This is a genomic window from Gemella sp. 20925_1_85 (genome assembly GCF_041433735.1).
Lineage (GTDB): Bacteria > Bacillota > Bacilli > Staphylococcales > Gemellaceae > Gemella.
Window position 1 is genome coordinate 1 of sequence record NZ_JAPWCC010000015.1, and the last position, 50,767, is coordinate 50,767.

A 50,767-nucleotide genomic window follows, 5' to 3' on the forward strand; every position below is an offset into this window, starting at 1 on the left:
CCTTTTTTACCTGTAACAATGGCAGACCCAGCCCCTAGAGTAGTCATGGAACGTCCAAGTTTCCGCTGTAGACGGTGCATGTGAGCGTGCATAAGCATACGAGGTTTTCTCATCACACGACTTCCCACACTTTGAGAATCGTTACTCTGTAGAGAAAACATACTCATTAAATCGCCCAGCTTGAAGTAGATTCCTGCAAAGGTCACAATCTGTAGAAAAGCAATCAAAAAGAACGGATAACCAGCCGATAAGGTATAGAGCATGGTTGAAATACTAAATGCTGTCGTAATAATCAATGTGATTCCAGCTCGTGTCAAAATGGTATTAAAGAGCTTTGTTATGGCTCGTTTTGACATACCATCAAATGATGGAATCATGCTTAAAATAAAGCTCACAGGCAGAAACATAGCATAGATGATAAAAAGTACCTGCGAGAAAATCATGATTCCTGTTAATAGGAATACAAATATGGAAATCCCAATATTGAAGACAAATAGGAAGAAGACTGTACCTAAACGGTTAATGGTCTTTGTAATGGTTAGATTGGTATTGCTTCTGTCTTCAATTTCTTCCGCAACAATTTTTTCTCTGTCTTCGCCATTGTTGGAATCTGGGCTGGTGGAGAGCAGGCTTTCCACACGGTCAATACCGATACTTTCAATGTCTGAACTGTTGTATTGAAGCAGTAGCCACGGTTGCTGAACCTGTATGGAAAACAGGCTATCTCTGATTAAGTCCACGCTGTCCTTGCCTTGACTATCGGAATGGGGCATGACAATCTTCGTGCCAAGTGATAAACTGGCATTACTGATGTCTGATGAAAAGTCATTGATTTTTTTAATGTAGTCGGGAGCGTAGGCAATAAAGGAAGCCGATAGGATAAACACCAGCACAAAATTCATAATGGCATGAATTGCCTTTGTGGTTTCTCTCTTTATCAGTCCCGTATAGGCAACATAAACCCCAAGAACCAAAATCAAGAGTAAGAGGAATCCAACATAGAAACCCTCTGTTGAAAATCCGTTTGCACTCACACCAGCTAAGGTCTGCATATTCTTACCAATGGAATCTGCTGTAGCGGAAATGAAGTCTAAGGAATAGGCTTCCTGTACTAAGTAACCTGTCGCATTGGAAACATACAAACTGATTGTCCAAATAAAATTGGTAATGGCATATAGTCCATACATGACCTGTTTTCCAATCCCGTCCGACCAGTTCCACGGAAGCCAGCCCCAGCTATTATCCACATAAAAATCCAGTTGATAGTTTTCAAGTGGGTATCGGCTGTATTCATTTGCCACATTGACCGTATCATCTACCAAGCCCGCAGCTTGAACCACCGTTCCCAGCATGGCTAAAAGAAAAATGGCAATCACAAGTGTGAAAGCCACTGTCATTGCCACTTTACCTAGACGTTTCAGCGTCCAGTTTGATTTTATTCTGTTTACTATTGATGGTTTCACATTTACACCTCTTTTCGCACAGGTGGTCTGGTATCAAAGGCATGGAGCAGTTCTTCAAATACAGGGTGGAACTGTATCACACCGACACGACCATATAAATCACTGATAAGGCATTGCCCGTTTTCCAAATCACGCAATCGCTTCTGATTGTTTTCGTCCTCTGGGTCTACACCAAAAAAGGCTAAGGTCTTTTTAATCTCGTTAAGGTCAGTGGAACGAAATGCAAATTTTAAGCCGAGGTTATTTTTCAGTTTTTCATCTAAGAGGTCGTCTGTATTTTGGGTCACGAAATATACCCCAGCGTTCATAGCACGACCAGCCCGAACCAGCTTCATAGATAGTGTTTTTCCTTGTGCTACCTGTAAAAAGCTCCATGCTTCGTCTAAATCTACAATCTTGAAAATGCTTCGGTCTGTATGGATAAAGTCTAAAGCAAAGGTACTAATGACAATCAGCATAGCAACGGATAAAAGCTCCATAGTGGTATATTCCTCAAAGGAAGTTTCCTTGTCGGGAAGTACCAAGTCCGCAACCTGTATAATGTTCAGTTGTTTTTCTAAGCTGATAGACTGCTCCACATAACCATTACTGAATAATAAATGTGCAAAGTCATAGTCTGTAAAACTTTCGATATGGTCGGCTATACTGGTACTTAGTGGCGTATTCTCAACCCGTAATTCCTCAATCACTTTCATCAACCCTCGTACTTCACTATTGGTTACTGCACGAATGGCTTTTCTAAGGATTGGGAAGCGTTCCCCATCACGAGAGGAAATCCCCGTAAGGAATGTCAGAATATCAATAGCCAGTGATTCAGAATCTTTGGGATTTTTCATAATCACATAAGGGTCAAGTAAGCCTTTGTTTTTCTCATCAGAAGTCAGAGTGACGATATTGATTTCATGGGAAATCTCTGGCAAGGTTTCTTTCCATCTGCCACGTTCTGCTTTTGGGTCTATAATCACTGCTTGTGCCCCATAAAGCACCGCATAATAGACGATAAGGTTATTCGCAAAGGATTTACCACCACCCAGCGAACCAACAAAAGCCGACGCTAACGCATTGGTTACTGAACCCTTAACCCCTTGACTGGCAAGAGCAGGTTTCAGATAGACATTGCGTCCAGTATCTAAGCTGTAGCCAACATAAATCCCCTCATTTTCCCCCAGCATTTGAGTAGCACCAAAACCTAAACCAGCGAGGAAATCAGAGGTCACGTATTGAATATAATCATTCATATAACGCTTGCTGGCAGGTAAAAATTCTTCATGTAAGCCGAGCATATCCCCAAATGGTCGTACCAGTTTTACGCTTAAATCGTCATAAAAATCTTTCACTTCATTACAACGACGTTTGAGTTCGTCAAGATCATTTGCTGATACCCTTACCACATAAGACAGCTTGTACATAGATTCCTTGCTTTGGTCTAAATTGGTTTCCAGCTCATTCACACTTTCCAGAGCTTCCGCCACATTGGAGCTGGTTTCATTATCACTTTGCCAAGCGTGGTTATCCAAGTCTTTCAGTTCTTTCTTTTTATTGCGGACAGTAGATAGGGCTTTACGATTCGCTACAATTTCCACATTCATTGACGTATCAATCGGGAATGTAAATTGCTGTTGCTGGTAGTAGAAGATTTCAGAGGACGGGAAGTCCAGTTCTCCGACAATGCTGTTAATGGTAAAGTAAGCTACATAGACGGTTTCATCTTCCTGCTGGATTTTCAAATATCGCTGTTTTTCTTCCACCAAACAGCGAGTAGGCTTAATCAAGTCATAGTATTTAATCAGCGTTTCATTATCCAGCTTTTTCTTTGATAGATGGTACTTATACTCTTCATAGGCAGTGCCTGTCTGTCCGTAAAGGTGTTCAATCAGATAGCCGAAGTCGTCCTTATCTAACCTGCGGATTTTGAAACGACGAGAGATTTTATTTTCTAAGAGCTTTTCCATCTTCTGAAAACGCAGGATTTCATCATTACTCATACTAACAAAATCGCCCATCAGCTTATGGTTCACATCATAGACAAAATCAGACAAAGCATTTTTTGCTTCAACGGTAAGACTTTTCATAGAAAACTCCTGATCGTTGAGAAGCAACTTAAAGCCGATAAAGAAACGGTAGTTCACTTGATTTTCGCCAATCATGGATATTAAAGCGTCTGTCTGTTGGTCGATTTTGTCATAGGCAACCGCTTTGAGCTTGCCAGTGACTTCATTTTTGGAACGCTCTTGTGCAGAACGTATGCTGGATTCTGTACTGATTTGTAAAGCATGAATTTTGCCATCACGATTTTGTGCGATAAGCTGTCTGAAAGAATCATGCACTTGTATTTTCTGTTCTGGACTTAGAAATGAGTAATTGTAAGGAACAAGCTCATAGTAAGCATAACATTCCCCGTCTTTATTCCAGACGAGATTGTTTTCAATGTATTTAATTGGATATGCCATAAAATTCACTCCTAACTGCTGTAATGGCTTCTTGTGGCTGGTTTCTGCCAAGCGTTACTTTTTTTCCTGCATAGGTCAGCTTTGGTCGCAGTGCATAAGCAATGACAGACTTCAAAAATCCATAAGGCTTTTTACCATCAAAAGTTTTTGTAGACATAAACCATGTGAAAGCCACAGGAATCCCAAAGTATTTGAGAAATGCTCCCTCTATCATGGAAAGAGGGGGCAAGTTGCCAAGTATCATCACTGCAAAGAGTGACACGACAAACCATGTCATTTGCGTAAAGGTTATGGGAAACGGAAGTCTAAAATCATTGATAGAATACAGTACCTTTTCCACAGACCAGATACTGGTATAGCTTCGTATTTTCTTCATGTAATCAATCCTTTCATAAAAAATAGGGGTAGCTGATTGAGCCACCCCGTAAAATAGAAAATCTGCCAGTAGTAATGTACCGACAGATTTAATAGACGATTTCAAAAATCCCATGATTGGTTGAGATAAACGTTCCTGAAAGGTCTAAATCCCGACCATAGGCTTGATAATCAATATAGTTTTGAAGACTAGCTGGTACTTCGCCTAAAGCACCCGTTTCTTCAATGTAGTAGCGTGCCACGTCATACATATCATCACAATCGGAATGAATGATAATATCCTCTTGATGTTCGCTTAGTTCTTCAATGCTTGAAAAATGAGTGAGCAGAGCAGATAGCTCCGATTGTAATTCTTCGGGTAATTCCGATACCATTTCCCATAGTCGATTGAGTTCGCCAATGGAAGTGTATTCGTCAACCGTAAAGGGTAACTCGTAGTCATGAATGGCGTATTCCTCATATTCATCATTCAAGCCGATTTTCTCTTTGACTTCCTCAAAGTCAATGGGAAAGGTAAACCACGCACCGACCAATTCGCCCTCATTGTATTTGCCTAAATTCGCAATATAGACTTGCATATCGTCCATATATTCACGTCCTTTCTTTGTAGAGATTCAAAAATCCCTACCGCACTTCGTTTGGTGTACCATTCCTTTGCGGAACATAAGAAAACCACTTATATTCCACAAAAGAACGGTTTTATTTAAGCACCAATAATGCGATTGAATAGCTCTAGTAAAATGTCTTTTACTCCAGCAGCGTTGAAGACTAAGCCAACCGCAATAATCGCAATAATTAAAAAGCCAATCAGTTTGCTAAACTCACGCTTGAAGCCAAGATACAAGCCAATCACAACGATTGCTAAAAGCACCAGTGATTGAGCGTTTGATAGAAACCAGTTATAAAGGTTTTGTCCAAAATTCATAAAAATGTTCTCCTCTCTATATTCAATGAATTTGTATTTGAGTTATTTTTTTGTTGTTATCACGTCCTGTTCTTTTACTGACTGTTGCTTCAAAATCTGCTTGTGTCGGTCTGTCAGTTTCGCATGGTCGAGAATGTCTTTTACAACCTGCGTCTGGTTGATTTCATCAAGTTTAATCGCAACCTTTAAGGTCGGGGCAACTTGATGAGATAGCCAGTTCAGCGTCCTTTGGAAGGAGTAAGGCTCTGGTTTTGTGGTTAGTTTTAATCGTTCACGATTGTTCCCAATAAACCAAGCCCATTCTTCATTCAGTTTCCAATCAGAACGAGGTTTGGAATCGTCTTTATCTACAAAACGGATATACCGATTGATAATTTTAAAGGCGGTATGCTCTGGATTGTCATAGACGAGTAAATCACGGACTGCATAATAGGCACGCTCATTTTTCAATCGAATCTCAAAACGGTTTTTTACTTCTGCGTCTTCAATGGGAATATCATTTTTCTTGTACTGCTCGTAGTCCTTTTCATAGATACAGAAATAAACTTCACTTTGTAATGAACCGATATAGAGGGTGTTTCCCATACATTCCTTTTCCTCTTTGCGTACCAGTTCGCCACTGCGATAGCTTTTAAAACTGCGGAAGACGGAGATACATTCTTCCTGTTGGCACTTTTCAGTGAGTACAGGGATATTCAAAATCCCTGTCTTATCGTTAATGGCAAGGTCAAGGCGTTTCATCACACCGCCAGCCACCAAAACGTCCATAAAGAACTCATACCAGCTTCTTTGTTGTGCCAGAAGATAGCTTTCAAATTGTCTGCACCCACGACCTTTCAATTCCACCAGAACTCCTTTGTCCAGTTCATGGGAGCAAAGGACGAATATGTCGCCTAAAGCATAATGCTCTGAATAAGAATAGAAACCATAGTCCTCATGAAGAAAATAGGACAGTTTCAGTTGTAAGATGTTTTCGACCACCTGCTGTACGTCTGTTGTCGGAAAGCGAATCCTTACATAATCAAACAGCATTTCAAGGGGAGCGTCGGGATTGAAGCGTTCCAGAGCTTCCCAAAGGGACTGCTGTAAATCCTCTGATGGCTTGACTTTTCCTGTTTCAATATCGCTTAGATACTGCCTTGTAATACCAGTCGCAACAGCTAAACGGTTTTGAGATAGTCCATAAGCCAAGCGTTTTTCTTTTAAATGCTGTAACCAAGTTTGTTCATTCAGTAAAAATTCCTCCAATCAAAAAGGCGTATGTCAACTTTTAAAGCCCATTTGACATACGCTGAAATTTTGTAAATCCCTTGTAACCAAAGGATTTTCTAATGTTTTTTTGACTGTTTCCTGTCGATTTGTACCCCCCCTGTTAGATACGGGGGGTTAAGTGCTGGCGTGGCTATTGCCACACCAGCCAGCAAGATCAGTCCACACCTGCGACTTCCGCTTCGCACGTCGCCTGCGTGGACTGTCTGCTGTTGGATAACTTTTTAATTTCCTCCAAGAAATCATATCCTTTTGGTACAAGGGGAGTATAAAACTCTGATATGACACTTGTTCCTACATCAACATAGCCACGACCTTTGATTCGCTTTAAGAAGAAATCCTTTTGTACGTCACTGCCAAACATCATGCCATAGCCCATTTCAGACATACGACCTAAAGCCACTCTGAAATTAAACTGATCACGGATTCCGTCGCCTAAATATTTTGCGTCTGGACGTTGACAAGCCAGTATTAGAAAGAAGCCAGCTTGACGACCTAACATGACAATCTGTTTCAGCTTATTCATAACTGCGGTGTTTTCTTTTGTTCCCAGCATTTCCATGAAAGCGACGTATTCATCAAAGATTAAGAAGTGTGCCGGGAGACCTAAGTAAGCATAATTTTTGCCAGTCTTATAGTTCTTCATCTGCTTCATTTCCTCACTACGTTTCATCATTTCTTCATAGAATGTTTCAATGCAAGAAAGCAAGTCTTCTTTTCTATAGTAGACATTTGCCATCACAGAACCTAAGTCCGCAAGGTCAGCATTTTTCGGGTCAAGAATATACAGTTTTGAATCTGTATGAAGCAAGGCTTCAATCAGTGTCAGTATAAAGTAAGTTTTACCGCCACCTGTACCACCAGCAATCAACATATGAGGGAGCTTATCATATTCCCACCATACGTTTTTCATTAAGCGAAGTTTACCATCTTTAGCTTCTACTTCATCAATAGAAATACGACTGGCTATGGTGTCATAGAGCAAAGTATATTCCACATAGGAATCCTTTAACTCTTTATCCGTCAGCTCACAGTACAAGCCACTCTCTAATTTCTTTTCCAAGTGTAAGAGTTGGTCTTGATATTTTCCCAGCGTGATTTCCACCCGTATCTGTATCAAGCCATTTTTAAGTCGATAATACATTTTAGGGAAGTAGGTTATCTTTTCCTTTGTACGACCAGCACTATCTTTAAAGAAACCCTCTGTTTTGACCTGTTCAGATTCATACCACTTGTTTTCAAGTATCATCTTTGCCAGTTTTTGACGATGGTAAAGTTGTTTAACCGTATCATAGCGAACCCGTTTGAATACAAACGCTACCAGCAAGCAGATAAGAATTGCGACACTGAAACTGATAATTAAATAGGGAATGTCAATCTTATCTGCTTGTGATAGGTTAAAATCCTGCCAGTTGATCTGCTGGATTGTCTTCACATGAAACAGTCCGACAACCAGCAGGAAAACAGGCAGGAGTGACGCTATCGTAAAATGAAAGACTAAATCTTTACCAGATGGGCGAATCCTTTTACCACGCTGTTTCATGCGAAAAAGTCTCCTTTCTACCTAGCGACTATTTGTCTTGTGTCGGTTCTTTCTTTGCTTGTGGTTGAGCTTTGAATGAACTAGAATCCTTTGTCAGCACAATATCGTCTGCCTTGATATACCAGTCAACATCTGCTCCTTGATAGGTGGCAGTAGCAACGGTGTCCGCAATGGGATTGATAAGTTCCACCCGTGCGTTATAATCAAACTCTTTCAAAGGTACGCTGGCAGGAATACTTACTTGAATCATGCGTCCTTGTCCTTTGGATTTTAAGTCATAGGTACGTTCCTTGATTTCATCTGAAACCGACCCGTCTTCATTTTGGATTCTCACTTCACGACGTAGAGCAGAGAATTTCAATTCTCCAAAAGTCGTGTCTTTATCTAATACAATGCCATTTGCTAATCTCATCATTTTTCCTCTCTTTCTTTATTCTTTTATCATGTCGTCAGCATGTAAAAGGTAATTTGTAAAACCACGAGTGCCGATTTTGTAGCCCTCTGCGGTAATACGTGGATTGACTAACTTCACACGTTCCTCAAAGCCGAAATGTTTTTCGCCAGCTTCAGCAGGAAGCACCACCACAATATCATCTGCTCTTTGAACATCAGAATAGAGATTATAGCTTCTTGATAAGACAGTTAGCCGTCCGTTGATTCTTCGCTGAACGACTTTATCCTCGCCAGCAAATTCTAAATTGCCGAATGTTTTTTCCATGTTGGGAATCACAAATTTAAGTTCCATATTTTTACCTATCCTTTCTTTTTTATTGGCTGAATGAATGTTTGATGGTCTTAAAGAGTGGGGAACGACCTTTTGATTCTTGATTTTTTGTTTTCATAAGTTCACTTCCTTTCAAAATCGGGTAAAAAAATAGACACCTCATTTTTTGAAGTGTCTACCTATTAAATATTCAAATTTTATTGGAAGTATCTTTATATCTTCACTTTTCAAGGATAAATCGTCGTATCAAAGCTCATTCATAAGTAGTAAATTAGTAGTAAATTGAGTGGTTTTGACCTTGATAAAGTGTGATAAGTCCAGTTTTTATGCGGATAACTAGATTTTTATGCTATTTTTAGTAGAATAATTAGTAATATACTAATTATAAATAAGAGAAACTGAACTCCGAAAATAACTAACACAAACTTATAAAAAGATATATACTTACGAACTTGGATAGTAGTATTAAAAATAGACTCTCGAAATCTCTCATCACTTTCAAATGAAATAATATACTCCCCTTCATCAGCTTGAAAACAATAAAATTCTACTCTTCTCCAAATAACCCCTAGACCTTTAGATCTATAAAATACTTCTTCTAGACATTTTTTTTCACAAGTATTTTTATTAGCAACAGTTATCCTTAAATCTCTAATGTTAGTAAAAGAATACCTCTTATCTTTTATCCAAATAGAGTATTTTCCACTTTTTTTGATAATAAATTCCTCTTTTTTAATCCCGGTAGATAATTCACAAATTGCTTTATTTCTAAAAAATTTTACAATAATTAAACTACAAATAAATAATAAGACTATTAATATCAACGCTAATAAATAAATTATAGTATTCACAATCTTCTCCTTTTCCTAAATAACTTATAATGATAAATTATATACTTGTAATATTATTATAAGCTATTTACTTTATGAGAACAATAGGAAATTAATAACCTATGATATATGATAGCAATTTTATAAATAATATATCCAAAATACTATTATTCTTATACCTATACCTGATTCTAAAAACTCTATTTAGCATAATTAATAAAAAATCGAAGCTAATTTCTTAACTTCGACTTTTTACTATTACTCAATATCCCTAGAGTAATTAGGTTTTATTTTAATAATATATAAATTATTTGAATTTATTATATTATTTCCCCTATACTACCTTTAAACTTATTATACACCTCTTACAGATTTTCTGCAAGGATTTATTAAAAATAGTACGTATTTTCTAATAAAAATACAAAAAAAAATGATTTTACAGTGAAAATACAATATTAATACATATAATATTTTGAAACTAACAAATAACTCTAATTAAATATGAACATTATGTAAATCTATATTTAATATATAAAAAAAGCAAGGTGAAATTCACCTTGCTTTATGTGTTTCAATTCAATTATTATTTAACGATTGAAGTTACAACACCTGAACCTACAGTACGTCCACCTTCACGAATTGAGAAACGAGTTCCTTCTTCGATCGCGATTGGAGAAATAAGTTCTACGTTGATTGATACGTTATCCCCAGGCATTACCATTTCAGTACCTTCTGGTAAAGTAACTACACCAGTTACGTCAGTAGTACGGAAGTAGAATTGAGGACGGTAGTTTGTGAAGAATGGAGTGTGACGTCCACCTTCTTCTTTAGATAATACATACACGTCAGCTACGAATTGAGTGTGTGGAGTGATTGTTTTAGGAGCTGCTAAAACTTGTCCACGTTCGATGTCTTCACGAGCAACACCACGTAATAATGCACCGATGTTATCTCCTGCTTCAGCGTAATCTAATAATTTACGGAACATTTCAACACCTGTTACAGTAGTTGAAGCTGGTTCTTCAGTTAATCCAACGATTTCTACTACGTCTCCAACTTTAACTTGTCCACGTTCAACACGTCCAGTAGCAACTGTACCACGACCTGTGATTGAGAATACGTCCTCAACTGGCATCATGAATGGTTTAGCGTTATCACGTTCTGGAGTTGGGATGTACTCGTCAACTGTTTCCATTAATTCGATGATAGCTTTTTCTGCATCAGCATCACCTTCAAGAGCTTTAAGAGCAGAACCTTTGATTACTGGTAGTTCATCTCCGTCGAATCCGTATTCAGATAATAGTTCACGAACTTCCATTTCAACTAATTCTAATAACTCTTCGTCATCAACCATATCACATTTGTTTAAGAATACAACGATTTTTGGTACTCCAACGTTACGAGATAATAGGATGTGCTCACGAGTTTGAGCCATTGGTCCATCTGTAGCAGCGATTACTAAGATAGCTCCGTCCATTTGAGCAGCACCAGTGATCATGTTTTTAACATAGTCAGCGTGTCCTGGGCAGTCTACGTGTGCGTAGTGACGGTTTGGAGTTTCGTACTCGATGTGAGAAGTGTTGATTGTAATACCACGTTCTCTTTCTTCTGGTGCGTTATCGATTGAAGCGTAGTCTTTAGCTTCTCCACCATAAGTTTTTGCTAATACAGTAGCGATAGCTGCTGTTAAAGTAGTTTTACCGTGGTCAACGTGACCAATTGTTCCAATGTTAGCATGTGTTTTACTACGGTCAAATTTTTCTTTTGCCATTTTAAAAATGTCTCCTTCAAGTTAATAAAATTTTAATTTTTTAAAATTAGTCACATAGCATTCTATGATAACTATATTTTATAATGTTACAACGAAAATTGCAACTATAAAGAATAATTTTTATTATCCTTTATTTTTTTTGATAATTTCTTCAGAAATTGATTTAGGTACTTCTTCGTAGTGGTCGAATACCATTGAGTAAGTACCACGTCCTTGAGTTGAAGAACGTAGAGAAGTTGCATATCCGAACATTTCAGATAATGGTACTGAAGCACTTACTACTTGTGCGTTACCACGAGCTTCCATACCTTCAACACGTCCACGACGTGAAGTGATGTCTCCCATGATATCTCCTAAGTATTCTTCAGGCATTACAACTTCAACTTTCATGATTGGTTCTAAGATTACTGGGTTACATTTTTTAGCAGCTTCTTTAAGAGCTAATGATGCAGCAACTTTGAACGCCATTTCAGATGAATCGACATCGTGGTATGATCCATCGAATAATTTAGCTTTAACGTCGATTAATTCGTATCCAGCTAATACCCCATTTGCCATAGAGTCTTTTAATCCTGCTTCTACTGCTGGGATGTATTCACGTGGAACTACCCCACCAACGATAGCATTCTCGAATTCAAATCCTGCACCTGGCTCATTTGGAGTGAACTCAATCCATACGTCCCCGTATTGTCCACGTCCACCAGATTGACGAGTGAATTTACCTTGTACTTGTGCAGCTTGTTTGAATGTTTCACGGTAAGATACCATTGGAGCACCTACTGTACATTCAACTTTGAATTCACGACGCATACGGTCAACGATGATGTCTAAGTGAAGCTCACCCATACCTGCGATGATAACTTGTCCAGTTTCTTCGTCAGTTCCAGCACGGAATGTTGGGTCTTCTTCTTGTAATTTTTGTAAAGCTGTAGACATTTTATCTTGGTCAGCTTTAGATTTTGGTTCAACTGAAAGTTGGATAACTGGTTCTGGGAATTCCATTGATTCAAGAATAACTTCGTTTTTCTCGTCACAAAGTGTGTCCCCTGTAGTAGTATCTTTAAGACCAACAGCTGCAGCGATATCACCAGCGTAAACTTCAGCGATTTCGTTACGAGTGTTAGCGTGCATTTGTAGGATACGTCCTACACGTTCACGTTTACCTTTAGTTGAGTTTTTAACGTATGAACCAGATGATAAGATACCTGAGTACACACGGAAGAAAGTAAGTTTCCCTACGAATGGGTCAGTCATAACTTTGAAAGCTAATGCTGAGAATGGCTCTTCATCAGAAGAGTGTCTTTCTACTTCTTCATCAGTATCTGGGTTAACACCTTTAATAGCAGGTACATCTAATGGAGATGGTAGGTATTCTACTACTGCATCTAGCATTGGTTGTACCCCTTTATATTTGAATGCTGATCCACATACTACTGGGAAGAATTCTACTGATAGAGTAGCTTTACGAATTGCAGCTTTAAGCTCGTCAATTGAAATTTCTTCTCCACCTAAGTATTTTTCCATGAAGTCTTCATCGAATTCTGCAACAGCTTCGATTAATTTTTCACGGTATTCTTCAGCTTGATCTTGATAGTCAGCTGGGATTTCTTTAACAACAAGATTTTCCCCTACGCTACCTTCGTTGTAAATAGCTTTCATTTCAACAAGGTCAATTACACCTTCGAATAAATCTTCAGCTCCGATTGGAAGTTGAATTGGGTGTGCGTTAGCTTGTAATCTGTCGTGGATTGTTCCTACAGAATATAGGAAGTCAGCTCCTGTTTTATCCATTTTGTTTACGAATACGATACGAGGAACTCCATAAGTTGTAGCTTGACGCCAAACTGTTTCTGTTTGTGGTTCAACACCTGATTGCGCATCTAATACAGCTACTGATCCATCAAGTACACGAAGAGAACGTTCTACCTCAACTGTGAAGTCTACGTGTCCCGGTGTATCGATGATGTTGATACGGTGGTTTTTCCACTCAGCAGTTGTTGCAGCAGATGTGATAGTGATACCACGTTCTTGTTCTTGTTCCATCCAGTCCATTTGTGAGTTACCATCGTGAGTATCTCCGATTTTGTGGATTTTCCCAGTGTAGAACAAAATACGCTCTGTTGCAGTAGTTTTACCTGCGTCGATGTGAGCCATGATACCGATATTACGAGTATCTTTTAAAGAAAATGCTCTAGTCATGAGTCAATTTTCTCCTTTCATAAATTTTTAAATGTTTTGAGTAATTTGTCTTTTATAGTGAAAAACTCAAGCTATAAAATAGCTTGATATTCACCCTATAATTACCAACGATAGTGAGCAAATGCTTTGTTAGCTTCAGCCATTTTGTGAGTATCTTCACGTTTCTTAACTGCTGAACCTGTGTTATTTGCTGCGTCTAAAATTTCATTAGCTAAACGTTGTTCCATAGTTTTTTCTCCTCTTAAACGAGAATAGTTAACTAACCAACGTAGACCTAATGTAGTTCTTCTTTCAGCACGTACTTCTACTGGTACTTGGTAGTTAGAACCACCAACACGACGAGCACGAACTTCAAGAACTGGCATAATGTTGTTTAATGCTTCTTCGAAAACTTCCATAGCATCACGTCCTGATTTTTCTTTAATTAAATCAAACGCTGAATATAAAATTCTTTGTGCTGTACCGCGTTTCCCATCTAGCATTAATTTGTTAATCAATTTTGTAACTAATTTTGAGTTATAAATTGGATCTGGCAAAACGTCACGTTTTGCAACTGGACCTTTACGTGGCATAGTGTCTGCCTCCTTTCACGAATTCTTTTTATCAAATTTTTATCTTATATTATTTTTTCTCTTTTGGTTTTTTAGCACCGTATAGTGAACGTCCTTGTTTACGGTCGTTAACTCCTGCAGTATCTAAAGCTCCACGGATGATGTGGTAACGTACCCCTGGTAAGTCTTTTACACGTCCTCCACGAATAAGTACAACACTGTGTTCTTGTAGGTTGTGTCCGATACCTGGGATATATGCTGTTACTTCGATTTGGTTTGATAAACGAACACGTGCATATTTACGTAAAGCTGAGTTAGGTTTTTTAGGTGTCATAGTCCCAACACGAGTACAAACTCCACGTTTTTGTGGTGAAGAAATGTTAGTTTCTTTCTTTCTTTGAGAGTTGTAACCTTTGTTAAGTGCTGGTGAATCTGATTTCGATACTTTTGATTTACGAGGTTTACGAACTAATTGGTTAATAGTTGGCATTTTCCTGATTTCCTCCTTTCCTCGATAGTTCGTGAATCACCTATCCAGGTGTATCACGTTTTTAAATTTTTTATAAGCCATAGTGGCTTTACACAGAGTGCCGTAACACTCACGTACTAAATAATACCACTTTTATTTTTTCTTGTCAACACTTTTTTAAAATTTTTTATATCTTTTTTAACTTGCTATTATCATATTTTATTTTCACACTTAACCAGGTGTATCATTTTACTAATATAAATAAACACTTCCAGGTGTATCATACATAGAGTTTTAATTCACACTTCCAGGTGTTTCTCATATATTATTTTGCGTCACTTTTTCAAGTATTCCTTGTTACTGCTTTTAAATTTTCAATTTATTATATTCTCATCAACTATTATTAATTTATTATATTCTCATCAACTATTATTAATTTATTATATTCTCATCAACTATTATTATAGAAATAATTTAATAATCCCCCTTGTTGTTTAAAACGATTACAAGTATAATATAACTATAGATAATATTGGAGGGATAGTTATGATAGAAATTAAAAATCTTACAGTGAAATTTGATACAAAGTGCGCTGTTGATAATTTAAGTTTTACAATCAATGATGGGGAGATATTTGGTCTTATCGGGCATAACGGTGCAGGTAAATCTACTACAATCAAATCTTTGGTTAGTATATTAGAACCTACTTCTGGAGAAATTTATTTCAATAACCTACTTTTAAAAAATAATAGATTAGAATGTAAAAGACAAATTGGCTATGTTCCCGATACTCCTGATATGTTTCTTACATTATCAGCCTTTGAATATTGGTCACTAGTCGCTAGCATATATGAAATCGATAATATAACAAGAGATGATATTCTTAATAGGTACTGCAAATTATTTAATATGGCAGGAGTTGAGCATCAAGAAATTAGTTCTTTTTCTCACGGTATGCGACAAAAAGTATTCGTAATTGGTGCACTATTATCAGAACCTAAATTCTGGATTATGGATGAACCGATGACTGGATTAGATCCACAAGCTGCATTTGACTTGAAAAACTTAATGAAAGAACATGCCACAAAAGGAAACAGTGTTCTATTCTCCACTCATGTCTTGGAGGTCGCTGAACATCTATGCGATAGAATAGGTATCCTCAGCAAGGGAAAACTGGTTTTTATCGGTACACTTAACGAGCTTAAAGAACAATTTCAGGGAGATAATTTAGAAGGAATTTATCTTAATATAGTAAAAAATTCAAATTCTAATGTTTTAGGTGGTGATTAAACATGAGATTCAATGTAATGAAGGAATTATTCTTAACGAATCTTCTTTATAGTTTTCCTCCACAAAGAAATAAATATAGAAAAAAATTCAGTGGAAAAAGCGATATAAGACATAAGCTTTTTAGAAATATATTAATGATGAATTTTTTCAATTTTTTAAATATTTTATTTGTATTTTCAATGTTTTCTCGTGGTTTTAACTTTTCTGGATCGGGATATCGAAATATACTTTTCTTTATTTTATTATTAGTGTTTATTCAGATTTTAAATAATTTTATCAATATGTTTTACGAAAGTGATGATACATTAGCAATTATTCACTTACCTGTTACAGGATCTGAAATATTTTTTAGTAAATTGTTCACTCTACTTTCACAAGTTATTAGTAATTTTACTCCTTTAATAGTCATAAACTTGATTATTGGATTAAATGCAGAGTTTTCAATTCAAAAATTTTTCTTCGTATTAGTATATAGTTTTGCATTTATGATTACTTTAATATGTTCTATTATGACACTACTTTCATTTATTACTTATATCCCAAATTTTAAGAAGAATAAAGGGAAAGTTAATGCAGCTACAATATTAATTGCGTTGATATTCTTCACAGGATACATATTTGATTTTGCTCATACTTTTAAAAGTTTTGATTCAGATTATTCAGGAGATTTATTTTTAAATATACTCGTATTAGATATTTCTAAAACTTATACTTACTTAATAATAGCTATTATCTTAGCACTTATTTCTTTCTTTACTACATATATATTTGTAATAAGAAAATATATGAAAGACTTATATAGAATATCAGATAATACATACACATCTAGTTCAAAAACTGTAAAAATTAAAGAAAATACTAATAGAACATCAACTACACTATTTTCTAAACTAATTAAGAGAAATTTAAAACTATTGTTAAACAGTACAATTTCGACAACTGTATTTACTAATCTTATAATTACACTTGGTATATTTGTAATTCCGATTATAGAAATTAGAAAGCACGGAGGTATTACACTACCACCAATATTCTACCCAGTAGCTATGACTATAGGATTTACATTAGCATTGTACATTAATTCTAATCCTATGAATTTTACAAGTATAGCAATTTCACTAGAAAAACAAGATTACTATTTTTTAAAATCTCTTCCATTAAATTTTAAAAAATACCTAAAAATCAAATTAGCAATCGCCACTTGTTTACAACTTGGTTTTGGATTATTTGCTCTGATTATGATGTTAATTATAACTAAAACACCAATCTTATTAGCAATTGTAACAATAATATCTTATATTATTTCAAGTATTGTCTTTTCATTCTATAGTTATACAAGCGACTATAAAAAATTATATCTAAACTGGAACACTATCACAGATTTAGCTAATCGTAGTTCGATAAATCAAGTCCTATTAACTATTTTAGCTTTCGGAGCTATTTTATTATTAGTACTACTTAATGTAGCGACATTCTTCTTAATTGCTATGCTGCCATCATCAGCAAATATAGTAGGAATAATATATTCTCTAATACTAATTGTACTGTTGATCCTTGCAACAAGAAAATTAAGAAAAAATGTATTCGATAAAATATATTCATAAAAAAATATAGCGAGAGAGACTCAACAAAATCGATTTTTGAGTCTCTCCCGCTTTATCTTATTCTATTCCCCTATAATAATCACTATCTATTTCTCTATAAGGAGCTATATCCTGAACATATTCTAATACTCCATGAAATTGACCGTTTTCGTCATAAACCCCAGCATAAGTGACATGAACAAACTTTCCTCTTGATTCTGATTTAAACCACATTTCGTACTTATCTTTTTTTCTATCTCGTAAGTTTTTCATTATAGTTTTAACTTTCTCTAGGTACTTAGGTGGATGACATAATTCTACATTTCTACCTATTTGCCCTGGTGTGCGCTTAAAAATCATCTCTTCCTCTGAACAATGGTTATTATAATATTGGAAAATTTCCTCTTTATTCACAAAGGTAATTTCCATTGGCAGATGATTTAATATCAAATCAATTTGATTTAATGATAGATAACCATTTCCAATTTTCTGAGGTGTATCTCTATTGAAAGTTTCTTCTTTAACTTCTTTTGGTTTATAGGTAATAGTAAACTCTCCTTCGGGTGTTTGTATTACTTTCGTTAATTCCCCTTCTTTTACTTCCATTACCTCACTGTCATCAATAGTAATTTTAGTTTTAAAATCTTCTCTGTGAGGTGTCCACTCTTCTTGAGGTCGAATTATTGCATAACCATAAGCATCACTGTCTTTAGCGATACTCAACCAATCATCTTGAGTAAATGTTTCTAATAATATCATCAGAAGAATCGACTCTTCTTTAAAGATCATTTCCTCAAATTCTTTAACAAAAACCTCAAATTTTTTCTTAACAACCTCTATCTCTGCATTAGGTAGGTTCTCCGCTTCTTCTTTAGCAAGTTTGAACAAATCTCTTATTTCATCATCAACACCCCACATAACCTTAGGTGGTGCATCGTGACCATATTTTTCCATTATAGGAAACATTAATTCTTCTTTACGTTTGTAATGAATATCAAATTGTCCTAATAATTGCAACTGACGAAGCAATCCTTTTAGTACGGCTTCTTTAGTTTCACCTTCATCTAATTTAGCATAATTATCTAAAATTCGTCGAACTCTTATTATCGCGGCTCTTAAGGCTAAATTCTCTTGTTTAAACACTTGAACAGGATGTCCTGGATGCTCGCTATCTTCAACTTCTACAGTTTTTATCGCACCTTTAAACAAATTAGCATGTACATTACATAGCTTCATTACATCTTCAAAAGTTACACCAGAATTTGAATTCATAAGCTCATGCTCCATTAAAGATATCTCAATAGCAGATACTCCAGAAAAATGTTCATTGAATTCATCTTGAACAGATTCGGCAGACTCACCTTTATGAAGTCGTAATAATATATCTCTTAAAACTTCAATTCTCTTTGTAGCCATTAGTCTAGTCCTACTACTTCATATCCATTAGCTTCTAATGTAGCAATAATTGTTTCAAGTTTAATTCCTGCTAGCTTCGAGCCCATTCTAAGTGAAGTCTTTCTACCTACAGTATTTCTCATAATCGGATTAGCCAAAGGTTTAAATCCTAAATCTACTAAAATATCCAACACTTCTGGATGCTTATCAACAACTTGTGCAACTGGTATACTCACATCAATAATATTATCCATTTCTCATTACCTCACTACCTTATATTATTAATATAATTATATCATAAGCCATTGATAATCGCTATCAAATTAAAATATAAAATAAAAAGGTGCAACTTAGACATCTCTATCTATGTTACACCTTTAGTTTTAAAATAAATTTTATCGAGAAATTTCCTATAAATTATTTCTCCACTCAAGAAGTTTTTCTACATCTTCTTGTTTGATATAATCACTCGCTACAGCTTCTTCAATTAAGTAGTTGTAGTTAGTTAAAGTGTGGTACTCTACTTTATCCGCTGCAAAAGCATCTTGTGCTTTCTTAAGTTCATAACTAAATATTGCTACTACTCCTAAGACTACTGCCCCAGCTTCTTCTAAAGCTTTAGCTACTTTTAATGAAGATAATCCAGTTGAGATTAAATCTTCAATAATAACAACTTTTTGTCCTTCTAGTAATCTACCTTCGATTTGATTTGTTTTCCCATGTTTTTTAGCTGAGTCCCTAACGTAAATCATAGGCAAATCTAATACTTCACTTACCCATGCAGCATGAGGAATACCTGCTGTTGCAGTACCAGCTACTACTTCTACTTCTGGGAATTTAGCTTTAATTACTTCACTCATACCAGCTGCTATTTCACGACGAATCGCAGGATATGACATTGTAATTCTATTATCACAGTAAATCGGTGATTTAATTCCAGATGTCCAAGTGAAATAATCATTTGGTCTTAATGCCACTGCTTCAATATCTAATAAGTGTTTTGCAATTTTTCTTTCTAATGCCATGTTCTTCTCCTTTATCTTATCTGTATATTTTTATTTTACAAATTGACTTTTAATTAAGTTATAATCTTCAAGTGGATTTTCTGATTTAGTAATAGAACGCCCAACCACGATGTGTGTACTTCCTTCTTCGTTAGCAACAGTTGGAGTTGCTACACGTTTTTGATCTCCCACTTCATCTGTTTCTAATCTTATTCCTGGAGTTACTTTTAAGAAGTCATCTCCACAGTTTTCTCTAATTAATCTTGCTTCCCAAACTGATGAAACTACTCCATCAAGTCCTGCTCTTTTAGCTAGTTTAGCATAATTTATTACACTCTCTTCTAGAGATACAGCAATTAATTGCTCTTCTTTCATCGCTTCTTCTGATGTTGATGTTAATTGTGTTATTGCTATTACATTAGTATCTACACTACCACCTTCAACCATTCCTCGTTTTGCTGCTTTTAACATTTCATAGCCACCTGCCGCATGTACAGTAAGAATATCAACTTTGAATTTTGCTAATCCTTTTGTCGCACCATAAACTGTATTTGGAATATCATGTAGTTTAAGATCTAAGAATATCTTGTGTCCTAATTCTTTAATTTTTTCAATAACAACAGGTCCATTTTGTAGGTATAATTCCATCCCTACTTTTACAAATAATTTTTCTTCACCAAATTTTTCTAAAAAACTTAATGTATCTTCCAAAGTTGGAAAGTCTAACGCTATTATTACATCTTTACTCATAATATTTCTCCTTTTTATTTATATGCACGACCACGAAGTTCTAATATATGATCAACTCCTAGTTCATCAAGTGCCGCTTCTAACTTATCGATAATTTTTGGGCAGGCATATGGATCTGTAAAATTCGCTGTTCCTACAGCTACCGCACTCGCTCCAGCAGAGATGAAGTCGATTACATCCCACTCATCCATAATTCCTCCCATTCCTATAATAGGAATGTTTACAGCTTGGCTCACCTGATAAACCATTCTTATAGCTACAGGTTTCACCGCAGGTCCAGAAAGTCCCCCAGTTACATTGGCTATGATTGGTTTTCCTGTCTTTTTATCTAACCTTACACCTACTAATGTATTTATCATTGTAATACCATCAGCTCCACCTTCTTCTACGGCTTTTGCCATAGCTACGATATCAGTAACATTAGGTGATAATTTCACATAAACTGGAACACTAGATACTTCTTTAACTTTTCTAGTTAAGTTTTTTGCTGTTTCTGGATCTGTTCCAAACTGAATTCCTCCATGTTTAACATTAGGACAAGATATATTTAACTCTAATGCATGAACATTCGGTGCTTTGCTTATATGCTCTGCTACATAAACATAGTCATCTATCTCACTTCCTGCAACATTTGCAATAATAGGAACATCATATTTTTCTAATTCTTTTAATTTAGTTTCTAATATTTCGTGAACTCCAGGATTTTGTAGACCTATTGCATTCAACATTCCACTAGAAGTTTCAGCAACACGTGGTGTAGGATTTCCAAAACGTGGTTCTTTAGTTGCTGCCTTAATCATGATTGCTCCAAGTCTACTTAGATCATAAAAGTTAGCATACTCTAAACCAAATGCAAAGCATCCTGATGCTGGCATTACAGGATTTTTCAAATCTAATCCTGGTAATTTCACTCGTAATCTTTCGCTCATAAATTCCTCCTATAATGCTATTTCTTTCGAATCATATACAGGCCCATCGTAACAAACTCGTGAGATTGAACCATCAATTTTTTCACAAACACATGCATAACATGCACCTACTCCACAGGCCATTCTCTCTTCTAAAGAAATATAACCCATTTTTTCTTCATCCATTTTAGTTAGTGCTTTTAACATAGCAAATGGACCACAACTATAATACTTATCATAGTCAACTTCATAATTTTTTATAACATCAGTAACAAAACCTTTTTCTCCATAACTTCCATCAGCCGTAGCAACATAAGTTGTGCCAAGCTCTGCAAATTTTTCTTCATAAAACACATCTTTCACATTATTAAAACCTAAAATATGTACAGTGTTTACCCCTTGTTTTCTAAATTGCTTTGCCAGTTCATATAACGGTGGAACTCCAATTCCTCCACCTACTAGCAATGCAGTTTGCCCTTTTTCTAGCGTATAAACATCATATCCTTTTCCTAATGGTCCTAATACGTCTACTAAATTACCCGCTTCTAATTCAGATATTTTCTTAGTACCTGCTCCATCTGCTCTGTAGACCATCACAAATGTATTTTTTTCTTTATTAATTTCACAAATCGAAATTGGTCTTCTTAATAAAAACTCATAGCTATTACTTACTTTAATATTTACGAATTGTCCTGGTGTATTCATTTCTTTAACTACATCTCCTTGTAGTTCAATTCTAAATATTTTATCTGCTACTTGTTCATTACTGATTACTGTTGCTAAATAAGTATCCATCCAAATGCTCCTTCTGTAAGAAGAAGGGAAAAAATTTCCCCTTCTTCATCATTTTTTATTTTATAGTGGTAATATATCAAATGAGATTGATTCTAAAACTTTTAGTAGCGCATCTGCTGTATCTAATGATGTTAAACATACAACCTCTTGTTCACTCGCTACACGGCGAATCTTGAATCCGTCTTTTGTTACATCTTTATCTTTTGAAGTAGTATTTACTACTACATCCACATCTCCATTATATATAGCATCAAGTACACTGTAATCACTTTGATTAATTTTTCCTACTGGAGTAACTCTTAATCCGTGTTCATCTAGGTACTTAGCTGTTCCTTCTGTAGCTAATAAGTTGTATCCTAAGTCGAAGAATCGTTTTGCTATATTTAATGCTTCTTCTTTATCATCATCACTAATTGTGAATAAGATATTTCCTTGATCACTTACCTTGATTCCTGCTGCAAGAAGTCCTTTATAAAGTGATTTTTCTAGAGTTCTATCACTTCCCATTACTTCTCCAGTTGATTTCATCTCAGGTCCAAGAGTAGTATCAACATCTTTTAGTTTTTGGAAACTAAATACCGGTACTTTAGTATACACATTCTGTGCTTCTGGTAATAATCCAGTTTCATATCCTTTAGATTTTAAAGTTTCTCCAATGATAGCTCCAGCAGCAAGTTTCGCCATTGGAACTCCTGTGATTTTACTTAAGAATGGTACAGTTCTTGAGCTTCGTGGGTTAACTTCTAGTACGAATACTTCACCTTTACTTATTACATATTGAATATTTAATAATCCAACGATGTTTAATCCTTTTGCTAATTTAATTGTATATTCTATTAACTTAGCTTTTTCACCTTCTGTCAGTGTTTGAGGTGGATATACCGCTATTGAGTCACCTGAGTGAACCCCTGCTCTTTCGATGTGCTCCATAATACCTGGAATAATTACTGTTTCTCCATCACTAATAGCATCTACTTCTATCTCACGACCTACTAAATATCTGTCAGTTAATACTGGGTGTTCTGGTGTAAGTTTTACAGCTGTCTTCATATAACGACGTAATTCAGCTTCTTCATAAACTATTTCCATAGCTCGTCCACCTAGTACGTATGATGGTCTTACTAATACAGGGTATCCAATTTCTTCTGCATTTTTAACTGCTGTTTCTACATCAAATGCAGTTTTCCCAAGTGGTTGTGGAATGTCTAGTTTATGTAATAATTCTTCAAATTTATCTCTATCTTCTGCATTATCGATTTCTTCTAAAGCTGTACCTAGAATTTTCACACCATGTTTTTCTAATTTAGCTGCTAGGTTAATCGCTGTTTGTCCACCGAATTGCACTACAACTCCTAGTGGATTTTCATGATTAATTATCGCCATCACATCTTCTTCAGTTAATGGCTCAAAGTACAGTTTATCAGAAATTGTAAAATCTGTAGAAACTGTTTCTGGGTTGTTATTAACAATGATTGCCTCATAACCTGCATCTTTAATCGCCATTACCGCATGAACCGTAGCATAGTCGAACTCTACACCTTGTCCGATTCGGATAGGACCAGATCCTAGTACAACAATTTTTTTCTTATCGCTAACGATTGATTCTTCCTCTTGTTCATAACTTGAATAGAAGTATGGTGTTTCTGAAACAAACTCAGCTGCACATGTATCAACCATTTTGAATACTGGTGTTATTTTGTTTTCTTGACGAAGGTTGTAGATATCATCTTCTGTCACTCCCCATCTGTGGGCAATTACCTTATCAGAGAATCCGTATTTTTTAGCATATTCTAGTAAATCTATATTTCCTACATTGTCTTTTAATTCATGCTCAATATCGATGATATTTTGCATTTTCTCTAGGAAGAACATGTCAATTTTTGTAATATCGTGAATATCTTTTGTGCTTTGTCCGCGTCTTAAAGCTTCTCCAATAAAGAATAATCTTTCATCTCCGGCTTGTTTAATCTTGTCAATAATTTCTTCTAATGTGAAATCATCTCCATTAGGTAGTCCAAGGTGGTGCACACCATATTCTAATGAACGAATAGCTTTTAGTAAACTTTCTTCATAAGTTCTACCCATCGCCATTACTTCACCAGTAGCTTTCATTTGTGTTCCTAATTTTCTATCCGCATTTTCAAATTTATCAAATGGGAAACGTGGGATTTTACTTACTACATAGTCAAGTGTTGGTTCGAAACAAGCATACGAATTTTGTGTAACTGGGTTTATAATTTCATCAAGAGTTAATCCTACAGCAATTTTCGCTGCAATTTTCGCAATCGGATATCCTGTAGCTTTTGATGCTAAAGCTGATGAACGTGATACCCTTGGATTAACTTCGATAATATAGTATTTGAATGAATCTGGATCAAGTGCAAGTTGTACGTTACATCCACCTTCAATTTTTAAAGCTCTAATAATTTTTAATGATACATTACGTAGCATGTGGTACTCTCTGTCTGTTAATGTTTGAGAAGGTGCTACTACTACTGAATCCCCTGTGTGAATCCCAACAGGGTCAATGTTTTCCATGTTACATACAACAATCGCTGTATCGTTAGAGTCACGCATTACTTCGTATTCAATTTCTTTAAATCCAGCGATAGATTTTTCTAATAAACATTGAGTAACTGGTGAATAGTGTAATCCACTACTTACGATTTCTTCTAAATCTTTCTCGTTGTAACAGATACCTCCACCTGTTCCTCCCATAGTGAAGGCAGGACGAACGATTACAGGATATCCTATTTCAGCAACAAATTCTCTCGCTTCATCTAAAGTTGTAATAATCGCTGATTCTGGAACTGGTTCATTAAGTTCATTCATAAGATCACGGAATAATTCTCTATCCTCTGCTTGTTCAATTGAACTTAATTTCGTTCCTAGTAATTCAACTCCGTATTTATCTAAGATTCCACTTTTGTGAAGCTCTACTGCAAGGTTAAGACCCACTTGTCCTCCTAATGTTGGAAGTAATGCATCAGGTCTTTCTTTTCTGATAATTTTACTTACAAACTCAAGAGTTAAAGGTTCCATGTAAACTTTATCTGCAATTTCTTTATCAGTCATTATTGTTGCTGGGTTAGAGTTAACTAAGATAACTTCATACCCTTCTTCTCTTAAAGACAGACACGCTTGAGTCCCAGCATAGTCAAACTCTGCTGCTTGACCTATTGTAATTGGTCCAGATCCTATTACTAGTATTGTTTTTATATCATTACGTTTTGGCATTTTTATTCTCCTTAATTTTGCATCGATACTCTATAATTTCTCAGGTTATTTCCTATTTGTTTTCTTTAAATTCTCTCATATAATCTATAAACTGATCGAATAAGTAGTTAGGATCGTGTGGTCCTGGTGATGCTTCTGGGTGATATTGTACTGAAAATACTGGGTATTTTTTATGACGTACTCCTTCACATGTTTTATCATTCACTGATAAGTGTGTAAGCTCTAAATCTGTATCTTTTAATGATTCGATATCAACACTGAAACCATGGTTTTGTGAAGTAATATCAACTTTTCCAGTTATTAAGTTTTTAACTGGGTGGTTAGCTCCACGGTGACCAAATTTAAGTTTGTATGTTTTCGCTCCTGATGCTAATGCAATAAGTTGGTGTCCCATACAAATTCCAAAAACTGGAATTTTCGGCATAACTTCTTTAAGCATCTCAATTGTTTCTGGTACATCTTCTGGATCTCCAGGTCCATTACTTAACATAATTCCATCTGGATTAAGTCTGAAGATTTCTGCAGCAGTTACATTATGAGGTACAACAACGATATCACAATTACGTTCATTAAGTTCTCTTAGTATTCCTGATTTCATACCAAAGTCTACTAGTACTACTCTATATCCATTTCCTGAAGATAAGAAAGCTTTTTGCGTTGAAACTTGTTCAATTTGGTTCGTTGGTAAGTCAGTTTTTCTAAGATTTTCTAATTGTTCTTCCGGATCCATGCAAAGGTCAGTAATTATTCCTTTGATTGTACCGTGTTCTCTTATTTTTCTTGTTAAACTACGTGTATCAATTCCAGAAATCCCTGGAATGTTAAGCTCTTTTAATACCTCATCTAAACTGTATTCTGTTCTAAAGTTAGAAGGTTTTTTACAAACTTCCCTAACGATAAGTCCTTTAATACTAGGATTAATTGTCTCAAAATCATCTCTGTTGATTCCGTAATTTCCGATTAATGGATAAGTGAATGTTACTATTTGTCCATTGTATGATGGATCAGAAAGTGTTTCTTGATAGCCTGTCATACCTGTGTTAAACACTACCTCTCCTGCTAGTGCTTTGTTAGCACCGAATCCATATCCTTTATATACTGTTCCATCTTCTAAAATTAGTTGTCTATCGTAACTGTACATCTTTGTTCTCTCTTTCTAAGTTTTTTATTTTTTAAACTTCAAATACTTCACTATCTTTGTATGCAACTTGACCTTCACATAGTGTTAGTACTGGTATTCCATAAATTTCTTCTCCTACGTACGGTGTATTTCTACCTTTAGATAAGAATTTTTCCGGATCAATTTTTAGTGATTTTTCTAAGTCGATTACTACTAAGTCTGCAAAACCACCTTCTTCTAAACGTCCATATGGTAAATCGAAAGTATCTGCGACTTTTTCAGTCATCAATTTAACTAGTAAGTCTAGTGAGAATACTCCTGTTTTTACAAATTTTGTATAAAGTTGGCTGAATGCTGTTTCACTTCCAACAATTCCAAATGCAGCTTTTCTCATAGATAAGTCTTTCTCATGAGTAGCGTGTGGTGCGTGATCTGTTGCTATAACGTCGATTGTTCCATCTAATAAACCAGCAATTAGAGCATTTCTATCTTCACGTGCTCTTAGCGGTGGATTCATCTTCCACATTCCGTTATCTTCTGGAATATCCATTTCATCACTTATTAGGTGGTGAGGACATACTTCACAAGTTACTTTAATTCCTGCTGCCTTCGCTTCTCTTACTACCCTTACTGATTCTTTAGTAGATACGTGACAAACATGGTAGTGACAGCCTGCTGCTTCAGCTAGAAGAACATCACGTGCAATCTGAACACTTTCACATACTGAAGGGATTCCTGGTAAATCTAATTCACGACTTCTACGTCCACAGTGCATACATCCTCCGCGGATTAATGAGTTATCTTCACAGTGAGCTACGATTGCTTTATTTAATTTAGCAGCAACCATCATAGATTCATACATCATGTTAGCATCCTGTACTCCTCTACCGTCATCACTAAAGGCAAACACATGCTCAGCTAATTCTTCGAAATCAGCATATTCTTTTCCTTCTTCACCTTTTGTTATAGCTCCAAATGGTATTGCTCTAATTACTGAATCGCGTTCGATAATATCTAGTTGTAATTTTAGGTTCTCATAGTTATCTGGTACTGGATTTAAGTTTGGCATAGGCATCGCTGTAGTAAATCCACCACGAGCTGCCGCTCTTGAAGCATGGTAAATGTTTTCTTTATATTCAAATCCTGGTTCTCTCCAGTGTACGTGAACATCTATAAATCCTGGTGAAACGAATTTCCCTTCTAAGTCTAATACCTTAGCTCCACTCTCTTCGATATTCTCAGAGATTTTTACGATTTTTTTATCATCAACTAAAATATCTCTTTCTACTAATACACCATTTTCTAAAATTTTACCGTTTTTTAAAAGTAACATATGCTTCTCCTCTTTATAAATTATTATCTTTAATTATTTTTTCTATCATTGCCTGTCTCATGAACATCCCATTTTTCATCTGTTCAAAGATTACTGATTTAGGTGCTTCAACTAGTTCCGAAGCTATTTCCATATCTCTATTAACAGGTGCCGGATGCATAACTATTGCTGATTCTTTTAATCTTTCATAGCGCTCTTTAGTTAATCCAAAGTTATTATGATATTCATCTTTACTTAGTCCCATTTTAGAGTCATGTCTTTCATGTTGGACTCTTAGCAACATACAAACATCAACTTCTCCAACTACTTTATCGAAGTCTACTACTTCTCCAAGTGTCTCGTCTTTGAAAATATCAGGACAAACAAATCTTACTCTTGCTCCTAATCTTGTAAGCATGTTGTAATTACTTCTTGCTACACGAGAATTTTTTATATCTCCTGCGATAATTACATTAAGATTTTCGAACGTTCCAAATTTCTCATACATTGTCATTAAGTCAAGTAAACATTGGCTTGGATGTTCTCCACTACCGTCTCCTCCACTTAAAATCGGAATATTTAAGTTAGTCAGTTCATTGTAGTACGCATCTTGACTATGTCTGATAACCAACATATTGCAACCTAACATCTCTAATGTTTTACAAGTGTCGTATAAAGTTTCACCTTTATTTACCGATGAAGTTGCTACTTCAAAATTAATTACATTCAATCTGTGTTTATGCTCAGCTACTTCAAAACTATGTTTCGTTCTAGTTGAGTTTTCAAAGAATAAGTTCGCTACATATAGGTCTTCTCTCGGCTCTACTTGCTTACCATTCTTCAATTCTAAAGCTCTTTCTATCAGTTGATAAACTTCTTCATTTGTTAAATCCGACATTTTTACTATATTTCTCATAGTAGTTCCTCCATTTTGTATAAAAAAATACCTTGTATCCATTTGGCTACAAGGTATGACTGTTCATCAACTATTAAATTCAAGTTTTTATCTGGGCATAGTTATACCTAAATATAGCTATACTCAAATAAAGTATAAACTTTAAATTCAATCCCTTGTTAGCCTCTCTGGACTACCTTAAAAAGATTTTATATTTAAATTAATAATATTTCTTCAACATCGTCTACTTCATTCAAATGAACTTTTACATTTTCTTTTTTTGAAGTAGGAATATTTTTTCCAATATGATCTGCTCTAATCGGCAGTTCTCTATGTCCTCTATCTACAAGAATCGCAAGGCGAATTGCTTTTGGACGACTTGCATCAATAATAGCATCTATCGCTGCTCTTACAGTTCTTCCTGTATAAAGAACATCATCTACAATAATTACAACTTTGTTTGTCAAATCAAGTTTAAAACGCGGAACTTTTATTTCAGGTTCTTCACTTATTTTTTCTAAATCATCACGATAAAATTTTATATCAAGTGTTTCTACTGGAATATTAGTATTTTCAATTTCTTTGATTTTTTGTTTCAATCTTTTGGCGATATGAACCCCTCTAGTTTGAATACCTACTAAAACAATATCATCTAATTTATTTTGTTCGATAATTTCATTAGCAATTCTAGTAATCATTCTAGAAATCATTGTTTCGTCGAAAAGAATTCGTTTTTTCATACTTCACCTCAAAAAAATAGCCTACTCTATTGAGCAGGACAGCATAAATAAACTTGGTTTTCCAATTAATAAATCTTTGCTGACCTCTCTGGATCACATTAAAGATGTGTTACTCAAATTATCAATATTATATACCATAATAAGAGATTTGTCAAATGTATGATAGATTATTAGAGACAACAAGCATCTCTGTTAATTCCAAAAGTAAATTCCAGTTCAAATAAAAAACTGGAATTTAAGTTGAAACTATTTTTTTAACTAGAACTTAAGTTGAGACTTCAATGGTATCATTCCCAGTATCCTAAAAAGAGCTAGATAATAAAATACTAATAGATTTCTTTATTATTTACTACAATTTTTCTAAAAATCCTTTGAGTTCAAATGTTAATGATAATTCTTAATTTAAAATTGACCAATAACAACAGCAGTAGCTCTATCTAATGTGATTGAATCCACTGCATCTAATAATTCATTATAGTAAAAACCATCCTCTAAACCTGTTTTATCTGATAATGCGAAAACTTCAATTGTGTATCTATGATCCTTATCAGGTGGTGTTGGTCCAACAAAAATTGAATCAATTTCAGTAAAATCCATCCCCAATAGTGGACTAGAAAAACTATTTTTCCCCTGTTTAATAGAATTTTTATAGTCTAAACTATAGTTTTCAGGAATAATAACCTCATTATCCACTACCTCTATATCAGTGACAAGCCAATGAATCCATGGGAACGAACAAACTGGAATAGCATCATAGTCTATTAATGTAATAGCTACATACTTTGTTCCTTCTGGCAACTCTGTTATCTCAAACGGAAATGAACGTACTGGATTATTCTTAATAACATCACCAGGTTCTGCTTCTTTCCCAAATCGTTTAGGTAAAATATTTTCATTAAAAGGTAAGTTAATCTTCATTTTCAATCTCCTTTACAGATAAAATTAAATAATATATGAATTATATTATAAATTCAATAAACATGTCAAGGGTGAAGGAAACTCGCCAAAAAGCTAGACAAACTTATTAATTCCTCAAATAATAGAGTGATTCTAAAAAAGCTTTTATAAAGTTGTATCTACATATCAATAAACCACTACGTCTATGAGGTTTCATATAAACTTTTAAAAAATTTTGAAGTTTGAATCAAACCCTTTGTTTTTCTCCTAAATATACCATAGTTTTAGGCGATTGTTAAGAATTTAGGCGATTATTTATATTCTTTACTTTGTACTCCTGAGCTAGTCCCATCAGTGAAATTTCTCCTTGATGACTAATCAATGATTTTCTTACTACATTTCCTCTTCTTCATCCTTTTCTTTCCATCTAGCACTAGCAACCGCAGCTGAAATAAAACCTAATATTAAGAATGCAGCTATAATAATTTTTATCATAATTGTCCTCCTAAATATTTTTATTAACTTCTAATTTACTCAAATTTTAAAACTTCTTTATTTGTAATATTTATAACCTTAGTTGCAACATTATCGATAAATTCCATATCGTGACTGACCATAATTAGTATACCAGGATATTTCTTTAATATCTTCTCTATCGCTTCTATCGCAACAACATCTAAGAAGTTAGTTATCTCATCTAATAACAGTACATCTGTTTTTCTAAAAAGTAAACTTACAAAATAAAGTTTAACTTTCTCCCCTTTACTTAAAACTGATGTCTTCTTATTGATATCATCTCCTCTGAAATTTAGTAAAGCTAATATATTTCTAAGTTCAATATCATCTAGTGTAGTATATTCTTTCACAAACTCAAACAATGTTTTTTCTTCTTTAAAAATATCAAAGTTATTTTGTTCAAAATATGCTACTTGCAAAGAACAAGGAATAGACTTTTTCACATATTTCAGAAAAGTAGTTTTCCCTGAACCGTTTTTTCCTTTAATTAAGATTTTATCACCACTAGCAAAAGTAAAATCAGGTGATGTCCAAAGAATTTTACCATCTATTTCACAACTTTTCGGATCAATACAAAAACTCTTGTTATGAGTTTCCTTAAATATCTCTAAAAATTCAATATCATACTTATCTTTTAACGGCTTAGGTTTAATATTAGCCTGCAACTTATCTTCTTGTCTTGATATTTTTTTCTGTAATCTCTTTTTATTTTTTGAAATTTTATTTTTTACACTTATAATTCTATAATCTGATCCACTCATATTCTTTGGCTTTCCAGATTTTTTCCCCTGTTCCTCTTTCATCTCTTGGATGCTTTTCTTTATCTTTTTAACCTCTTTATTGTACTTTTGCAGTTCAGCTTCATACTCAGCAGTTTCAATTTCTTCTTGAAATTTGTACTCGTGATAATTTCCATTAAATTCTCTCACGGTATTATTTTCAATTATCCATAACTTTGTACAAACATTATTTAAGAAATTTCTATCGTGACTAGCAATACAAAAAGTTGCTGGAGTTCTTTTTATAAGATTAGCTATTTTATTAGCATTATTATAATCTAAGTATGTTGATGGCTCGTCAAGTAAATATAACTCAACATTCGATAATAAGCTACCTCTAATCTTGTTTACAACAACTTCTCCACCACTTTTTTTAAGAAGAGAACTCTCCCCAAATTCTAAAAACTCTGATGAAATGTTATTCTCATCTTTGAGCAAGTCATCTATATATTTTAACAAGGTTGTCTTCCCTGAACCATTTTTCCCTATTAACCCAATAATATCACCAGTATTTATACTCAATTTTTCAATTTTAAACAATATCTTCCCTTGTTTTTCAAACTCTATGTTTTTAATATTAAATATTTGCATACATTAACTCCTTTTTAATAAAATCTTTCTATTAATCTAATGTATCCATGCTCCCACCCCCGAATTGAGTTTTACTAGTGTCTATTTTACTCATATTATATCAAAAATAAAAAACAATTGAAAACATTTTCCTTAACAATTCTCTATTTACTAAAATATTTGTGCTATAATTGTATTTATAATTAATAAAAGTAATCCGGAGGTTTTTATGATTGAAAAAATTATACAAGATGAACTTGAAAAATTTTATCCAGAAATGATTGAACTTCGTCGCTATATGCATATGCATCCTGAAGTTTCATTTAACGAAAAAAATACAGCGAGATTCATTAAAGAATATTTAGAAAAAATTGGTATTACTAATATTAAAACAAACGTCGGCTTAAATGGTGTAGTTGCAAGAATAAAAGGACAAGATTCTTCAAAGACAATCGCCTTTCGCGCTGACTTTGATGCTCTACCTATAAATGATGCAAAAGATACTCCTTACAAATCTACAATTCCTAATGCAATGCATGCTTGTGGGCACGATGGACATACAACTACATTACTTGCAACGTGTAAAGTTTTAATGGATTATCAAAAAGAACTACCACATGACGTTGTAGCAGTTTTTCAATACGGAGAAGAACAAGCTCCAGGTGGAGCAAAACCTATGATAGATGCTGGTTGCTTACAAGGAATTGATGCAATATTCGGTGCCCATCTTTGGACGCCACTTCCACTTGGAACATTAGGCTATAGTTTTAGTGAACTGTGTGCAGCTGCAGATAGATTTGAAGTGAAAATCAATACTAAGGAAAATGCAAATATTATTGCTGCAGAATTTGTTAGTATGACTCAACAAATAGTTTCACGATTTTCTAAGCCAAGAGAAACACTAGTTATCACTTTGGGAAAACTTGAAAGTTCTGTTAAAGAAGCAAGTATTACCGGAACTATTAGACATTTCAATAAAGAACTTCATAAAATGGTATTAAATAAACTTCAAAACCTATGTGAAGCTTTAGAAAATGAATATTCTGGTACTAATATAGAATTTATCTACTACGGAGGTTATCCACCTCTTATAAATCATAAAAAAGGAACAGTAGAAATACAAAAAGCAACTTCTAAGATTCTTCCAGATATTAAACAGTTGGAAATTGAACCGTTAATGATCGGTGAAGATTTTGCATATTATGTTGAAGAAGTTCCTGGAGCATTCTTCTTAATAGGTGCAGGGAATTCAACATTCGCTAAATATCCACACCATCATCCAAATTTTGATTTCGAAGAAGAAGTTATGAAACAAACAGCTTCAATATTCTTAACACTAGCCTTTGATTCCGCTAATGTAATTAAAAATCTTAAGGAGGAACAATAGATATGAATATATATTTAGTTACTATCTACGGCAAAGGTGGCCACGGAGCTGAACCTCATGAAGCCATCGATACAACAGTTATCGCTGGTGAATTTGTTAGAAAAACTACAAAATATAAAAACATAGAGATAATCTCTGTAAAAAGTGGTGATGCTTTTAATGTAATCTCTGGTAAGGCTGAAATTAACTTAAAAACAGATAATTTAGAACAATTGAAATCAATACTAGCTTCACTGCTTATATATTACGGTGAGAAGACTAGATTTGAAATAATAGAAAATTAAAAAGACTGAGAGTAACTCGAAATCAGGATTTCATAGAAATCTTCAAGTTACCTCAGCCTTTATTTTTAATAATTTATTTCTGTAATATTTCCTTCACCCTTCTTTGTAATTCAGGTACTACTTCTTCAATAAACCATGGATTTTTATTATGCCAACGGAAATTCAATGGTGAAGGATGAACAATTGGGAAATAACGTGGCAAGTACTGTTTATAATTATATACAGTTTCCGTTAGATTCTGTTTTTTATCATTTCCCAAGTAATAATCTTGTGCATATTTCCCCACAAGAACAATAAGTTCTAGATTAGGCATAAGTTCCAAAACTTTAGCATGCCATTTTTTGGCAAAGTCTTTTCTTGGTGGTAAATCCCCACTTTTACCTTTACCAGGATAATAGAAATCCATTGGAACTACACCTATTAAACCAGATTTATAAAATATTTCATCATCTATTCCCATCCACTCGCGAAGTTTAACCCCACTTTTATCATTGAAGAAAATCTTACTCTCTTGAGCTTTAATACCAGGTGCTTGACCTATAATTAATATTTTAGCTGTGTTTGGCGTAGAAAATAAGGGTTCAATTCCTTTATCCGTGTATTTTTTATTATCACTATCTGCCATTATTTCTTGTTTCAATTGTTCAAAACTATCCATATTTTTCCTCTGAAAATTATTTTCTAACTAATTCAACTACCGCTTCAACTGCCGCTGTTCCTGGGAACATATCTACTGGTTGAATACGTCTAATTTTATATTTATCTTAACATGTTATCCTATTTAGTTCATTCGTTAAGTCTTGAAAATATTTTTCTCTTAATTTTTCTCTTAAACTTTCATTAAATTTTATCTTATTACTTGAGATTTTTCTATAATCTAAATTAAAAATTTTATTTGCTAATTGATATGTCAAGGTTTTAAAACTAGCATATTCTAAATATTCCTCATAGTTTCTTTCTTTAAATATACGAGTTAACTTTACCTCTATTTCTTCAATCTTCTCGTCAATCTTTTTGTCATTAAGAATTTCATTATAATAATGTCTTATATCTGTAATAGAAAAGTCTTTTTTTATCTTAGTAGTGTCTATTTCATTCATTCTTTCATCTACTAAATATTTAATAAAATTCCTAAGTATTTCTTCTCGTTTACTCTCAATATTATCCATACATGAATTAACAAATGCATTTTTTAAGGATTCTTTTTCATCAGGATAATCATCATTCAATACACAATCCAAGACATCCTCTACAATCAAGAGCGATTCAATTTCATTAACTTGTAAATGATATATATTATTTTTCTTAAGTTTTTCTAATTTTTCAAAAGAATGAAAATCTTTATCTATAATTCCAAATGCTTTATTAGTAAAAAAATTCAAACTATTATATGCCATTGTATATTCTATTACTTTTTTATGCCCTCCAACCGGCATAACAATTATTTTATTTTCAAATAATGAGTTATATACTTTATAATCTAAACTACTTTTATCACCTTCACAAAATAGTACTGGTTTTGTTGCTCCTACTAATTCCATCATCAATGGCTTCGGGATATTATTTTCTAAGGAATTCAGAATTTCTATTATTTCCCAGCTAAAATTTCCATTATATTTTTTGCACCAATGATAATATTCTACATTTCTTGAATTAATAAAATTTATATTGTGAGAAACATAAATAAAAGTACAATCATCTCTTTCATTCTCTAATAAATTCCACAATCTATTATAAATTGAAGAATTCAAAAAAGTTTCAGGTTCATCAATAATTATATAACTTTCTCTAGGCGCAAATAAAACTATTAATATATATAGGATAACTACTTTTTCTCCTTCACTCATATAATTTATATTATACTCTTCACCTTTTTTCACAGGAATTATACATAAATTATAATGATCAATTTTAAATTTTATATCCCCATATAATTTTTCCCAAATACCACACAACTTCGTATATACAGATTCTTTTTTATTTTCTTGTTCACTAGCATAATATTCTAGTGATACTTCTACATGAGAATTAACTGCTGCCACTATATGGTTAGTAAACAAATCAGAAATTTCATTTATTCTACTATTAATTTCATATAAAGCATTAAATGATTTTTTATTTAGATTTTTCTTTTGTCCTTCTTGAATTTTATCTCTAGTAACTATTCCTGAACCTCTAAAAAACATAATCTTTTGTGCAGGTATAACTATAATATTTTCAGAATCAGAATCCTTTAAAAATGATACTAACGAAGATTTCCCTGAACCATTTCCACCTACAATAACCGTATTTTCTTTCCCTAGAATCTTTAAATATTCTAGCCTTTTGAATTCCTCCACGATTTCTTTAAGCACCTTTTCTAAATTATTAATTTTTTCTTCCGATCCTTCTAGCGAGGAAATCTCACAAGAATTTAAACTCTTACTCTTACTATCTAATATATCTTCAATTACTTTTAATTCCCTAATATTAATATCATTTAAAGCTTCAATCTTCCCTTTTATTTCATTACATAAATTCTTAATTGATTCTTCTTTATTATCTAGCATTTTATCTAAATATAGCTTAAAATCTTCTAATTTCATAATTTCCTCCTCTTTTTCTCACTATTTTCTAATTAATTCAACTACCGCTTCAACTGCCGCTGTTCCTGGGAACATATCTACTGGTTGAATATGTCTAATTTTATATTTTCTTGTTAAAACTTTTAAGTCACGTGCTAAAGTAGACGGATTACAGCTCACATAGACAATTTTCTTAGCTTCAACTGCTAATAAGTTTTTGGCTAATGGTCCAAGACCTACACGTGGTGGATCTACTATTGCTACATCAAAGTTGATTCCTTTTTTCTTCCAACGTGGAACTATTTTATTAGCATCTCCTGCAACATAAGTACAGTTTTTTAGGTTGTTTAACTTAACATTGTCATTAGCATCTTCTATCGCAGCTGGAATAATATCAACACCATATACTTCTTTACAGTTACGGCTAACATATTGTCCGATTGTTCCAACTCCACAATACGCATCTAATACAACATCTGTTTCTTTCAGCGCAGCAAACTCAACTACTTTATCATAAAGTTTTTTAGTTGCCGGTGGGTTTAATTGGAAGAATGACTTAGCTGAAAGTTCATACTTAATATCTCCTATTTTTTCAACGATATAATCTGAACCATACAATGTAACACTTTCTGTTCCCATTACCAAGTGATCTTTGTCATTAGTGATATTTAGTATTATACTTTTAACGATTCTTTCACGTTTAAGTTCATTAACGACCTTATCCATGTTCTTAATCTTATCAGTATTAGCAACGAAAGTTATTTGAACATCCCCATTATAGAATGAAGTTCTTGTTGCAATATATTTCACACCATAATTCTTTTTATTTGTAGAGATTTCTACTTTATATTTTCCTAATAACTTCTTAGCTAAGTTTGTTATTTTATTACCATTCTCATGTAATGCTAAATCTTCATTAATTTCAACTAAATCGTTAGAACCTTCTTTATATAACCCTGCAATAACTCGCCCATTTCTAACAGCTAGTGGAAATTGATTTTTATTACGATACCCTTCTGTTACAGGACTCGCTAACGTTTTTAGTACTAATTTATCGGGTTTTGGCAGTCTATAATACTTATCAAATGCATCTAATAAAATTGTACGTTTATATTCTAATTGTTTTTCATAACTAACATGAGCTAAACCGTATGCTCCACTTTCTGCATATTCGCGTTTAATTTCTACTCTATGCGGGCTTGGTTCTTTTACTTTAACAAGTTTCCCAATAATGTATTTTGGTGTCTCCTCAACTATTTCACAAACAATAACCTCATCAGGTAAAGCACCTTTTACAAAAGTAATTTTCTTTTTATAATATCCTATACCCTCACCATTAATACCAATTTTTTTTATTGTAAGTAAGACATTTAATCTTTTTCCGTTTTTATTTTTCATCGTATCCTCATTCATAAAGATAAGCTGAGTAAAAGCAAAACACTCCCACTTCAGCTTATCCAATTCTACTATTATTTTATAGTTTTAATTTCGTTATCTAACTCTTCTACTAATGCAATTAATCTGTCAATTTGAGTTAAATCAACTTTTTCAGGTTCAATATTTTCTAACTCGCTTGCAAAATCTTCAAATTTTGTTTTTAATTCTTCTAAAATATTATTAGGCATAACATTCTCCTTTTTTGTTCTCTATTCCATTATAATATAAATTCATAAAAATTCAACTCATAACACAAAAATTAATAAATTATTTTATCAGCATAATATTTAGTATTTATTCAAAAATACTCTATTTTTTTCATTTTAGTGTTAAATAAATTATTATCATCTTAAAGAACACATTGTTTATGTAAATAATATCATTAGACATTTAAGGCGTTTTAAGGTACTATTAAGTTAGGAGTGTTATATTATGAATCATATAAATTTACAATTATCAAATATTAATATTTCTAGTATTTTTTATTATATTACTTCTATTTTTAATGATATAAATTTTGATATCGTGTTAACAATTTTCTTAATTATTAATACTTTATTGGCATTTTCAATAGTTTTTCTAGAGTATCAAACTACTACATCATCTTGGGCATGGATATTAGTATTATTCTTAATACCTTACCTAGGTTTTATCCTTTATTTAATATTTGGACGACCTATATATAGAGAAAAAATCTTTCCATGTTCAGATGAAGAAAAAATTAGATATCAACAAAACTTATTAAAAAGAACTGTTCCATATGAAATTACCAAAAACGAACAAGTAATTTATAAACACAGGAATCTAATAGAATTAAATTTTGAAACTGATAAATCATTCTTGTCTAAAAAAAATAAGATACAGATTATTACAGATGGAAAAGAAAAATTCAGATTACTTTTTGAAGATATAAAAAACGCCAAAAACTATATACATATTCAATATTATATTTTAAAAAAGGATGGTATTGGAAAACAGCTCTTCAGTCTTCTAGAACAAAAACTTTTAGAAGGTGTCGATGTATACATTCTTTATGATGATATTGGTTCAAGAAAATTAAGTATTTCATCGTTAAAACAATTAATAAAAAACAACGCTAAAATAAAAAGATTCTTCAAATCTAAATTTCCACTTATCAATTTCCGTATGAATTACAGAAACCACCGAAAAATAGTTACAATCGATGGTAATATCGGTTATACGGGGGGATTCAATGTTGGTGATGAATACCTAGGATTAGATAAGAAATTTGGTTATTGGAGAGATACTCACCTTAGAATCGAAGGAGAAGCGGTAGGTTCTTTAGAATATCGTTTCATAGATGATTGGAATTCACAGACAACAAAAAAAACTGATCAACTTAAATTAACGGCTGAACACGTTGCTAAAGCAGTAGATAATTATCTACCTATTCAGTTAGTTTCTAGTGGTCCAGATAATAAACTTCAAAAAATTAAATATAGTTATCTATATATGATTTCAAAAGCAAAAAAATATATCTACATCCAATCACCTTACTTTATTCCTGATGAAAGTGTTATGGATGCATTAAAGATGGCAATATTATCTGGAATTGATGTTAGAATTATGGTACCTAATAAACCTGATCACATTTTCGTTTATTGGGCCACATATTCATTTATTGGTGAGCTTGCAGAATTAGGAGCAAAAACTTATATCTACGAAAATGGATTTATTCATACTAAAATGATTATTATCGACGATGAACTATCAAGTCTAGGTAGCGCAAACTTCGATTATAGAAGTTTCAAACTTAACTTTGAACTAAATGCATTTATGTATGATGATAAAACCACAAAAGAATTTAGAGATATATTCTTAAATGATATAGAAAACTCAACTCTGATATCATTTTCTAAGTATCAACAAAGAAGTTTACTAATAAAAATTAAAGAAGCGTTCGCAAGGTTGATATCACCGATTCTATAGTTGTTTTATATTAAAAAATATGATATATTAATACATATGTATAATACATAGGAGGACAAATTTTAATGAAGAAGTTTAAAAAAGCTATTTTACCTATAGCATTAAGTATTTCTGTTATAGGATTAGCAGGATGCTCTGCTGGAGGAACAAAATATATCTCTAGTAAAGCAGGAGATGTTACAGAAAAAGATATCGTGGAAAGTATTGGTGCTAGCCAACTTTCTAAAACAGCTACAAGTATGATGATTCAAAAAGTACTTTTAGATAAATATAAAAATAAAATTGATCAAAAATCAATCGATGAGCAACTTCAAAAAGCTCAAGAACAATACGGTGGTAAAGATAAATTCGAACAACTTTTAAAACAACAAGGATTTACACTTGATAAATATAAAGATGGATTAAAAGTTAAAGCTGCTCAAACATTATTAATCAACGATTACGCTGGTACAAATGATGATAAATTAAAAGAAAACTACGAAAAAAATAAACACCAATATCACCTAGCACACATTCTTATAAGTGTTAAAAGTGAATCAAATCCAAACGGATTAAGTGACGAAGAAGCTAAGAAAAAAGCAGAAGACGTTCTTAAAAAACTTAAAGATGGTGGAGATTTCGCAACTTTAGCTAAAGAAAACTCAAATGATACTGCAAATGCTTCAAACGGTGGAGATTTAGGTTGGTCTTCTAAAGAAGATAACTCATTTGTTAAAGAATTTAAAGATGCAGCTTATTCATTAAGTAAAGACAAAACTTCTGATGTTGTAAAAACTTCATTTGGATACCACATCATTAAAGTATTAGATGAAAAAGATTCATCATTCGAAGAATTAAAACCAGCATTAGCTGAAAAAGCTGCTGAAGAAGCTGTTAAGAAAGATACTACAATCGTTAGTAAAGCTCTTAAAAAATTATTTGAAGAGTACAATGTAAAATCAAGCAACAGTGATGTTGAAGCATATATTAAATCTATGCTAGAAGGTACTGCTTCTGCTCAATAATAATATTAATACACAAAGATGACTATAAGAACTCATACTTATAGTCATTTTTTTTATAAAAATAAGAGTAATTTGAAAGTCATTTCTAAATAATACGACTTCAAATTACTCATTATTAATTATTTAACTTATATCATCTCTTGCACCTAAGATGTCAATAGCATTCTTTATACGATCTTTTGTTGGTGGATTAATATCATTTAATTCATAATCAATTCCTAATTCTTTATACTTGAATTTTGCCATATCATGATATGGTAATACTTCTACACGTTCAACCCCTTGTAACGTATCTATATATTCACGAAGTTTTTGTAGATAATAATCATCATCAGTCCATTTCGGTACAAGTACATATCTTATCCACATTTTTGCACCATTATCACTTAAAAAGTTAGTAAATTGAATAATATTTTTATTTGTTCGTTTTGTTAAACGCAAGTGTTGCTCATCGTCTATATGTTTTATATCGACTAAGAATAAATCAGTTAATGAGATTAATTCTAGTACTTTTTTATTCATACTTGGTGCATTAACATAAAAACCACCACAAGTATCAACGCAAGTATTGATTCCTAATTCCTTTAATTTTCTAAAAAGCTCTAAGATGAAATCAATTTGTAGTAGCGATTCTCCACCACTTACTGTAACTCCTCCACCATCACTAGCCTCAAAGAAATCACGATATTTCACTATCTCTTTCGTTAATTGATCCACTGTCATAACTTTAGCATCAGGATTTTGCATCTTCCAAGTATCTGGATTATGGCAATATTTGCATCTTAGCATGCAACCTTGAAAGAATACCACATATCTAATCCCTGGTCCATCGACATTACCAAATGATTCAACTGAATGTACATTCGCTGTCAATTCTTTTTTTTCTTCTATAGCTATTCCTTCTACTTTTTCCATTTCCATATGCGATTTCCTCCTTTTGCTAATCTATAGTTATTAATATCGTATTCTGAAAATATAATTATATTAATCTAAAAAGTGGAGGCCTTTCGCCTCCACCTTCTTTTAATTATTTGCTTAATTACATGAATTGGTGCATTGTACGGCTTAATACATCACGTTGTTGCTCTGGAGTTAAGCTGATTAAACGTACTGCGTATCCTGATACACGAATTGTGAAGTTTGGATAATCTTCTGGAGATTCAATAACTTTAAGTAATGTTTCTTTATTGAATACGTTAGTATTTAAGTGGTAACCACCTTTTTTGAAGTATCCATCCATCATTGCTGTTAAGTTTTTGATTTGGTCTTGTTTAGTTTTACCTAATGAGCTTGGTGTGAATGCAGCAGTTAAGCTGATTCCATCACGGCTGTATTCATATGGTAATTTAGCTACTGAGCTTAAGCAAGCTAGTGCCCCACTTTGGTCACGTCCGTTCATTGGGTTAGCACCTGGAGAGAATGGTTCTCCTTTACGACGCCCATCTGGAGTGTTACCAGTTTTCTTACCGTATACTACGTTTGAAGTAATAGTTAAGATAGAAGTTGTAGTTTCATCTGCACGGTAAGTTGGGTGTTTTTTAAGTTTAGTCATGAATGTTTTTAGTAATTCAACAGCGATTTCGTCTGCACGGTCATCGTTGTTACCGAATGTTGGGAATTCACCTTCAACTTTGTAGTCTACAGCTAATCCAGTTTCGTCTTCGATTGGAGTTACTTTAGCGTATTTAATAGCTGATAAACTATCTACTGCTACTGAGAATCCAGCGATACCTGTAGCCATGAATCTTCTAACTTTAGTATCGTGTAATGCCATTTCTAAGCTTTCGTAAGAGTATTTATCGTGCATGTAGTGAATTACGTTTAATGTATTGATGTATAGTTTACATAACCATTCCATGAATACATCGAATTTAGCCCATACTTCGTCGTAGTTTAATACTCCACGAAGAGGTTCTGTTTTAGGTCCAACTTGTACACCAGATAATTCATCACGTCCACCATTGATTGTGTAAAGTAATGCTTTAGCTAAATTAGCACGAGCTCCGAAGAACTGCATATCTTTACCAGTAGTCATACCAGATACACAACATGCGATAGATTTGTCACAAGTTCCTAAGAAGTCTGCAAGTAATTCATCACTTTCATATTGGATAGCACTGTGGTTAATTGAAGATTCAGAACAGTATTCTTTGAATCCTGTTGGTAATTTAGTTGACCAAAGAATTGTTAAGTTTGGCTCTGGAGAGTTACCCATGTTATCTAATGTGTGGATGAAACGGAAGTCTGTTTTTGTTACTAATGATCTTTCAGCATCTAACATTTCCCCGACGATTAATGTTGCCCAGATTGGATCTCCTGAGAATAATTGGTTGTAGTCTGGAGTACGAGCGAATTTAACGCAACGTAATTTTAATACTAAGTGGTCAATTAATTCTTGAGCTTGAGACTCGTTAATTGTTCCATCTTGTAAATCTCTTTCGATATAGATATCTAAGAAAGTAGCAATGTTACCGATAGACATCGCAGCACCGTTTTGTTGTTTGATAGCTGCTAAGTAACCGAAGTATAACCATTGTACTGCTTCTTTAGCGTTTGTAGCTGGTTCAGAAATATCAAATCCGTAGATCTTAGCCATTTCTTTTAATTCACCTAAAGCACGAATTTGTTCGCTAACTTCTTCACGGTCGCGGATAACGTGTTCAGTCATAACTCCGTCAGCTCCGATTTGAGCTAAGTCTTCTTTTTTCCAAGCGATAAGTTGGTCAACACCATATAAAGCTACACGACGGTAGTCCCCGATAATACGACCACGTCCGTATGCATCTGGAAGACCAGTGATTACACCAGATTTTCTTACTAAACGCATTTCTGGAGTATATGCATCGAATACACCTTGGTTGTGAGTTTTACGATAGTCAGTGAAGATTTTAATAACTTCTTCGTCTACTTCGTATCCGTATGCTTTACAGCTGTTAACAGCCATGTTAATACCACCGAATGTCATTAACGCACGTTTAAGTGGTTTATCAGTTTGTAACCCAACAACTTGTTCTAAATCTTTTTCAATATATCCAGTTCCGTGAGAAAGGATAGTTGAAGGAATACTAGTATCCATATCTAATGTTCCACCAGCTAAACGTTCTTGACGCATTAAATCATTAAATTTTTCTACTAATTTAGTAGTTGCTTCAGTTGGTCCTGCAAGGAAAGATGCATCTCCTCTATATTCAGTATAGTTAGATTTAATGAAATCTACTAAATCTACCTCTGTTTGCCATTTACCACCAACGAATGCTTTTTTTTCTGCAACTGTTGTCATATTAAGTCACTCCTTAATTTTTATTTTTATATTATATAAATTTATTAATTATTTGTTACACTCATAGTTTACAAAGAACTCATAATTAAAACAATAATTTTTACACTCGATTTGTGTATATTTTGTGAACTACAGTATTAGTACAGGTGTTTTTATTTCTGATAATTCATTTAAAAATTTTATGAAAATTAAAATTTAAAAAATGAAAAATTTACAGCAATAGCAATGAAAACGCAATAATTTAATGTTTTTCGATTCAAGGATATTTTTTATCCATTATATAACTGTTATTTAACTGAGTAAAAATTATGTAGCTGTTATCATTATGAATATATCAAAAAACAGTATTATTTTACGATAAAATAAATAGGTAATCGATATCCCTTATCAATTACCTATTTAAAAATACTATTTGAATATACTTAATAAGTCTGCATATCCTTCTTTTTCTAAATCTTCTTTCTTAATAAATCTTATAGATGCACTATTAATACAGTATCTAAGTCCACCCAACTCAGTAGGACCATCAGGAAACACATGCCCTAAGTGTGCATCTCCTACTCTACTTCTTACCTCTATTCTTTCTACATAATGTGAATTATCTTTATAATATCTAGTAACTTCTTTTTCTATTGGTTTAGAAAAACTTGGCCATCCGCACTGAGATCTAAATTTATCTTTCGAAGAAAATAATGGTTCACCTGTTGTTATATCCACATATATTCCTTCTTCAAAACTATCCCAATATTGTCCAGTATATGGACTCTCAGTTGCACTTTCCATAGTAACTGCATATTCTAAATCTGATAATTCTTTTTTCAATTCATCTTTTGATTTTCTTTCAAATTCTTCTGGATTAATTTTAATTTCTTCACTCATTTTATTTATCTCCTTTATAACTTATATATTCTTTTAAGTCTTCTATTATATGATTTCCATCTTTTACCCCTAAATTATACACGTGGTTTAGTTTTTCAATATCTTTTTCAAGTCGCTTTACATTAATATCTTCACTAGGTCTTATGACAAATACTTTCCCTTGCTTTTCTAACTCAAGTATTTTTTCTACTGTTTCATTATAATTCTTATATCTATTCTCTAACTTTTCAATTAGATGCGGATACTTCTTGTAGAATAACTTAAACTGTATACTTGTTGATTTTTTCTTTCTATATGAGATAGGTCTTGTCAATATTACTATAATTTTATCATAATTTTTCTTCTCAAAAAAATCTATAGGTATACTATTTGCTATTCCTCCATCAAGATATTTTTTTCCATCTACTTCTATTATTTCTGAAATAAATGGTAATGCAGAAGTGGCTCTTAAAGTCTCCATTTGCAGATAAGGATCATGGATTTTTATAAACTCCGCTTCTCCGTTTTCTATATTTGTTACAGTAGCATAGAAATTTGTCTTAGAATTTTTAAATGTTTTATTATCAAAAACATCAAGTTGAAAAGGAACTTTATAGTATGTGAAATCCTTATTAATCAAGTTTCCAGTTTTTATCCAACTTTTTAAACTCATATATCTCTTATCATTTATATAATTAACATTGTAACGAAGTGCTCTTTTAGGTTGCTTAGAAACATAATTCACTCCAAATAGTGTTCCTGCCGAAACACCTACGATATCTGTAACCTCTATATTGTTTTCCAAGAAGACATCAAGGACACCAGCTGTAAATAGTCCTCTCATTGCTCCACCTTCTAATACTAAACCTACTTTCATTGAATCACACTCCTTTTAAATTGATACTATTATATCATCTTTTTTTCATTAGTTTAAATAAATTTACTCGGGTACTAAGTTATGTTACTATTTAAAATGAGAAAAATAATTTAATTCGAGGTACATATGAACATACTACTAATCGGTGGCAATGGTTTTGTTGGAAAAGCATTAATTAAAGAATTTAAAAAATACAATGTAAAAGTCAGCTATTTATCTAGATCCCAAAATCGCTCTATCACTAGTGAAGAAGCAACGTGGATACAGGGAGATATTTTTGATCTTGATAATATAATGCTAAAAGAATATTACGATATAGTCATTCATCTAATTGGAACAATTAAAAATAAAAATCTATATTCAAAATTAAATACAGAAAGTGTGGCACAGACAATTAAATTATGTCAAAAACACAATATCAATAAACTCGTCTACTTTTCTGCAAACGGTGGCTTCAAACAATATTTAGAAAGCAAGGTTGCCGGAGAAAAATTAGTAGTAGATTCGAAACTAGATTATCTAATAGTACGCCCAGGTCTTATGTACGGTAAAGACAGACCTACCTCTTATTTCAATATATTACCGATTAAATTCTTTTCAAAATTAGGTATACCATTTTTCAAAAACGTGCATCCTCTTCCTGTTGAAAAAGTTGCAGAGTCAGTAGTTAAAAATATTCTTAGAAATACTGATTCAACTATTATTGAAATAATAGATATGAAATAACTATTCAGGATGACTTAAAATCTTTGTTTCTAAATAAAACAAGTTTTTAAGTCTATTTTTTATGACATTTGTCATATTACTTTATGACATTACCTACTAAAAGACACTCTCCTACTTTGATATAATTTAATTATCAAAGATGAGGTGAGCAAAATGTCATTAAATAACATTATAGAAGTAAAAAACATAACAAAAACAATTAAAGGGAAAAACATCTTAAATGATATTTCTTTTGAAGTGAATTCTGGTGAATGCATTGCTTTAATCGGACCTAATGGGGCTGGTAAGACTACGCTAATGAACTGTCTATTAGGAAATAAATTTATCAATTCAGGTTCAATAAAAATTAACTCTTTAAATCCAGGAAACCAAAAACTAAAAGAATTTCTTAACATACTTTCTCAGGAAAATGTTGTTCCTGAAAAACTAAAAGTAAAAGAACTACTAGATTTTATACAGAAATTATATAAGAATCCATTAACAAATGAAGAAATCGATGCACTTTTAAGATTTGATGAGTCTCAAAAAGATAATTTTGCTTCTAAATTATCAGGTGGGCAAAAAAGATTATTATCTTTTATTATTACATTAATAGGAAGACCAAAATTAATTTTCTTAGATGAACCAACAGCTGGCATGGATACATCAACACGTATCAGATTTTGGGAAATTGTGAATAACTTAAAAAATAAAGGTTTAACTATTATTTATTCATCACACTACATTGAAGAAGTAGAACATACAGCAGATAGAATCTTAGTTCTAAATAAAGGAAAACTAGTTCGTGATACTACTCCACATGCTATGCGTGCTGAAGAAATTGAAAAATACTTCACACTACCTATAAAATATCTAGATTTATTGAAAGATAGTGATATTATAAATAATTTAGAAATAAAAACAGATAATATTAATTTCTTAACAAAAAAACCAGATGAAGTATGGCATATCTTACAACAAGCTGGTTGCACGTTTAAAGAAATTGAAATTCAAAATAGAACTTTATTAGATAGTATTTTTGTAACTACAAAAGAAAACGGAGGAGATAAATAATGAAAAATCTTGCCAACTTATTAAACATAGAATTTATATTCATAAAAAGAAACTTAACTAATTTTATTATGGGATTAGGCTTTCCAGTTATCTTCTTTATATTATTTTCTGGAATGCAACAATTCGATGATCCTGAAACAAAAGCACGTGTAGTAAAAGATATGCTTATCTCTATGACTGCATTTAGTAGTATAAGCTTCGCTTTATTTTCTCTTCCTATTTCTATAAAAGAAGATGAGAAAAATAACTATCTACACATATTAAATAATTCTCCTATAAAAATATCTGAATATTACCTTGCACGTTTTATTCGTCTTATAATTACATTTATTATATCAATAGTTGTTGTGTTCTCTGTTGGTCATATCTTTAGAGACGTTAATATGACTGCTCGTGAATGGATTATGTCGGCTGTTCTAATGCTTATTGGAAGTATTACATTTTTAGGTATGGGATTACTACTAAGTCTTATTAAATCAGAAGAAAAACTTTCATTACTTGCTAATATATTATACCTAGGACTTGCTATGTTAGGTGGACTTTGGTGGCCTGTTTATCTTTTCCCAAAATGGTTGCAAAATATATCTAAACTGACACCAACCTATTATTTATTAGATTTCGTTAATAAATATATTAAAGAAGATATTTTCTCTTATAAAGCTCTAGCTATACTTCTAGCATATTCAGTTGTATGTATAATTGCTACATTGGTAATAAAAAACAGAAGAGAATCAAAATAATAATATAAGAGTGTGGATATATTATTCACACTCTTATATTATTATGGTATTATTAAAGAATAAGGAGGCTGAAATGTATAAAAAATTACTAAATTTATTAAAGGGAAATTATGGGTTTTATCTATCTTCGATATTTTTTATATTCCCACTTGTATATGTTATTAGTGGAAGTTATCCAAAATATACATTACCCTTAACTATTCTCGCCATCGCTTCATATATAGGAATGTTATATACAAAAAATAGAGTTCTTGTTTTTACAGAATGGTTTTATTTAATTGCTTATATCAGTTACATGACCATTGTTTTATATCCAACGAACATTCTATTTAGTTTTTATTTAAGTAATCTACTCGTTTGGCATTTTCATGATAAGTATTTTACATACAGAACAATTAGTTTTTTCATAACAATAAATTCCCTAACATTATATATAATTGCTAATCCCAAAATGAATATTGGAGATAGAATAATCCTATTTATTTTTTCTTCTATGTGTATCATAACTTATTTCACCCAAAAATATGGCTATGAAAGAAATAAATTGAAAAATGAACGTTTAAAACACAATGAACATATTAATCTACTTCTTGCTGAGAATGAAAGAAATAGAATCGGGCGAGACTTACATGATAGTATCGGTCATACTTTTGTAATGCTAAAATTAAAAGCAGAACTCGCTGAAAAATATTTAGAAAAAAATAATATTGAAGCAGCCAGAAAAGAACTCAATGAAATCAGTGAAATCAGTAGTGCTTCAATGACAGAAACACGATCTATAATTAATAAATTAAAACATAGAAGTATTAATGAAGAATTGAAAGTTATTTCGGATATTATGACAATGGCTGATATTTCATTGGATATTAAGAATAATGTGATTACATCCCCATCTCAACTAGTTGAATGGACTATTACAATGGTTCTAAAAGAATTAACAAATAATGTTATTAAACATAGTAATGCTAGTAAATGTAATATTGAAATAAATGAATCTAGTAATAACTACACTGTTATTATCTCTGATAATGGTATAGGTTTTGAAAGTATCGACGGAACTGAACTAGCTTCTATAAGAGAAAGAATTAAACTAGTTAATGGGGTAATAGATATAACATCAAAAAAATCACCTACAACTATCAAAGTAACAATTAACAAATAAAAAGAGGAGGATAATATGAAATTACTTATCGCTGAAGATCAAAGTATGTTACGAGATGCTATGGCAACATTATTATCAATGCAAGATAGTGTTGAAAGTGTACTTCAAGCTAAAAATGGAAAAGAAGCTATAGATTTAATTTCTGCTAATGATATCGATGTAGCTATACTTGATGTTGAAATGCCTGAAGCAACAGGATTAGACGTATTAGAATATATTCGTAGCAATAACATAGATTGTAAAGTTGTTATTGTAACGACCTTTAAACGAATGGGGTATTTCGAACGTGCTATAAAAAATAACGTAGATGCCTACGTCTTAAAAGATCGTTCAATAGATGAACTTATGAAAACTATTAACAACGTCTTAGCAGGACACAAAGAATACTCACCCGAACTAATGGAGAACATCTTTAATAGTCATAACCCTCTAACAAATCAAGAAAAAATTATTCTTTTAAAAATTAAAGAAGGATTATCCAATAAAGAAATCGCTAACGAACTGTTTTTATCCGAAGGAACTATCAGAAACTACATTTCTAATATCCTTACAAAATTAAACTGTAAAAACAGAACGGAAGCTGTAAAAAAATCTACTGAGGAAGGATGGCTTTAGATGACAAGAAAACTTGCTATAAGATTATCATTACTTTCATCAATATTATATATAGCTCTAACAGTAATTTACTTTGCTTATACAATATCAAAAATTAATCATTCTGACAGCCCTAGTGCTGGCGCTGGTTTAGGTTTGCTACTTGCATTCCTAATACCACACTATTTTATGCTCTTAATAGCAGTTATTTTTAATATTGTTATCTCATTAATAAAATTCACAAAAAATCATTTAATTATTATAAATATAATATTATATATCATAGCTGGCGCACTAGGGATTTATATTGGATTTTTCTTTATTATTTCTATTATTTTCCAAATAATATTCTTGATAATTGCATACAATAAATAAAAACAGGAACAACTTACAGTCCTAAATTTTTAAAAAAGTGGATATGATAACTCATAGACGCAGTGGTTTATTGATTTCAAAAATCGCTTTATAAAAGCTTTTTTGAAATCTAATAA

The 50,767-nt window shown here is 32.8% G+C and carries 47 protein-coding genes; 12 read left to right on the forward strand and 35 right to left on the reverse strand.

The window, feature by feature from the left end:
* The 14 genes from O3884_RS05675 to rpsL all read right to left on the reverse strand — a co-directional run.
* Positions 1 to 1,463, reverse strand: a 1,463-nt coding sequence (locus O3884_RS05675; protein ID WP_371452319.1) for a CD3337/EF1877 family mobilome membrane protein, incomplete at its 3' end; no start/stop codon positions are given.
* Positions 1,464 to 1,465: 2 nt separating this feature from the next.
* Positions 1,466 to 3,913, reverse strand: a complete 2,448-nt coding sequence (tcpF, locus tag O3884_RS05680; protein WP_371452321.1) for a conjugal transfer ATPase TcpF — start codon at positions 3,911 to 3,913, stop codon at positions 1,466 to 1,468.
* The gene (locus O3884_RS05685; RefSeq protein WP_000723888.1) at positions 3,897 to 4,289 is read right to left on the reverse strand and encodes a conjugal transfer protein; all 393 of its coding nucleotides are present in this window, start codon (positions 4,287 to 4,289) and stop codon (positions 3,897 to 3,899) included. Before O3884_RS05685 ends, tcpF begins: the two co-directional genes overlap by 17 nt.
* 88 nt (positions 4,290 to 4,377) lie before the next feature.
* Positions 4,378 to 4,875 carry an antirestriction protein ArdA gene (locus O3884_RS05690; protein WP_000342539.1) on the reverse strand — a complete coding sequence of 166 codons (498 nt, stop codon included), beginning with the start codon at positions 4,873 to 4,875 and terminating at the stop codon, positions 4,378 to 4,380.
* Positions 4,876 to 4,991: 116 nt separating this feature from the next.
* Positions 4,992 to 5,213 carry a hypothetical protein gene (locus tag O3884_RS05695; protein WP_001009056.1) on the reverse strand — a complete coding sequence of 74 codons (222 nt, stop codon included), beginning with the start codon at positions 5,211 to 5,213 and terminating at the stop codon, positions 4,992 to 4,994.
* A gap of 42 nt (positions 5,214 to 5,255) precedes the next feature.
* On the reverse strand, positions 5,256 to 6,461 hold the full coding sequence (gene mobT, locus O3884_RS05700; RefSeq protein WP_272158012.1) for a MobT family relaxase: 1,206 nt from the start codon (positions 6,459 to 6,461) through the stop codon (positions 5,256 to 5,258).
* Between the two features lie 178 nt (positions 6,462 to 6,639).
* Positions 6,640 to 8,025, reverse strand: coding sequence for an FtsK/SpoIIIE domain-containing protein (locus tag O3884_RS05710; RefSeq protein ID WP_000813488.1), 1,386 nt, complete (start codon positions 8,023 to 8,025; stop codon positions 6,640 to 6,642).
* Positions 8,026 to 8,053: 28 nt separating this feature from the next.
* Positions 8,054 to 8,437 (reverse strand): YdcP family protein, encoded by a 384-nt coding sequence (locus O3884_RS05715; RefSeq protein ID WP_001234286.1) that lies wholly within the window; start codon positions 8,435 to 8,437, stop codon positions 8,054 to 8,056.
* Between the two features lie 18 nt (positions 8,438 to 8,455).
* Complete coding sequence (locus O3884_RS05720) at positions 8,456 to 8,770, reverse strand: YdcP family protein (protein ID WP_000420682.1); 315 nt, start codon at positions 8,768 to 8,770, stop codon at positions 8,456 to 8,458.
* Positions 8,771 to 9,093: 323 nt separating this feature from the next.
* Positions 9,094 to 9,600 carry a hypothetical protein gene (locus O3884_RS05725; protein WP_294683604.1) on the reverse strand — a complete coding sequence of 169 codons (507 nt, stop codon included), beginning with the start codon at positions 9,598 to 9,600 and terminating at the stop codon, positions 9,094 to 9,096.
* A gap of 562 nt (positions 9,601 to 10,162) precedes the next feature.
* Positions 10,163 to 11,350: an elongation factor Tu gene (gene tuf / locus O3884_RS05730; protein ID WP_003144664.1), complete on the reverse strand. Its 1,188-nt coding sequence runs from the start codon at positions 11,348 to 11,350 to the stop codon at positions 10,163 to 10,165.
* 123 nt (positions 11,351 to 11,473) lie between these two features.
* Positions 11,474 to 13,549: an elongation factor G gene (gene fusA, locus O3884_RS05735; RefSeq protein ID WP_294683603.1), complete on the reverse strand. Its 2,076-nt coding sequence runs from the start codon at positions 13,547 to 13,549 to the stop codon at positions 11,474 to 11,476.
* 101 nt (positions 13,550 to 13,650) lie between these two features.
* Positions 13,651 to 14,121, reverse strand: a complete 471-nt coding sequence (rpsG, locus tag O3884_RS05740) for a 30S ribosomal protein S7 (protein WP_003144697.1) — start codon at positions 14,119 to 14,121, stop codon at positions 13,651 to 13,653.
* Between the two features lie 49 nt (positions 14,122 to 14,170).
* Positions 14,171 to 14,590 carry a 30S ribosomal protein S12 gene (gene rpsL, locus O3884_RS05745; protein WP_003146927.1) on the reverse strand — a complete coding sequence of 140 codons (420 nt, stop codon included), beginning with the start codon at positions 14,588 to 14,590 and terminating at the stop codon, positions 14,171 to 14,173.
* Between the two features lie 525 nt (positions 14,591 to 15,115).
* Between rpsL and O3884_RS05750 the strand changes: the two genes are divergently transcribed.
* A complete protein-coding gene (locus tag O3884_RS05750) occupies positions 15,116 to 15,859 on the forward strand; it encodes an ABC transporter ATP-binding protein (protein ID WP_294683602.1) in 744 nt (247 codons plus the stop codon).
* Between the two features lie 281 nt (positions 15,860 to 16,140).
* Positions 16,141 to 17,463 carry a hypothetical protein gene (locus O3884_RS05755; RefSeq protein WP_371452335.1) on the forward strand — a complete coding sequence of 441 codons (1,323 nt, stop codon included), beginning with the start codon at positions 16,141 to 16,143 and terminating at the stop codon, positions 17,461 to 17,463.
* 57 nt (positions 17,464 to 17,520) lie between these two features.
* On the opposite strand, the gene O3884_RS05760 is transcribed toward O3884_RS05755, so the two are convergent.
* From O3884_RS05760 to O3884_RS05820, 13 genes are all read right to left on the reverse strand, one after another.
* Positions 17,521 to 18,858, reverse strand: a complete 1,338-nt coding sequence (locus tag O3884_RS05760) for a DUF438 domain-containing protein (protein WP_294683598.1) — start codon at positions 18,856 to 18,858, stop codon at positions 17,521 to 17,523.
* On the reverse strand, positions 18,858 to 19,091 hold the full coding sequence (locus O3884_RS05765) for a DUF1858 domain-containing protein (protein ID WP_003144696.1): 234 nt from the start codon (positions 19,089 to 19,091) through the stop codon (positions 18,858 to 18,860). Before O3884_RS05765 ends, O3884_RS05760 begins: the two co-directional genes overlap by 1 nt.
* A gap of 156 nt (positions 19,092 to 19,247) precedes the next feature.
* Positions 19,248 to 19,862 carry an orotate phosphoribosyltransferase gene (pyrE, locus tag O3884_RS05770; RefSeq protein ID WP_271986697.1) on the reverse strand — a complete coding sequence of 205 codons (615 nt, stop codon included), beginning with the start codon at positions 19,860 to 19,862 and terminating at the stop codon, positions 19,248 to 19,250.
* Positions 19,863 to 19,892: 30 nt separating this feature from the next.
* Entirely contained in the window at positions 19,893 to 20,591 is a 699-nt protein-coding gene (pyrF, locus tag O3884_RS05775) for an orotidine-5'-phosphate decarboxylase (RefSeq protein WP_371452338.1), read from the reverse strand.
* 14 nt (positions 20,592 to 20,605) lie between these two features.
* Complete coding sequence (locus O3884_RS05780; RefSeq protein WP_371452340.1) at positions 20,606 to 21,520, reverse strand: dihydroorotate dehydrogenase; 915 nt, start codon at positions 21,518 to 21,520, stop codon at positions 20,606 to 20,608.
* A 9-nt stretch (positions 21,521 to 21,529) separates the two neighbouring features.
* Positions 21,530 to 22,294 (reverse strand): dihydroorotate dehydrogenase electron transfer subunit, encoded by a 765-nt coding sequence (locus O3884_RS05785; RefSeq protein ID WP_003146937.1) that lies wholly within the window; start codon positions 22,292 to 22,294, stop codon positions 21,530 to 21,532.
* 60 nt (positions 22,295 to 22,354) lie between these two features.
* A complete protein-coding gene (gene carB / locus O3884_RS05790; RefSeq protein WP_371452343.1) occupies positions 22,355 to 25,531 on the reverse strand; it encodes a carbamoyl-phosphate synthase large subunit in 3,177 nt (1,058 codons plus the stop codon).
* Positions 25,532 to 25,583: 52 nt separating this feature from the next.
* Positions 25,584 to 26,672 carry a glutamine-hydrolyzing carbamoyl-phosphate synthase small subunit gene (carA, locus tag O3884_RS05795; RefSeq protein WP_003144720.1) on the reverse strand — a complete coding sequence of 363 codons (1,089 nt, stop codon included), beginning with the start codon at positions 26,670 to 26,672 and terminating at the stop codon, positions 25,584 to 25,586.
* Positions 26,673 to 26,703: 31 nt separating this feature from the next.
* Complete coding sequence (locus O3884_RS05800; RefSeq protein WP_314091313.1) at positions 26,704 to 27,984, reverse strand: dihydroorotase; 1,281 nt, start codon at positions 27,982 to 27,984, stop codon at positions 26,704 to 26,706.
* 13 nt (positions 27,985 to 27,997) lie between these two features.
* Entirely contained in the window at positions 27,998 to 28,879 is an 882-nt protein-coding gene (locus O3884_RS05805; protein WP_371452346.1) for an aspartate carbamoyltransferase catalytic subunit, read from the reverse strand.
* Between the two features lie 194 nt (positions 28,880 to 29,073).
* Positions 29,074 to 29,598: a bifunctional pyr operon transcriptional regulator/uracil phosphoribosyltransferase PyrR gene (gene pyrR, locus O3884_RS05810; RefSeq protein ID WP_371452348.1), complete on the reverse strand. Its 525-nt coding sequence runs from the start codon at positions 29,596 to 29,598 to the stop codon at positions 29,074 to 29,076.
* Positions 29,599 to 30,000: 402 nt separating this feature from the next.
* On the reverse strand, positions 30,001 to 30,516 hold the full coding sequence (locus O3884_RS05815; RefSeq protein ID WP_274459964.1) for a YbhB/YbcL family Raf kinase inhibitor-like protein: 516 nt from the start codon (positions 30,514 to 30,516) through the stop codon (positions 30,001 to 30,003).
* A 509-nt stretch (positions 30,517 to 31,025) separates the two neighbouring features.
* Positions 31,026 to 32,381, reverse strand: coding sequence for an ATP-binding cassette domain-containing protein (locus tag O3884_RS05820; protein ID WP_371452350.1), 1,356 nt, complete (start codon positions 32,379 to 32,381; stop codon positions 31,026 to 31,028).
* Positions 32,382 to 32,589: 208 nt separating this feature from the next.
* Between O3884_RS05820 and O3884_RS05825 the strand changes: the two genes are divergently transcribed.
* On the forward strand, positions 32,590 to 33,747 hold the full coding sequence (locus tag O3884_RS05825) for a M20 metallopeptidase family protein (protein WP_371452352.1): 1,158 nt from the start codon (positions 32,590 to 32,592) through the stop codon (positions 33,745 to 33,747).
* A gap of 2 nt (positions 33,748 to 33,749) precedes the next feature.
* Positions 33,750 to 34,031 carry a peptidase dimerization domain-containing protein gene (locus tag O3884_RS05830; protein ID WP_371452353.1) on the forward strand — a complete coding sequence of 94 codons (282 nt, stop codon included), beginning with the start codon at positions 33,750 to 33,752 and terminating at the stop codon, positions 34,029 to 34,031.
* A 73-nt stretch (positions 34,032 to 34,104) separates the two neighbouring features.
* Here the strand turns inward: O3884_RS05830 and O3884_RS05835 are convergent, their stop codons facing one another.
* From O3884_RS05835 to O3884_RS05850, 4 genes are all read right to left on the reverse strand, one after another.
* Positions 34,105 to 34,689 (reverse strand): uracil-DNA glycosylase family protein, encoded by a 585-nt coding sequence (locus O3884_RS05835; RefSeq protein ID WP_371452355.1) that lies wholly within the window; start codon positions 34,687 to 34,689, stop codon positions 34,105 to 34,107.
* A gap of 106 nt (positions 34,690 to 34,795) precedes the next feature.
* Complete coding sequence (locus O3884_RS05840; RefSeq protein WP_371452357.1) at positions 34,796 to 36,616, reverse strand: AAA family ATPase; 1,821 nt, start codon at positions 36,614 to 36,616, stop codon at positions 34,796 to 34,798.
* 21 nt (positions 36,617 to 36,637) lie between these two features.
* A complete protein-coding gene (rlmD, locus tag O3884_RS05845) occupies positions 36,638 to 37,993 on the reverse strand; it encodes a 23S rRNA (uracil(1939)-C(5))-methyltransferase RlmD (protein ID WP_371452359.1) in 1,356 nt (451 codons plus the stop codon).
* Positions 37,994 to 38,064: 71 nt separating this feature from the next.
* Positions 38,065 to 38,220, reverse strand: a complete 156-nt coding sequence (locus O3884_RS05850; protein WP_003144715.1) for an SE1561 family protein — start codon at positions 38,218 to 38,220, stop codon at positions 38,065 to 38,067.
* Between the two features lie 244 nt (positions 38,221 to 38,464).
* Here O3884_RS05850 and cls point away from each other — a divergent pair, with 244 nt between their 5' ends.
* On the forward strand, positions 38,465 to 39,982 hold the full coding sequence (gene cls / locus O3884_RS05855) for a cardiolipin synthase (protein ID WP_371452361.1): 1,518 nt from the start codon (positions 38,465 to 38,467) through the stop codon (positions 39,980 to 39,982).
* A gap of 65 nt (positions 39,983 to 40,047) precedes the next feature.
* Positions 40,048 to 40,986 (forward strand): foldase protein PrsA, encoded by a 939-nt coding sequence (locus O3884_RS05860; protein WP_371452363.1) that lies wholly within the window; start codon positions 40,048 to 40,050, stop codon positions 40,984 to 40,986.
* A gap of 123 nt (positions 40,987 to 41,109) precedes the next feature.
* Here O3884_RS05860 and pflA read toward each other — a convergent pair whose 3' ends face one another.
* From pflA to O3884_RS05880, 4 genes are all read right to left on the reverse strand, one after another.
* The gene (gene pflA / locus O3884_RS05865) at positions 41,110 to 41,907 is read right to left on the reverse strand and encodes a pyruvate formate-lyase-activating protein (RefSeq protein WP_371452365.1); all 798 of its coding nucleotides are present in this window, start codon (positions 41,905 to 41,907) and stop codon (positions 41,110 to 41,112) included.
* Between the two features lie 118 nt (positions 41,908 to 42,025).
* On the reverse strand, positions 42,026 to 44,266 hold the full coding sequence (gene pflB, locus O3884_RS05870; RefSeq protein ID WP_371452366.1) for a formate C-acetyltransferase: 2,241 nt from the start codon (positions 44,264 to 44,266) through the stop codon (positions 42,026 to 42,028).
* A gap of 408 nt (positions 44,267 to 44,674) precedes the next feature.
* Positions 44,675 to 45,145, reverse strand: a complete 471-nt coding sequence (gene msrB, locus O3884_RS05875) for a peptide-methionine (R)-S-oxide reductase MsrB (protein WP_371452367.1) — start codon at positions 45,143 to 45,145, stop codon at positions 44,675 to 44,677.
* A 1-nt stretch (position 45,146) separates the two neighbouring features.
* Complete coding sequence (locus O3884_RS05880) at positions 45,147 to 46,001, reverse strand: patatin-like phospholipase family protein (RefSeq protein WP_371452369.1); 855 nt, start codon at positions 45,999 to 46,001, stop codon at positions 45,147 to 45,149.
* 126 nt (positions 46,002 to 46,127) lie between these two features.
* Here O3884_RS05880 and O3884_RS05885 point away from each other — a divergent pair, with 126 nt between their 5' ends.
* The 6 genes from O3884_RS05885 to O3884_RS05910 all read left to right on the forward strand — a co-directional run bounded on the left by O3884_RS05885 (position 46,128) and on the right by O3884_RS05910 (position 50,651).
* Positions 46,128 to 46,727: an NAD-dependent epimerase/dehydratase family protein gene (locus tag O3884_RS05885; RefSeq protein ID WP_371452371.1), complete on the forward strand. Its 600-nt coding sequence runs from the start codon at positions 46,128 to 46,130 to the stop codon at positions 46,725 to 46,727.
* 153 nt (positions 46,728 to 46,880) lie between these two features.
* The gene (locus tag O3884_RS05890) at positions 46,881 to 47,780 is read left to right on the forward strand and encodes an ABC transporter ATP-binding protein (RefSeq protein ID WP_371452373.1); all 900 of its coding nucleotides are present in this window, start codon (positions 46,881 to 46,883) and stop codon (positions 47,778 to 47,780) included.
* Positions 47,780 to 48,520: an ABC transporter permease gene (locus O3884_RS05895; RefSeq protein ID WP_371452375.1), complete on the forward strand. Its 741-nt coding sequence runs from the start codon at positions 47,780 to 47,782 to the stop codon at positions 48,518 to 48,520. The genes O3884_RS05890 and O3884_RS05895 overlap by 1 nt, the downstream gene beginning before the upstream one ends.
* Positions 48,521 to 49,064: 544 nt before the next feature.
* Positions 49,065 to 49,682 carry a sensor histidine kinase gene (locus tag O3884_RS05900; RefSeq protein ID WP_371452377.1) on the forward strand — a complete coding sequence of 206 codons (618 nt, stop codon included), beginning with the start codon at positions 49,065 to 49,067 and terminating at the stop codon, positions 49,680 to 49,682.
* A 15-nt stretch (positions 49,683 to 49,697) separates the two neighbouring features.
* On the forward strand, positions 49,698 to 50,297 hold the full coding sequence (locus O3884_RS05905; protein ID WP_371452379.1) for a response regulator: 600 nt from the start codon (positions 49,698 to 49,700) through the stop codon (positions 50,295 to 50,297).
* Complete coding sequence (locus tag O3884_RS05910; protein ID WP_371452381.1) at positions 50,298 to 50,651, forward strand: hypothetical protein; 354 nt, start codon at positions 50,298 to 50,300, stop codon at positions 50,649 to 50,651. It begins immediately after the preceding gene.
* Positions 50,652 to 50,767 lie beyond the last annotated feature (116 nt).

Excerpts from the sequence above, each read along its gene's own strand:
- O3884_RS05885 (WP_371452371.1), top strand. The coding sequence starts at position 46,128 with ATGAACATACTACTAATCGGTGGCAATGGTTTTGTTGGAAAAGCATTA.
- O3884_RS05860 (WP_371452363.1), top strand. The coding sequence starts at position 40,048 with ATGAAGAAGTTTAAAAAAGCTATTTTACCTATAGCATTAAGTATTTCT.
- O3884_RS05880 (WP_371452369.1), bottom strand. The coding sequence starts at position 46,001 with ATGAAAGTAGGTTTAGTATTAGAAGGTGGAGCAATGAGAGGACTATTT.
- O3884_RS05890 (WP_371452373.1), top strand. The coding sequence starts at position 46,881 with ATGTCATTAAATAACATTATAGAAGTAAAAAACATAACAAAAACAATT.
- O3884_RS05805 (WP_371452346.1), bottom strand. The coding sequence starts at position 28,879 with ATGAGAAATATAGTAAAAATGTCGGATTTAACAAATGAAGAAGTTTAT.
- rpsG (WP_003144697.1), bottom strand. The coding sequence starts at position 14,121 with ATGCCACGTAAAGGTCCAGTTGCAAAACGTGACGTTTTGCCAGATCCA.
- O3884_RS05905 (WP_371452379.1), top strand. The coding sequence starts at position 49,698 with ATGAAATTACTTATCGCTGAAGATCAAAGTATGTTACGAGATGCTATG.
- O3884_RS05820 (WP_371452350.1), bottom strand. The coding sequence starts at position 32,381 with ATGCAAATATTTAATATTAAAAACATAGAGTTTGAAAAACAAGGGAAG.
- pflA (WP_371452365.1), bottom strand. The coding sequence starts at position 41,907 with ATGGAAATGGAAAAAGTAGAAGGAATAGCTATAGAAGAAAAAAAAGAA.
- O3884_RS05910 (WP_371452381.1), top strand. The coding sequence starts at position 50,298 with ATGACAAGAAAACTTGCTATAAGATTATCATTACTTTCATCAATATTA.
- O3884_RS05765 (WP_003144696.1), bottom strand. The coding sequence starts at position 19,091 with ATGGATAATATTATTGATGTGAGTATACCAGTTGCACAAGTTGTTGAT.
- carA (WP_003144720.1), bottom strand. The coding sequence starts at position 26,672 with ATGTACAGTTACGATAGACAACTAATTTTAGAAGATGGAACAGTATAT.
- O3884_RS05690 (WP_000342539.1), bottom strand. The coding sequence starts at position 4,875 with ATGGACGATATGCAAGTCTATATTGCGAATTTAGGCAAATACAATGAG.
- O3884_RS05825 (WP_371452352.1), top strand. The coding sequence starts at position 32,590 with ATGATTGAAAAAATTATACAAGATGAACTTGAAAAATTTTATCCAGAA.
- pyrE (WP_271986697.1), bottom strand. The coding sequence starts at position 19,862 with ATGGCATTAGAAAGAAAAATTGCAAAACACTTATTAGATATTGAAGCA.
- O3884_RS05720 (WP_000420682.1), bottom strand. The coding sequence starts at position 8,770 with ATGGAACTTAAATTTGTGATTCCCAACATGGAAAAAACATTCGGCAAT.
- O3884_RS05755 (WP_371452335.1), top strand. The coding sequence starts at position 16,141 with ATGTTTTACGAAAGTGATGATACATTAGCAATTATTCACTTACCTGTT.
- fusA (WP_294683603.1), bottom strand. The coding sequence starts at position 13,549 with ATGACTAGAGCATTTTCTTTAAAAGATACTCGTAATATCGGTATCATG.
- cls (WP_371452361.1), top strand. The coding sequence starts at position 38,465 with ATGAATCATATAAATTTACAATTATCAAATATTAATATTTCTAGTATT.
- O3884_RS05695 (WP_001009056.1), bottom strand. The coding sequence starts at position 5,213 with ATGAATTTTGGACAAAACCTTTATAACTGGTTTCTATCAAACGCTCAA.
- O3884_RS05710 (WP_000813488.1), bottom strand. The coding sequence starts at position 8,025 with ATGAAACAGCGTGGTAAAAGGATTCGCCCATCTGGTAAAGATTTAGTC.
- O3884_RS05685 (WP_000723888.1), bottom strand. The coding sequence starts at position 4,289 with ATGAAGAAAATACGAAGCTATACCAGTATCTGGTCTGTGGAAAAGGTA.
- pyrR (WP_371452348.1), bottom strand. The coding sequence starts at position 29,598 with ATGAAAAAACGAATTCTTTTCGACGAAACAATGATTTCTAGAATGATT.
- O3884_RS05750 (WP_294683602.1), top strand. The coding sequence starts at position 15,116 with ATGATAGAAATTAAAAATCTTACAGTGAAATTTGATACAAAGTGCGCT.
- O3884_RS05785 (WP_003146937.1), bottom strand. The coding sequence starts at position 22,294 with ATGGATACTTATTTAGCAACAGTAATCAGTAATGAACAAGTAGCAGAT.
- pyrF (WP_371452338.1), bottom strand. The coding sequence starts at position 20,591 with ATGAGTAAAGATGTAATAATAGCGTTAGACTTTCCAACTTTGGAAGAT.
- O3884_RS05815 (WP_274459964.1), bottom strand. The coding sequence starts at position 30,516 with ATGAAGATTAACTTACCTTTTAATGAAAATATTTTACCTAAACGATTT.
- O3884_RS05830 (WP_371452353.1), top strand. The coding sequence starts at position 33,750 with ATGAATATATATTTAGTTACTATCTACGGCAAAGGTGGCCACGGAGCT.
- O3884_RS05715 (WP_001234286.1), bottom strand. The coding sequence starts at position 8,437 with ATGAGATTAGCAAATGGCATTGTATTAGATAAAGACACGACTTTTGGA.
- tcpF (WP_371452321.1), bottom strand. The coding sequence starts at position 3,913 with ATGGCATATCCAATTAAATACATTGAAAACAATCTCGTCTGGAATAAA.
- O3884_RS05840 (WP_371452357.1), bottom strand. The coding sequence starts at position 36,616 with ATGAAATTAGAAGATTTTAAGCTATATTTAGATAAAATGCTAGATAAT.
- O3884_RS05760 (WP_294683598.1), bottom strand. The coding sequence starts at position 18,858 with ATGGCTACAAAGAGAATTGAAGTTTTAAGAGATATATTATTACGACTT.
- pflB (WP_371452366.1), bottom strand. The coding sequence starts at position 44,266 with ATGACAACAGTTGCAGAAAAAAAAGCATTCGTTGGTGGTAAATGGCAA.
- O3884_RS05835 (WP_371452355.1), bottom strand. The coding sequence starts at position 34,689 with ATGGATAGTTTTGAACAATTGAAACAAGAAATAATGGCAGATAGTGAT.
- carB (WP_371452343.1), bottom strand. The coding sequence starts at position 25,531 with ATGCCAAAACGTAATGATATAAAAACAATACTAGTAATAGGATCTGGA.
- O3884_RS05780 (WP_371452340.1), bottom strand. The coding sequence starts at position 21,520 with ATGAGCGAAAGATTACGAGTGAAATTACCAGGATTAGATTTGAAAAAT.
- O3884_RS05800 (WP_314091313.1), bottom strand. The coding sequence starts at position 27,984 with ATGTTACTTTTAAAAAACGGTAAAATTTTAGAAAATGGTGTATTAGTA.
- rlmD (WP_371452359.1), bottom strand. The coding sequence starts at position 37,993 with ATGAAAAATAAAAACGGAAAAAGATTAAATGTCTTACTTACAATAAAA.
- O3884_RS05850 (WP_003144715.1), bottom strand. The coding sequence starts at position 38,220 with ATGCCTAATAATATTTTAGAAGAATTAAAAACAAAATTTGAAGATTTT.
- tuf (WP_003144664.1), bottom strand. The coding sequence starts at position 11,350 with ATGGCAAAAGAAAAATTTGACCGTAGTAAAACACATGCTAACATTGGA.
- msrB (WP_371452367.1), bottom strand. The coding sequence starts at position 45,145 with ATGAGTGAAGAAATTAAAATTAATCCAGAAGAATTTGAAAGAAAATCA.
- rpsL (WP_003146927.1), bottom strand. The coding sequence starts at position 14,590 with ATGCCAACTATTAACCAATTAGTTCGTAAACCTCGTAAATCAAAAGTA.
- O3884_RS05895 (WP_371452375.1), top strand. The coding sequence starts at position 47,780 with ATGAAAAATCTTGCCAACTTATTAAACATAGAATTTATATTCATAAAA.